General features: G+C 51.4%; 53 protein-coding genes and 1 tRNA gene (1 of these 54 running past the window's edge). 14 read left to right on the top strand and 40 right to left on the bottom strand.

From position 1 onward, the window contains the following. A protein-coding gene (locus JW499_RS01190) for a hybrid sensor histidine kinase/response regulator (RefSeq protein WP_205208869.1) crosses the window boundary here: on the top strand, window positions 1-3,552 show its 3' portion. It extends 390 nt beyond the left edge of the window; the window shows 3,552 of its 3,942 coding nt (coding positions 391-3,942); the start codon falls outside the window, past its left edge; it ends in the stop codon at window positions 3,550-3,552. 125 nt (window positions 3,553-3,677) lie between these two features. On the opposite strand, the gene JW499_RS01185 is transcribed toward JW499_RS01190, so the two are convergent. The 5 genes from JW499_RS01185 to JW499_RS01165 form a co-directional block, all read right to left on the bottom strand. Continuing rightward, window positions 3,678-4,343, bottom strand: a complete 666-nt coding sequence (locus JW499_RS01185; RefSeq protein WP_205208868.1) for a response regulator transcription factor — start codon at window positions 4,341-4,343, stop codon at window positions 3,678-3,680. A 188-nt stretch (window positions 4,344-4,531) separates the two neighbouring features. Then, entirely contained in the window at window positions 4,532-6,484 is a 1,953-nt protein-coding gene (gene acs / locus JW499_RS01180; protein WP_205208867.1) for an acetate--CoA ligase, read from the bottom strand. Between the two features lie 313 nt (window positions 6,485-6,797). Next, entirely contained in the window at window positions 6,798-8,171 is a 1,374-nt protein-coding gene (locus tag JW499_RS01175) for a sigma-54-dependent transcriptional regulator (protein WP_205208866.1), read from the bottom strand. 3 nt (window positions 8,172-8,174) lie between these two features. Beyond that, on the bottom strand, window positions 8,175-9,326 hold the full coding sequence (locus JW499_RS01170; protein ID WP_232846161.1) for a sensor histidine kinase: 1,152 nt from the start codon (window positions 9,324-9,326) through the stop codon (window positions 8,175-8,177). Further along, entirely contained in the window at window positions 9,327-10,772 is a 1,446-nt protein-coding gene (locus JW499_RS01165; RefSeq protein WP_205208865.1) for a sigma-54 interaction domain-containing protein, read from the bottom strand. 441 nt (window positions 10,773-11,213) lie between these two features. Here JW499_RS01165 and JW499_RS22610 point away from each other — a divergent pair, with 441 nt between their 5' ends. From JW499_RS22610 to JW499_RS01140, 5 genes are all read left to right on the top strand, one after another. After that, a complete protein-coding gene (locus JW499_RS22610) occupies window positions 11,214-12,722 on the top strand; it encodes a flagellin (RefSeq protein WP_205208864.1) in 1,509 nt (502 codons plus the stop codon). Window positions 12,723-12,802: 80 nt separating this feature from the next. Further along, window positions 12,803-13,183, top strand: a complete 381-nt coding sequence (locus tag JW499_RS01155) for a flagellar protein FlaG (protein ID WP_091361449.1) — start codon at window positions 12,803-12,805, stop codon at window positions 13,181-13,183. A 47-nt stretch (window positions 13,184-13,230) separates the two neighbouring features. Further along, window positions 13,231-14,637, top strand: a complete 1,407-nt coding sequence (fliD, locus tag JW499_RS01150; RefSeq protein ID WP_205208863.1) for a flagellar filament capping protein FliD — start codon at window positions 13,231-13,233, stop codon at window positions 14,635-14,637. Between the two features lie 57 nt (window positions 14,638-14,694). Further along, on the top strand, window positions 14,695-15,108 hold the full coding sequence (gene fliS, locus JW499_RS01145; protein ID WP_205208862.1) for a flagellar export chaperone FliS: 414 nt from the start codon (window positions 14,695-14,697) through the stop codon (window positions 15,106-15,108). Window positions 15,109-15,110: 2 nt separating this feature from the next. Next, window positions 15,111-15,461, top strand: coding sequence for a hypothetical protein (locus JW499_RS01140; RefSeq protein WP_205208861.1), 351 nt, complete (start codon window positions 15,111-15,113; stop codon window positions 15,459-15,461). Window positions 15,462-15,545: 84 nt separating this feature from the next. Here JW499_RS01140 and flgL read toward each other — a convergent pair whose 3' ends face one another. The 13 genes from flgL to JW499_RS01075 all read right to left on the bottom strand — a co-directional run bounded on the left by flgL (window position 15,546) and on the right by JW499_RS01075 (window position 29,295). Further along, window positions 15,546-16,775, bottom strand: coding sequence for a flagellar hook-associated protein FlgL (gene flgL / locus JW499_RS01135; RefSeq protein ID WP_205208860.1), 1,230 nt, complete (start codon window positions 16,773-16,775; stop codon window positions 15,546-15,548). Between the two features lie 20 nt (window positions 16,776-16,795). Then, complete coding sequence (gene flgK / locus JW499_RS01130) at window positions 16,796-18,853, bottom strand: flagellar hook-associated protein FlgK (RefSeq protein ID WP_205208859.1); 2,058 nt, start codon at window positions 18,851-18,853, stop codon at window positions 16,796-16,798. 84 nt (window positions 18,854-18,937) lie between these two features. Next, window positions 18,938-20,083, bottom strand: coding sequence for a flagellar assembly peptidoglycan hydrolase FlgJ (gene flgJ, locus JW499_RS01125; protein WP_232846160.1), 1,146 nt, complete (start codon window positions 20,081-20,083; stop codon window positions 18,938-18,940). Between the two features lie 5 nt (window positions 20,084-20,088). Then, window positions 20,089-21,183, bottom strand: a complete 1,095-nt coding sequence (locus JW499_RS01120; protein ID WP_408627309.1) for a flagellar basal body P-ring protein FlgI — start codon at window positions 21,181-21,183, stop codon at window positions 20,089-20,091. 19 nt (window positions 21,184-21,202) lie between these two features. Further along, window positions 21,203-21,877, bottom strand: coding sequence for a flagellar basal body L-ring protein FlgH (flgH, locus tag JW499_RS01115; RefSeq protein WP_205208858.1), 675 nt, complete (start codon window positions 21,875-21,877; stop codon window positions 21,203-21,205). Between the two features lie 22 nt (window positions 21,878-21,899). Next, window positions 21,900-22,685, bottom strand: coding sequence for a flagellar basal-body rod protein FlgG (gene flgG, locus JW499_RS01110; RefSeq protein ID WP_205208857.1), 786 nt, complete (start codon window positions 22,683-22,685; stop codon window positions 21,900-21,902). 36 nt (window positions 22,686-22,721) lie between these two features. Then, window positions 22,722-23,465, bottom strand: coding sequence for a flagellar basal-body rod protein FlgF (flgF, locus tag JW499_RS01105; protein WP_205208856.1), 744 nt, complete (start codon window positions 23,463-23,465; stop codon window positions 22,722-22,724). A gap of 161 nt (window positions 23,466-23,626) precedes the next feature. Next, window positions 23,627-25,546, bottom strand: coding sequence for a flagellar hook protein FlgE (locus JW499_RS01100; protein WP_205208855.1), 1,920 nt, complete (start codon window positions 25,544-25,546; stop codon window positions 23,627-23,629). Between the two features lie 14 nt (window positions 25,547-25,560). Continuing rightward, window positions 25,561-26,235, bottom strand: coding sequence for a flagellar hook assembly protein FlgD (locus tag JW499_RS01095; protein WP_205208854.1), 675 nt, complete (start codon window positions 26,233-26,235; stop codon window positions 25,561-25,563). Between the two features lie 41 nt (window positions 26,236-26,276). Continuing rightward, complete coding sequence (flgC, locus tag JW499_RS01090) at window positions 26,277-26,711, bottom strand: flagellar basal body rod protein FlgC (RefSeq protein ID WP_091361473.1); 435 nt, start codon at window positions 26,709-26,711, stop codon at window positions 26,277-26,279. A 2-nt stretch (window positions 26,712-26,713) separates the two neighbouring features. After that, complete coding sequence (gene flgB / locus JW499_RS01085; protein ID WP_205208853.1) at window positions 26,714-27,115, bottom strand: flagellar basal body rod protein FlgB; 402 nt, start codon at window positions 27,113-27,115, stop codon at window positions 26,714-26,716. A gap of 370 nt (window positions 27,116-27,485) precedes the next feature. Continuing rightward, window positions 27,486-28,310 carry a CheR family methyltransferase gene (locus tag JW499_RS01080; RefSeq protein WP_332873976.1) on the bottom strand — a complete coding sequence of 275 codons (825 nt, stop codon included), beginning with the start codon at window positions 28,308-28,310 and terminating at the stop codon, window positions 27,486-27,488. A 49-nt stretch (window positions 28,311-28,359) separates the two neighbouring features. Continuing rightward, window positions 28,360-29,295, bottom strand: a complete 936-nt coding sequence (locus tag JW499_RS01075) for a chemotaxis protein CheV (RefSeq protein ID WP_205208852.1) — start codon at window positions 29,293-29,295, stop codon at window positions 28,360-28,362. A gap of 128 nt (window positions 29,296-29,423) precedes the next feature. Between JW499_RS01075 and flgA the strand changes: the two genes are divergently transcribed. The 4 genes from flgA (at window position 29,424) to JW499_RS01055 (ending at window position 31,134) form a co-directional block, all read left to right on the top strand. Beyond that, window positions 29,424-30,074 (top strand): flagellar basal body P-ring formation chaperone FlgA, encoded by a 651-nt coding sequence (gene flgA, locus JW499_RS01070; protein WP_332873973.1) that lies wholly within the window; start codon window positions 29,424-29,426, stop codon window positions 30,072-30,074. 117 nt (window positions 30,075-30,191) lie between these two features. Beyond that, window positions 30,192-30,506, top strand: coding sequence for a flagellar biosynthesis anti-sigma factor FlgM (flgM, locus tag JW499_RS01065; RefSeq protein ID WP_205208850.1), 315 nt, complete (start codon window positions 30,192-30,194; stop codon window positions 30,504-30,506). 5 nt (window positions 30,507-30,511) lie between these two features. Then, window positions 30,512-31,000, top strand: coding sequence for a flagella synthesis protein FlgN (locus JW499_RS01060; RefSeq protein ID WP_205208849.1), 489 nt, complete (start codon window positions 30,512-30,514; stop codon window positions 30,998-31,000). Window positions 31,001-31,058: 58 nt separating this feature from the next. Then, window positions 31,059-31,134 (top strand) — tRNA-Arg (locus JW499_RS01055). Window positions 31,135-31,215: 81 nt separating this feature from the next. Here JW499_RS01055 and JW499_RS01050 read toward each other — a convergent pair. The 4 genes from JW499_RS01050 to JW499_RS01035 all read right to left on the bottom strand — a co-directional run bounded on the left by JW499_RS01050 (window position 31,216) and on the right by JW499_RS01035 (window position 35,276). Beyond that, complete coding sequence (locus tag JW499_RS01050) at window positions 31,216-32,226, bottom strand: AbrB family transcriptional regulator (protein WP_205208848.1); 1,011 nt, start codon at window positions 32,224-32,226, stop codon at window positions 31,216-31,218. An 89-nt stretch (window positions 32,227-32,315) separates the two neighbouring features. Continuing rightward, complete coding sequence (locus JW499_RS01045) at window positions 32,316-33,839, bottom strand: tripartite tricarboxylate transporter permease (RefSeq protein WP_205208847.1); 1,524 nt, start codon at window positions 33,837-33,839, stop codon at window positions 32,316-32,318. Window positions 33,840-33,849: 10 nt separating this feature from the next. Further along, window positions 33,850-34,302, bottom strand: a complete 453-nt coding sequence (locus tag JW499_RS01040; protein ID WP_332873972.1) for a tripartite tricarboxylate transporter TctB family protein — start codon at window positions 34,300-34,302, stop codon at window positions 33,850-33,852. After that, window positions 34,299-35,276, bottom strand: a complete 978-nt coding sequence (locus tag JW499_RS01035) for a Bug family tripartite tricarboxylate transporter substrate binding protein (protein ID WP_205208846.1) — start codon at window positions 35,274-35,276, stop codon at window positions 34,299-34,301. Before JW499_RS01035 ends, JW499_RS01040 begins: the two co-directional genes overlap by 4 nt. A gap of 155 nt (window positions 35,277-35,431) precedes the next feature. On the opposite strand from JW499_RS01035, the gene JW499_RS01030 reads away from it, so the two are divergent. From JW499_RS01030 to JW499_RS01020, 3 genes are read left to right on the top strand one after another with little or no spacing between them, the layout of a single operon-like run. Beyond that, on the top strand, window positions 35,432-36,100 hold the full coding sequence (locus JW499_RS01030; protein WP_205208845.1) for a response regulator transcription factor: 669 nt from the start codon (window positions 35,432-35,434) through the stop codon (window positions 36,098-36,100). After that, window positions 36,093-37,475 (top strand): sensor histidine kinase, encoded by a 1,383-nt coding sequence (locus JW499_RS01025; protein ID WP_205208844.1) that lies wholly within the window; start codon window positions 36,093-36,095, stop codon window positions 37,473-37,475. The genes JW499_RS01030 and JW499_RS01025 overlap by 8 nt, the downstream gene beginning before the upstream one ends. Then, the gene (locus tag JW499_RS01020; protein ID WP_205208843.1) at window positions 37,472-38,536 is read left to right on the top strand and encodes an ABC transporter substrate-binding protein; all 1,065 of its coding nucleotides are present in this window, start codon (window positions 37,472-37,474) and stop codon (window positions 38,534-38,536) included. The genes JW499_RS01025 and JW499_RS01020 overlap by 4 nt, the downstream gene beginning before the upstream one ends. Before the next feature lie 32 nt (window positions 38,537-38,568). Here the strand turns inward: JW499_RS01020 and JW499_RS01015 are convergent, their stop codons facing one another. From JW499_RS01015 to JW499_RS00990, 6 genes are all read right to left on the bottom strand, one after another. Continuing rightward, complete coding sequence (locus tag JW499_RS01015) at window positions 38,569-39,528, bottom strand: sensor domain-containing diguanylate cyclase (RefSeq protein ID WP_205208842.1); 960 nt, start codon at window positions 39,526-39,528, stop codon at window positions 38,569-38,571. 317 nt (window positions 39,529-39,845) lie between these two features. Beyond that, entirely contained in the window at window positions 39,846-40,025 is a 180-nt protein-coding gene (locus JW499_RS01010; protein WP_091361487.1) for a hypothetical protein, read from the bottom strand. A gap of 257 nt (window positions 40,026-40,282) precedes the next feature. Then, window positions 40,283-41,593: a DUF1329 domain-containing protein gene (locus JW499_RS01005; protein ID WP_205208841.1), complete on the bottom strand. Its 1,311-nt coding sequence runs from the start codon at window positions 41,591-41,593 to the stop codon at window positions 40,283-40,285. 30 nt (window positions 41,594-41,623) lie between these two features. Then, window positions 41,624-43,240 (bottom strand): DUF1302 family protein, encoded by a 1,617-nt coding sequence (locus JW499_RS01000; protein ID WP_232846159.1) that lies wholly within the window; start codon window positions 43,238-43,240, stop codon window positions 41,624-41,626. Window positions 43,241-43,268: 28 nt separating this feature from the next. Continuing rightward, entirely contained in the window at window positions 43,269-45,713 is a 2,445-nt protein-coding gene (locus JW499_RS00995) for an efflux RND transporter permease subunit (RefSeq protein WP_205208840.1), read from the bottom strand. Window positions 45,714-45,762: 49 nt separating this feature from the next. Beyond that, the gene (locus JW499_RS00990; RefSeq protein WP_232846158.1) at window positions 45,763-46,674 is read right to left on the bottom strand and encodes a WD40/YVTN/BNR-like repeat-containing protein; all 912 of its coding nucleotides are present in this window, start codon (window positions 46,672-46,674) and stop codon (window positions 45,763-45,765) included. Window positions 46,675-46,873: 199 nt separating this feature from the next. On the opposite strand from JW499_RS00990, the gene JW499_RS00985 reads away from it, so the two are divergent. Beyond that, window positions 46,874-47,794 carry a LysR family transcriptional regulator gene (locus tag JW499_RS00985; RefSeq protein WP_205208838.1) on the top strand — a complete coding sequence of 307 codons (921 nt, stop codon included), beginning with the start codon at window positions 46,874-46,876 and terminating at the stop codon, window positions 47,792-47,794. A gap of 85 nt (window positions 47,795-47,879) precedes the next feature. Here JW499_RS00985 and JW499_RS00980 read toward each other — a convergent pair whose 3' ends face one another. The 12 genes from JW499_RS00980 to JW499_RS00925 all read right to left on the bottom strand — a co-directional run bounded on the left by JW499_RS00980 (window position 47,880) and on the right by JW499_RS00925 (window position 57,648). Further along, window positions 47,880-48,203: a 2Fe-2S iron-sulfur cluster-binding protein gene (locus JW499_RS00980; protein WP_205208837.1), complete on the bottom strand. Its 324-nt coding sequence runs from the start codon at window positions 48,201-48,203 to the stop codon at window positions 47,880-47,882. After that, on the bottom strand, window positions 48,196-48,621 hold the full coding sequence (locus JW499_RS00975; RefSeq protein ID WP_205208836.1) for a tautomerase family protein: 426 nt from the start codon (window positions 48,619-48,621) through the stop codon (window positions 48,196-48,198). The genes JW499_RS00980 and JW499_RS00975 overlap by 8 nt, the downstream gene beginning before the upstream one ends. A gap of 93 nt (window positions 48,622-48,714) precedes the next feature. After that, on the bottom strand, window positions 48,715-49,476 hold the full coding sequence (locus JW499_RS00970; protein WP_205208835.1) for an SDR family NAD(P)-dependent oxidoreductase: 762 nt from the start codon (window positions 49,474-49,476) through the stop codon (window positions 48,715-48,717). A 24-nt stretch (window positions 49,477-49,500) separates the two neighbouring features. Beyond that, window positions 49,501-50,544 carry a 4-hydroxy-2-oxovalerate aldolase gene (gene dmpG, locus JW499_RS00965; protein WP_205208834.1) on the bottom strand — a complete coding sequence of 348 codons (1,044 nt, stop codon included), beginning with the start codon at window positions 50,542-50,544 and terminating at the stop codon, window positions 49,501-49,503. Next, window positions 50,541-51,458, bottom strand: a complete 918-nt coding sequence (locus tag JW499_RS00960) for an acetaldehyde dehydrogenase (acetylating) (RefSeq protein WP_205208833.1) — start codon at window positions 51,456-51,458, stop codon at window positions 50,541-50,543. The genes dmpG and JW499_RS00960 overlap by 4 nt, the downstream gene beginning before the upstream one ends. After that, window positions 51,455-51,682: a tautomerase family protein gene (locus JW499_RS00955; protein ID WP_205208832.1), complete on the bottom strand. Its 228-nt coding sequence runs from the start codon at window positions 51,680-51,682 to the stop codon at window positions 51,455-51,457. The genes JW499_RS00960 and JW499_RS00955 overlap by 4 nt, the downstream gene beginning before the upstream one ends. A 9-nt stretch (window positions 51,683-51,691) precedes the next feature. Further along, on the bottom strand, window positions 51,692-52,489 hold the full coding sequence (gene dmpH / locus JW499_RS00950) for a 2-oxo-3-hexenedioate decarboxylase (protein ID WP_205208831.1): 798 nt from the start codon (window positions 52,487-52,489) through the stop codon (window positions 51,692-51,694). Beyond that, window positions 52,486-53,283 (bottom strand): 2-oxopent-4-enoate hydratase, encoded by a 798-nt coding sequence (dmpE, locus tag JW499_RS00945; RefSeq protein WP_205208830.1) that lies wholly within the window; start codon window positions 53,281-53,283, stop codon window positions 52,486-52,488. The genes dmpH and dmpE overlap by 4 nt, the downstream gene beginning before the upstream one ends. Window positions 53,284-53,290: 7 nt before the next feature. After that, entirely contained in the window at window positions 53,291-54,751 is a 1,461-nt protein-coding gene (locus JW499_RS00940) for a 2-hydroxymuconic semialdehyde dehydrogenase (protein ID WP_205208829.1), read from the bottom strand. 226 nt (window positions 54,752-54,977) lie between these two features. After that, on the bottom strand, window positions 54,978-55,907 hold the full coding sequence (locus JW499_RS00935; protein WP_232846157.1) for a catechol 2,3-dioxygenase: 930 nt from the start codon (window positions 55,905-55,907) through the stop codon (window positions 54,978-54,980). 232 nt (window positions 55,908-56,139) lie between these two features. Continuing rightward, window positions 56,140-57,201, bottom strand: a complete 1,062-nt coding sequence (locus tag JW499_RS00930) for an NADH:ubiquinone reductase (Na(+)-transporting) subunit F (RefSeq protein ID WP_205208828.1) — start codon at window positions 57,199-57,201, stop codon at window positions 56,140-56,142. Between the two features lie 84 nt (window positions 57,202-57,285). Then, window positions 57,286-57,648: a phenol hydroxylase subunit P4 gene (locus JW499_RS00925; protein WP_205208827.1), complete on the bottom strand. Its 363-nt coding sequence runs from the start codon at window positions 57,646-57,648 to the stop codon at window positions 57,286-57,288. Between the last annotated feature and the right edge of the window lie 23 nt (window positions 57,649-57,671).

The following is a 57,671-nucleotide window of genomic DNA, read 5'->3' as shown; positions in this document are numbered from 1 at the left end:
ATTGCGATGCAGCTTAAAGCAGTGGCCATCAGTTATGATGCAATCGCCCCCGGCGTGACCGAAGCACTGAGTAAAGGTAATGATACCGCGCTGTTTGTGGCACTGGTGATGGCGGTCTTTACCATTCTGTTTGGTACCCGGCATATCGACGCCACCGAGCATCATGAGGGGATGGTGCTGGCCGTGGCATTCGAATCGATCGTCAAACTAACCGCTTTTATCGCCGTTGGCCTGATGGTGACCTTTCAGATCTTTGATGGCGTGCCTGATCTGATTGCCAATATCCGTGACCAGCTGTATCACAACGAAAATTTCAGCAGCCCGCTGGAGGGTAATTTTCTCGGTAATAGCTTCCTCACCGAGATTCTGCTCGCCTGTGCCGCAATCCTCTGCCTGCCACGCCAGTTCCACGTCACCATTGTAGAAAACACCCGCCTCGACAACCTTAAAACCGCCCGCTGGCTGTTCCCACTCTATATGGTGCTACTAGCGCTGTTTGTGCTGCCAATCGCCACCGCCGGAATGACCCTGTTTGAAGGGCTGGATATCAACGCAGATACCTTCGTGCTGATGCTCCCCCTGCATGAAGGCTATAAGGATCTGGCGACATTCGCCTTTATCGGTGGTCTGTCGGCATCTACCAGTATGGTTATCGTCGCGTCAATCACCCTGTCGACCATGGTGTGTAATGATATTGTCATGCCGTTACTGCTGAGGGTTTCCTGGCTAAAGCTGTCAAAAAATAAAGACCTTGGCGCGATGCTCCTCAGAGTCAGGCGGATCACCATTATCTGCCTGATGATCATGGCTTATTTTTATTATCGCATTCTGGGTGATCAGGGCACTCTGGCCTCATTCGGCCTGCTGGCATTTGTCGCCGCCGCTCAGTTTCTGCCGGGGCTGATCGGTGGTGTCTATTGGAAAACCGGTTCCCGGCACGGCATTCTGACCGGCCTTTGCGCCGGCTTTCTGATCTGGCTCTACACCCTGGTATTTCCCACCATGGCTAACGCCGGACTGATGCCAACTTCTTTTCTACAGGAAGGTCTGTTTGGTTCTGAGCTGCTCAGGCCCACCCAGCTATTTGGACTGAGTGGCATGGACCCCCTTACTCATGGGGCTTTCTGGAGCATCTCCATCAATGCGCTGCTCTACGCAGTGATATCCCATTACAGTCCGCAACGACTGGTTGACCGGATCCAGGCAAGCGCCTTTGTCGACGTTTACAGCAAAGACCTGTCTGAACCTTCCCGGGTATTCAGTCACGCCACCGTCGGCGATCTGCAGATCCTGACCGAGCGTTTTCTCGGTATCAGCCGCACCCAGCATGCCTTTACCGGCTTTGCCCTTAAAGCGGGTGTCGAACCACCCTTATCTGGGGATAAAGCCAGTCCGGAACTAATCCAGTTTACCGAACGACTGCTGGCAGGTGTTATCGGCGCCTCCTCAGCCCGCATCGTGCTGGCTTCAACACTGCGCGGCAAAGATATGCAGATTGGCGATGTGGTCACCATTGTCGATGAAGCCTCCCAGGCCCTACGCTTTAACCGTTCACTGCTGCAGTCCACTATCGAAAATATCACCATGGGCATCAGCGTGGTCGATCAGCAGATGCGCCTGGTTGCCTGGAATCGTCGCTATATTGAGATGTTTGACTACCCGGACGGGCTGATCTGCGTAGGCCGCCCGATTGAAGAGATATTCCGCTATAACGCCTCTAAAGGTGAGTATGGAGCAGGAGAGATTGAGGAGCAGGTAAAAAGTCGCCTGAACATATTAAAAGAGGGCAAGGCGCACTCCTATGAGCGCCATAGGATGGATGGTTCAGTACTGGAGGTGCGCGGTAACCGAATGCCCAATGGCGGCTTTGTTAATACTTATATGGATATCACCGAACACAAACGGGTACAGGAGGCCCTGCGCGAAAGTGAGCAGAATGTCCGCACCTATACCGATAATGTGCCGGTACTGATCGCCTTTCTGGATACCGACCGCAACTTTCGCTTTGTCAATAAAGCCTATGCCCGCACCTTTGGCCTCGACCGTCATAATATCGCGGGAGTCAACAGCTCCTCAATACTGTCAAAAGAGGAACTTGAAATACGCCTCCCCTATGTGAATAAAGTCCTGCAGGGGGAGCGACAGCGTTTTGAAACAGAGCTGCCATCGACCGATGGCAAGTTCCGCTTCGCTGAGGTGACCTATATTCCACACACCAACGAAGCCGGCGATCTGCTCGGCTATTTCACCCTCTATCAGGATATCACTGAGCGCCGTAAGGCCGAGCAGTTGCTGCAGGAAACCAACGAGAACCTGGAACAGCGTGTCCGGGAAAGAACCCATACTCTGTCAGTGGTCAATAAAGAGCTGCGTAAAGAGAATACTGTGCGCGCCCTGATCGAGGATGAACTGCGACAGGCAAAGTTTGATGCCGATGCCGCCAACCTGGGCAAAACCCGTTTCCTTGCCGCTGCCAGCCATGACCTGCTTCAACCGCTGAACGCTGCCCGGCTGTTTATCTCAGCCCTGGCACAGCAAAAACATACCGAAGAGACGCATCAGTTGGTTGAGAATCTGGATGGTTCCCTGAAAGCCGCCGAGAGCCTGATAACCACCATCCTGGATATCTCTAAGCTGGATGCCGGCGCACTCGAGCCCAACTTCAGTCACTTCTCAATCAACAGCATGTTTGACAATCTGAGTGCCGAATTCACTGTACTGGCTGAGGAAAAACAGCTTCAGTTTGACTTCGTTAAGTGCTGTCAGGTGGTCCACTCCGACCAGCAACTGCTGCGCCGGATTCTGCAAAACTTCCTATCCAATGCGATCCGCTACACTCAGCAGGGAAAAATCATGCTGGGCTGTCGCCGTCAGGGGAAAACTCTGCGTATTGAGGTCTGGGATACCGGGGTCGGCATCCCTGAGGATAAACTAAACGAGGTGTTTGAGGAGTTCCGCAGAATAGACAATCCAAGACACTCCCAGGTCAACGGTCTGGGACTGGGACTGGCTATCACCGAACGTATCGCCCGTATGCTCAATCATCCTATCCAGGTACGTTCATGGCCGGGGAGAGGCACTGTATTCAGCGTCAGAGTACCACTGGGAGACAAAGCAAAAGCAGTAAAACCCCGGCCAGAAAAACGGGGCTGGATTCGCAGCAAAGGGCTTGAGGGGATTAAAGTGCTGGTGATTGATAATGAGCCGAAAATCCTTGAAGGAATGAGCGCCCTGCTGCAGGGGTGGTCCTGCTCAGTACTGACCGCCATCTCAGCGGCGGAGGCCAAATCGAAAGTCATTGAGCAACAGTTTGTGCCTGATATTATCCTGGCGGATTACCATCTGGATGAAACCCGTACGGGTGTTATGGCGCTTCAGGAACTTGGAGAACTCTGGCACCACCAGGTACCAGCCGTTGTGATTACCGCCGACCGAACCGATGCCGTTAAAGAAGAGATCGATGAGACCCAGGCGGAGATACTTCATAAGCCGATCAAACCTGCAGCGCTCAGAGCGATTATCAGCAAGCTGATCACCTCCACCAGGTCATAGCAACCGGATTAACAGCACCCCTGAGTGCCGCAGGCCATTACAATGATCAGGCATAAAACAAAAAACGCGCCCTAAGTGAGCGCGTTTCTCCTCTGTCATCGGCGACTGAATCGCCACCGGACAACTTAATTCATCTCAGTTTTAGGCGGATCAACGCAGAGCCGTTGTGCTGCAATAACGGCCTGAGTACGGCTGTGCACACCCAGCTTGCGCAGAATCGCGGTCACATGAGCTTTAATTGTCGCTTCGGAGACATTCAGGTCATAAGCGATCTGCTTATTCAGCAAACCTTCGGTCAGCATCGTCAACACCCGAAACTGCTGAGGCGTGAGAGACGCCAGATTATTGGCGAACTTCTGATCCTCTTCAGTAACATCAACAACACCTTCAGCCACCTCTTCAGGCAGCCACTCCTCGCCTTCAAGAACCGCGGTAATCGCTTCTGCGATCACTTCAAGGGGCGATGATTTGGGGATAAAACCGGACGCACCATAGTCCAGCGCCCGCTTCATCACTGAGGACTCTTCACTACCGGAAACAACCACAACAGGTATACCGGGGTTTTTTCCTCGCAGAAAAACCAGCCCGGTGAAACCGTTGGTGCCCGGCATATGCAGGTCAAGCAGTACCAGATCCGCATCTGCATGCTCTTCTACGGCGGCCTGAACGGCCTCCAGGGAATCGGCTTCGACGATTTCAACGCCAGGAACAGCCTGAGTCACGGCTTGTTTCAGTGCCGCCCGGAACAGCGGATGGTCATCCGCAATGATTATCTTCTGCGCCAATTGCATTCAGCTAATCTCCCTCCTTACCCGCTTTCAGCCAGTGAAAACGTGTAAATATATCCGCTTATAGAGTGCATAACCCATTGGCCGCACCTGACTATATTAACATCACTTTTATAGCAAAACTCCCCCCCGACCTAAAAAACCGGGAGGGAGTAAGGGAATTGTAGACCGAAATTAGTTCGGCAGCACAATTACTTACGGTTCATGCGATGTTCGATCAGATCATCAACCACTGACGGATCCGCCAGAGTGGAGGTATCACCCAGGGCACCAAAGTCATCCTCAGCGATCTTGCGCAGAATTCGACGCATGATTTTACCTGAACGGGTCTTAGGCATCCCCGGGGCAAACTGAATCAGGTCTGGAGAAGCAATCGGACCGATCTCAGAGCGCACATGCATGCGCAACTCTTTGAGCAGTTCATCAGACTGTTCAAAGCCAGCCTGAAGGGTAACGTAAACATAGATACCCTGCCCCTTCACTTCGTGGGGATAGCCCACAACCGCTGCTTCAGCAACCGCCGGATGTGCTACCAGTGCAGATTCAACCTCAGCGGTACCCATACGGTGACCGGAGACATTGATAACATCATCCACACGACCGGTAATCCAGTAATAACCATCTTCATCGCGACGGGCACCATCACCGGTGGTGTAGTAGCCCTTATAAGTGGTGAAATAAGTCTGAATAAAGCGCTCATGATCACCCCAGATAGAGCGGCTCTGACCCGGCCAGGAATCCTTGATAACCAGGTTGCCATCGGTGGCACCTTCCAGCTCATTGCCATCCGCATCCAGCAACGCAGGCTGAACGCCGAAGAACGGACGGGAAGCAGCCCCCGGCTTCGCTGCAGTAGCGCCCGGCAGTGGCAGAATCATCATGCCTCCGGTTTCAGTCTGCCACCAGGTATCCACAATAGGGCAACGGTTCTGACCGATAATACGGTAGTACCACTCCCATGCTTCCGGGTTGATCGGCTCGCCAACAGAACCAAGGATACGCAGACTGGACAGATCAGAATCGCCCAGAACATCTTCACCCTGCTGCATCAGCGCACGAATAGCGGTCGGCGCAGTGTAGAACTGGTTAACCTTATGCTTTTCAATAACACGACCAAAACGACTGTTATCGGGATAGCTTGGCACACCCTCAAACATCAGCGAGGTTGCGCCATTCGCCAGCGGACCGTAGACAATGTAGCTGTGACCCGTTACCCAGCCGACATCAGCAGTACACCAGTAGATATCGCCATCTTTATAGTCAAAGGCATACTCGTGAGTCATCGCGGCATACACCATATAGCCACCGGTGGTGTGCTTCAGGCCTTTCGGCGCACCGGTAGAACCTGAGGTGTACAGAATAAACATCGGCGCTTCCGCTTCCATCTCCTCTGCAGGACAGTCAGCAGAAGCATTAGCCACCAGATCCTCATACCAGACATCAACACTGTCATTCCAGGCAACATCCTGCTCGACACGTTTAACAACAATCACGCTATCGACACAGGCTTTCGCGGCTTCATGCTCCAGCGCTTTATCGACGTTCAGCTTCAGTGGCACCGACTTACCAGCACGCAGCGAGTAGTTTGAAGTGACAACAACCTTGGACTCAGCCCCTTCGATACGGGCCGCCAGCGCTTCAGGGGAGAAGCCACCAAATACGATTGAGTGCACCGCACCGATACGGGTACAGGCCAGCATCGCTACCGCCGCTTCCGGAATCATCGGCATGTACAGGGTAACCACATCCCCCTTCTCAACACCGCGCGATTTCAGCGCATTGGCAAACTTACATACACGCTCATGCAGGTCACGGTAGGTGATATTCTCAGACTCACTCGGGTCATCCCCCTCCCAGATAATAGCGACCTGGTCGCCCCGGGTTGCCAGATGACGATCCAGACAGTTATAGGAAGCGTTCAGCGTGCCATCCTCAAACCAGCGGATATCAACATTATGGGGATCAAAAGAGGTATTTTTGACTTTGGTGTATGGTTTAAACCAGTCCAGGCGCTTACCCTCTTCACCCCAGAAAGTATCTGGATCATTGATGGACTGCTCATACATCGCCAGATATTTTTCATTATTGATATGCGCAGTCGCAGCCAGCTCGTCGCTAACCGGATATATCTTTGAATCGCTCATGTGAGATGCCCTTAGCTTGTTATTTATTCTGTGCAGTAACAGTAGTTATCAATCACAAGTCATCAACTTCCGATAACTACGTCTCCCTATCCCTGCTCTACCCATATTTTTGTTATTGACGGTGAGATTTTCAGGTCATTAGTTCCCAGAGTATAAAACAGAGACTCTGAAACTATTATTTTTGTGGTTAATGTTATACCGAAGTGACCGATTCTTCCTGAATTAGACATTGGTCTATCCGGGGCTGGCCATTAGTCGTAGGAAGCCCTTTTTCTACGACCTTAGACGTACAATTTAACCCAAATGGAACGATTCAGCTTTTCAGTTCAGCATCAAGATCAATACCAGCCTCACGCATCCGGGCCAGCTTATAGCGTAATGTGCGGGGGCTTATACCCAGCTTTTCTGCCGCCTCTTTACGACTCCCGCCTGTTTCCCGAAGCGTCTCAATAATCAGCTGAAACTCATGCTGTTTCATATCATTTCCCAGCTGACTGCTGTCGTCAGGACTGACACTGCCAGAGCTAAAGCGACCCGCCATCTCAGAGGTCTGCATACTGCCCGGCTGAATATGCAGATCGGCAGGACCGATCAGAGCTCCCTGCTGCAGAATAAGCGCCCGCTGCACGATATTATCCAGCTCGCGTACATTCCCGGGCCAGTGATAGGCCTGCAGGGTACGCTGCGCCTCCTCACTAAGAGAGACCGCGGTGCGATTCATTTTACGGGAGTATTTTGCCAGTAAACGCTGCGCCAGCGGCACGATATCACCGACCCGCTCTCGTAGCGGCAACCATTGAAGCGGAAAGACATTGAGCCGGTAATACAGATCTTCGCGGAACTTATGCTCCGCAACATACTCTTCCAGCCTGCGGTTCGTGGTTGCCAGAATCCTGACATCCAGATTGATCACTTTGCGGCCACCCACTCTCTCTACCTGCTGTTCCTGCAACACCCGCAGCAGCTTGGCCTGCAAGCCGAGATCCATTTCTGAGATCTCATCCAGCAAAATGGTGCCACCATTAGCCTGCTCGAACTTACCGGGGTTGCTGGTGTAAGCGCCGGTAAACGCGCCTTTCTCGTGTCCAAACAGCGTTGCTTCCAGCATATTCTCAGGAATCGCGGCACAGTTAATCGCGACGAAGGGCTTGTCGGCCCGGGGGGAATGCATATGGATATACTGCGCCAGCACCTCTTTACCGGTACCACTCTCCCCGGTAATCAGTACGGTTGAGTCGGTCTCGGCAACACGCCGGGCCACCTGTAGCAACTGCTTACTGCTGGTCTCCTCTGCGATCGGCTGAATACTATCCTGCTCACTTAATTGCGTGCCGGTATAGCGTTTCACGACCTCGATCAACGCCTCTGGAGCAAAAGGCTTCATCAGATAATCCACCGCTCCGCTGCGGATCGCATCCACCGCTTTATTCACCTGACCATACGCAGTAATCAGCATCACCGGCAGACAGGGCTGGCTCTGCTGAATTTTCTCCAGTAGCTGATGACCATCCATCCCCCCCATGTTGACATCCGTCACCACCATGTCCACCGGATTTTCTGCAATCACCTCCAGTGCCTGCTCTCCCGAATCAGCTTCCAGATAATCAAAGCCTGCCAGCTCCAGCGTGTCGACCAGCGCCTCCCGCAGATCTGCATCGTCTTCAACCACTAATACCTGAATGCTCATAAACTATCCGATCCCGCTTTCATTATTATCACTGCTGTTATCACTCGCCAGGTGATTGGCCTGACCGCCCGTTTGATAGGGAATAAGAAATGCCGCCTGAGTGCCAACCCCCAACTGCGAGCGTAGCAGAAACTCGCCATGGTGCGCCTTGGCCACGACCTGCGCCACCGCTAACCCTAAACCGGTGCCATGGGATTTAGTTGAATAAAACGGCTCGAGCACCTTTTTACAAAGCTCCGCATCCATTCCCGGACCATTATCACGCACCTCGATACCCAGCTTATCTCCGACCAGTTGCGCTTCAATGACCAGTTCGGTGCCTTTACCGCCTGCCTGCAAGGCGTTGTTGACCAGGTTCATAATCGCCCCCAGCAACGAATCTTTATTGCACTGCAGCTGCAACTCCGGTACCCGGTTAAGACAATCGCAGTCAGCGTCCCAGCTATGCAGAGGCATATCCAGCGCATCTTCCAGTTCACGGAACAACTCTGCAACACTGATGCGATCCTCCAGTCGGGTTTCTCCCCGGGCGAAGATCAGCATATCGCGCACTTGCAGCTCAAGATTTTCCAGACGGGATTTTACTTTTCCGGCGAATTTAATCCGTTGCTCCGGCCGCAACTCCGGCTTCATCAGATGCCCGGCATAGAGTAGAGCCGCTGACAGCGGGGTACGCACCTGATGCGCCAGCGAGGCCATCATCCGTCCCATCTCAGACAACCGCTGATAATGGGCCAGACGCCCCTGTAATAACCGGGTGTCGGTCTGATCGGTCAGCATTAGCAGCTGGCCCGACTCATTTGCCAGAGTGCTGGTTGACAGGCTAACCCGGCGGCCACTTTTTAATGAAACCTCGTGACCATCATCGCTGCGGGGAGCGAAACTGCGCTGAATAACGGCAATCCATGGCTCATTCTTCAACGGCTGCCCCAGCAACTGCTCTGCCGCACTGTTGCACTCGGCAACCCGCCCCCGGTTATCGATCACCACTACACCGGCCGGCAACAGATCCAGCAGATCCTCCAGCCGGCCTGACAGGCGTTCATGCTCAACCTGTTTTTCTACACTGGTCTGGCGGATCTGATCCAGCTGCGCCCGCAGCTGGCTATTTTCCGCTTCCAGTTGAGCGATTCTGTTAGTTGCGTCAGTCATCATCTATTTTCGCTGAATTCCATATTTACGCATCTTCTCCACCAGTGTGGTCCGGCGAATCTGCAACAGGTCCGCCGCTCTGGCAACTACACCAGAGGTTTGATCCAGTGCCTGAGCAATCAATGCCTGCTCGATATTTTCGATATGAAGTTTGAGATCCAGTCCCTGCTCCGGCAATTCAGTCAGATGGTTGGGTTGCACTCCTTCATTGAGTGTTTCCTGCATGTCATCCCTGCGATAAAGATCGGGATCCGGTTCCTCAATATGCCGAAACTTTGGCGGCAGTTCGCTCACGCCCACCACGGCATCGGGGTACAGGATCGCCAGCCGTTCAATCAGGTTCGCCAGCTCGCGGATATTGCCCGCCCAATCGTGCTGCTGCAGTGAACGAATCGCCGCCGGATGGAAGCGTATACGGCCAAACCCCTCTTTTGCCAAACGCCGGGAAAACTCATCCACCAGCGGCGGAATATCCTCAATCCGGCCACGCAGAGGCGGCATATCGATAGGAAAAACATTGAGACGATAGTAAAGATCTTCGCGAAAACTCCCCGCAACAATCATCTGTTCCAGGTTTTTATGGGTGGCGGCTATAATTCGCACATCGCAGTCGATAGTGACACTGCCTCCCACCCGCTCGAAGCAACGTTCCTGCAAAACCCGCAGCAACTTCACCTGCATCGGCAGGGGCATATCGCCGATCTCATCAAGAAACAACGTGCCGCCGTTGGCCAGTTCAAACCGCCCGGCCCGGGAGTTAATCGCGCCGGTAAACGCGCCTTTCTCATGACCAAACAGCTCGCTTTCCAGCAGATCCGCCGGGATAGCACCGCAGTTAACCGGCACAAAGGGCCCGCTCGACCGTTTTGATGCCCGGTGCAGATTATTGGCCACAATCTCTTTACCGGTACCACTTTCACCGGTGATCAGTACATTGACATCACGCCCCGCCACCTGGCTGATCATCTTGCGTACCAGCGCCATCGCCTCACTCTGTCCCACCATCCCCTCAAACTGACTGGCGACCGATTTAGGCGAGAACAGGTCGGGCTGACCGGCATACTGTAGCTGCAACTGCCGATAGATCAGCGCCCGGTGCAGCATCACCGTCAGTTCATCCAGCGTGGCATCCGGATTCAAACGGCCAATAATTTTTTCCTGAAGTTGCTCCGGCAGCTGTTCCAGTTCGGGCCAGGGGGAGACTGCAATGACCGGCAGTTTGTCATCCAGCCGGTCAAACTGCTGCATCAGCTTTTCCAGCGAGATCGGCAGTGAACACTGCCCCAGCCAGACCACCGAACGGTCACCCGGTTCAGCAGTCTCTCCCTGCAGCCAGGACACATAGTCGGTGGTGGTGTGACTGATTTCGGCGAAGCCCAGCCGTTCTGACAGATGGGTCCGACTCTCCACATCATCATCAATATATATAATATGTAGCGGGCTACTCATAGGGTTCCCAGCATATCTCTCATCAGAGCTCTCTCCGGTGTGACATCAGGGTTAATATCATTACGTCAAATTTATGACATAGCAATTCAAAAGACAACCTATTGTATGATGTTTTTTTGACGCCACGTAAAAGATAGCGGTGATCGCGTCAATACGAAATCTTATTACACACGTACTTCAGCATGACGGATCCCTCTTTAACAAAAAATTACACAAAATGGGTAATACTCAGTTTAGCCTCCAGCCCCCGTAATACGAGGCCTTTAATAAAAATGTCCATTTATTGCGACTTTTTCACTCACACCCCCCTAAAGTTTCAAAACGGTGCGCCGTTAACCCATTCACGAAATGAAATTATAAGTGAGGCAGCATCGCTGTCTCGAATGCTCAAAGAACCAGCCGGGGGGACTCCATAACCGGTTCGGTTAAGGAGATGAGAAAATGGCAGTTATCAATACAAACATCGCTTCAATCAATGCTCAGAACAACCTGAGCAAATCCCAGAACAATCTGCAGACATCCCTGCAGCGTCTGTCTTCTGGTCTGCGTATCAACAGTGCAAAAGATGATGCGGCAGGTCTGGCGATCTCCGACCGTATGACCTCCCAGATCCGCGGTCTGAATCAGGCGGTTCGTAACGCTAACGACGGTATCTCTCTGGCGCAAACCGCTGAAGGCGCAATGTCAGAGTCTACAAACATTCTACAGCGTATGCGTGAGCTGGCCATCCAGTCTGCCAACGATACTAACAGTGCATCTGACCGGGCCAATCTTCAGAAAGAAGTTGTTCAGCTACAATCCGAGTTGAACCGTATTGCCGACACAACATCTTTTAACGGCAAGAATATTCTCGATGGTACATTTACCTCAGGTAAATTCCATGTTGGTGCCGAGGCTGATCAGGTTATCAACGTCTCCATTGGCAGCACCCGCGCTACCAGCATGGGTAACTACTCATTAACAACAGGCGGTACTGGTTCAACTGCAGTAGCAGCTGCGGCGACAGCCGGAGCAAGCACTACCTTAGGGACTGAAGATCTGACAATCAGCGGTCCATTAGGCTCAACCACCACGGCGGTTGATGTTGCTGCCGGCGACAGCGCCAAAACTGTAGCGGCAAAAGTCAATGCCGTACAAAGCGATACCGGTGTAACCGCGAAAGCAGTCAGCCAGGCGAAAATCACTTCTGTGTCTGCAGGTAACGTAGCCTTTACGCTGACTGGAGATACTACTGGGGGAGCACAGGCCATCACTGCTAACGGTGTTACATCTACCGATGTATCAGCACTGTCAGAAGCAATCAATGCGAAAACCGGTACAACCGGTATTACCGCAGAGCTTTCCAGCGATAAAACCTCTATTACGCTGATTAGCGCTAATGGTGATGACATCATTATTGAAGGTGCGACAAACGGTGCCGACGGTACTAACGTTATGACCGTACAAGGCCTGAATGCTGATTCAACAAACTCAGGTGCAGCAGCGACTCTGGTGGATGCATCAACCACAGCAACCAATGCAGATAGTACTCGTGTTGCGGGTGATGTAACTTTCTCAGCCAGCGGAACATTTACCGTTACTTCAGGTGCAGCAGGTGGATTATTTGGAGCGACTACCGCAAATACTTCAACTCTTTCTTCAGTTGCAGCCATTGATATCAGCTCACAAACCGGCTCAAACAATGCTTTAGATGTCATCGACCAGGCGCTGGCGTTTATGGCTGGACAACGTGCTGACCTGGGTGCGGTCCAGAACCGTCTTGAAAGTACTATTTCAAACCTGAGCAGTATCAGTGAGAACGTCACTGCTGCCCGTTCACGGATTCAGGATGCAGACTTTGCTGCAGAAACTGCCAACCTGACTAAGAACCAGATTCTTCAGCAGGCGGGTACTGCGATGCTGGCTCAGGCAAATACTTTGCCACAGGGCGTACTGTCTCTGCTACAGTAAGCATAGAGCATTAACGGAAAGGGCGGGCTTTGCCCGCCTTTTTTAGCTAACCACTTCAGATCTGAGCCAGGAGGTACGTCATGTCCAGTGAAATGCAGGTCTCTTCCACTCAGGCCACTGCAAAGCCCACTGTTGATCCGTCGGCTAACGCCACGCAAACACAGCAAGCCCAGCAACCACAGCAATCCACTGTTCAGAAGCCGGCAGGGCCTAGCCCGGCAGATTTTTCTCAACAGAGCGTTGAAGCCCTTCACGAAACCGTTGCTGCCATCAATGACTTTATGTCTCAATTCCAGCGGACACTGAACTTTTCAGTTGACCAGGAAGGCGGACAAACGATAATAAAAGTTATTGATAAATCAAATGATGAGTTGATCCGACAGATCCCCTCTGAGGACTTTATCGAGATCAGCAAACATATTGAGCAGATGAACAATCTGCTGTTCAGCGAGAAGGCCTGAAACGCCTTCTCTGCTTCTCTTTCAGAGAATAGCGAAGCGAGGTAGTTATGGCCATTTCATCACCAGGTATTGGCTCTGGCATCGATATAAAATCTCTGGTTCCCGACCTTGTAGATGCCAGTCGGGCCCCTACACTTAATCGACTTGCCAGGAAAGAAGCCACACTTCAGGCTGAACTCTCTGCAGTCGGCTTGCTGAAAAGTGCTCTGTCCGAATTTCAGACCAAACTAGACGGACTGAAAGATGCCACAACTTTCAGCAATAGAACCGCGGCTTCATCTGACAAAGCAATTGCCGCTTTCACTGCCGACAATAATGCGGCAGCAGGAAGTTATTCTCTTGAAATAACCAGTCTGGCATCAGCACAAAAGCTGGTAACCCAGCAGGATTATGTCATCAGTGAAGGAACACTTGAGTTTGCCGATGCCGGAGGCAGTTTCACCGTCACTCTGGATGGCACCAATAACGCGACTATTGAGTCTGTCCGCGATGCGATCAATAACGCTGAAGATAATATCGGCGTCACTGCCACAATTCTCGTAGTTAATGGCAGCAAGCGTCTGGTATTTAACGCAGATGAAACCGGAGCCGAAAACCAACTCACAATTACCGGCACAACCATAACAGGTGATCTTGACATCTACGATTACAATTCGGGTACCGCTACCCCTGATGTCAATGGTGATGTTGTCACCTTCTACGATCAGGTCGTTGCAGCAGCCGATGCCGTGTTCAGTGTTGATGGTCAACCGATGACCAGCGCCACTAATACCATCACCGATGTTATTCCAGACGCAACCATCACCTTAGCTGGCACCAATGTTGGCGAGCCCATCACACTGTCAATCAGCGAAAATAGCAGTGCAATTAAAAATCAGATCTCGACACTGGTTGATGGTTATAACGAGCTAATCGCGCTGATTAATGAACAAACCAGCTACAACCCTGATTCTGACACAGCCGGCCCACTATTTGGTGACTCCCTGATCGGTTCAATTGAGCGACAGATACGCAACACTCTGACCAGCCGGATCGATAACAACGACAGCAGCTACACTTCACTGGCATCAATCGGTATTACAACCACCAGTGATGGTTCACTTGAACTGGATTCGGGTAAACTGGATACCGCGCTGAAAGATGATTATACCGGTGTCACCACACTCTTTTCAGATGACACACAGGGAGTCGCCTTCAAAATTGACGCTATGCTGGAGAACTACCTTCAGATCAGCGGCACCATTGATGGTCGCACGGATTCGATTAACGCCAAGTTAGAAGGTATAAGCGACGAGAGAACCAAGCTCGATTATCGTAGTGCACAACTTGAAGCGCGACTTTATAAACAGTTCAATGCGATGGATCTGTTAGTTGCTCAACTCAATTCTACCGGATCCTGGTTGAGCTCCGCACTGGACAATCTACCCGGTGTTGTTCGTCAGACTAACAAGTAATTTTTTAGCCGTCCCATATGATGAGCTGGCGGCAAACCGTTTTTTTAAGGATCTATTATGAATCGTAACCTTGCTTCACAACAGTATCAAAAAATAGGCCTGAACTCAGCCCTGGCGCATGCAACCCCCCACCAGCAGGTTTTGATGCTGATGAATGGAGCCCTGGGCAGTATCGCTACGGCAAAAGGCGCTATAGAGCGTAAAAATACTGAATTAAAAGGCACAAGCCTGAGCAAAGCGATCTCGATTATCGGCGGCTTGCAGGCCTCTCTGGCGGATACAGAAAGCAATGAGATCGCCCAGAATCTGGATAACCTGTACATCTATATGTCCAGTACGCTGATGAAAGCCAATATCGAATCATCTGTTGAAAAGCTGGATGAAGTGACTCAGCTACTGCTGGAGATCAAGTCAGCCTGGGAAAAGATCCCAGCTGAACACCACAACACCCAGAGCCCGGTAGAAAAATAGCCATGCCTCAATTCAGCCCTGCAGCCCGGAAGTGGCTGCAGGGGTTCACAGAGATAGAACGCCTGCAGCAAGAGATCTTTACTGCGCTCAGTCACATGACAGCAGATGAAGATGAGACAACGCTCACTAATCTGGTGAAACAACAAGACCTCGCGATTCGTCAGTTACCCTTTACCCAACTCAATGCTGAAGACGTTGCTCAGCTAAATGATAAAATAGCCTTGCTACAGCAGAATCATCAGTCGCTGATTCATGCAATCAGCCATCAAAGGCAGGTTCTGCTTGACCAGTCCAGTCAACACAAGAAAGCCGGCCGCAGCATTAAAGCTTATCAGCGTGCGCAGGATCTGTAATCTTACCTTTTAGCCTGCCCCATTAAAAAGCCCGGATCTCCGGGCTTTTTAATGAACGATATATTACCCAACAGGATAACTGAATCAGTTTATATAATTAAACAGACTCAGGTTCTGTATCTTGGCAAAACTGGCATACGCTGCATTCAGTGTTGTTTGCTGCAGTGTAAACCGACTGATCGCATCATTATAATCCAGATCCTGAAGAGATGACTGAGCTTCATTGGTATACAGCATATACTCCTCATTGACCGATTCCTGAGCATCCAGCGTATTCATTCGCGCACCGATACTTCCACGAACCTGAATATTTTTGCTCTCGATACTGTCAATCTGCAATAACGCCCGGTTGACGGCCTCATTCAGGCGCTCAGTTCCCTGCGGATCACCAACCGTATTAATACTGGTCAGTGCGGCATTCAGTTGGTGTACCATATTCAGAACGTTGGTACGTTGTGTTTCGGTCTCGATCACCACAGCCCCATCCGCCGGACTATCGATTACCAGACTCAGGCCTTCAAACTCGATGGTATCGCCCTGCTGATAACTGATATCTGTAAGCTCGGCAGCTGGATTGCCACCAAAAACAGGATCACCCTGGGCATCGGTAACACTGTAGGTTCCGGCTACGGTGTCGAAGGTAACAGTTGCCGGCCCCCTGCTGTCAGTAAACTCTCCGAAAGTGCCAAAGTCGGTAATGATTCGTCCGGAAAACTCGTTACCCGTTGCAGGCACCAGCGCTAACTGGCTCGGTACATTCTCGAATATATTAAAACCGGAATCGGTAGAGACAATATTGGCATTAGGGCCCACCTGAATAGACCGACTCCCTTCATCACCATTAAAGACATAGCTATCGGTAGCGCCATCATAACGGTAGGCCGCATCAAACCCCTTATAGCCCGAAAACAGATATTCGCCCTGAGTATCCTGAGTATTCAGCAGACCAAACAGTTGCGATTCCAACTCTTTCAACTCACTGGCAATCAGGGTACGGTCATTATCATTAACGGCCCCACTGTTCGCCTGAATCGCCAGTTCCTTTATTCTCTGGGTCGCGTTATTGACTGCATCCAGCGTTGTCTCTTCGAGATTGAGACGACGGCGGGAAACCACAATATTATCCTGAAACTTCTCAGTTTTTGAGATCTCTTTATCCAGCTTAATAAGCTGAGCGGTAGCAACCGGATCATCTGAAGGTTGCAAGATACGCTTACCGGTAGATAGCTGCTGCTGAGTTTTAAACAGGCTGCTATTAGCATTATTGATATTATCGGTATTGCGACTAAATATCTGAGCAGTTGAAATACGCATAATTTACCCTCTCCTGCTACTTAAAGGCTTTGAAGCAGACTATCAAAAATGGTTTGTGATACCCGGATCAACTGAGCAGAGGCCTGATACGCCTGTTGAAACTGCACCAGCTTAGCAGCTTCTTCATCAAGGTTGACACCGGAAACACTGTCCTTAGCACTGGTGGTCGTATCCAGTACAGCCTTACCAGCCTGTTCAGAGATAACGGCGGTTGCCGTCCGGGTTCCAACCTTTTCTACCAGACTACCGTAGAGTTCCTGATAGGAGCCATGATCAAACAGGGCCGTTTGCTGCAGATTACTCAAAGCGAAAGCATTACGGTTATCCGATACACCATCAAGATTATAATCAAAACCAAAACGGTCGCCTGGCTGCGGCTGGTTAGCGATTGTCACCGTATATCCATCCAGCTGAATCTCACCACCGGAGGTAAACGGCTGATCGGAAAGCGGGCCGACAGCGGGATCTAACTCCAGCACCACAGGATTGTTCGGGTCACTCATATCATAGATGGTATAGGTCATCTCACCGGAGGGGGATGAAGCCGGATCATTAAACACGATCTCTATCGGTGGTGACAGTTCACCCGCGGAGGCAAAGGCATCAGCCTTGGCATCTGTCATTGTCACCGTTGCCAGTCCGGTGCCCTGATTATCAATATTGCTGCTTACTTTTATCGGCGATGCTAACGCCAGAAGCCGGCCATCATGCAGCGATAAAGACAGATCTTCCGCGCCACTGGTTACCGGCTGAATAAGAAACCGGTCCCCCTTAATCAGTTTAGTACTGGTATCGATGGTTACCTTCATACCATCTACAGCAAAGGATAAAACCTGCCCTGCAGGGTCACGATAAAATTCTCCCTGGCCGACTGCATCAATCCCCTGAGCAGTGGTCAGCGGCGACAGCGGATCATCGACACTGGTCAACTGATCGATACGCACCTGCTTGCCGTCACTGCTGCGATACAGCGTTAGTCTGTTACCATCCCCCACAACCAGCTCATACTCACTTGCCTGCAACAGATCTGTTTGTTGAATTTCGACCCTGGCGATGTTCACTTCAGACTGGTTATTACTGTTGGCGGTGATCCGTTTTTGCTGCAAGAAATCATCGTTCATATTGGTAAACAGATCTGCGCCAAACTCGTTATTCAAATTCAGACCCAGATGGTGTTGTTCATTCATGCTTTCAGCAAAACCAACAGCAATCAGCCCCAACTGACTACGTGCATCATTCAACGCCTCAGACCGGTATTTGATCAGGCCACCCACTTTGCCGCCAACAATCTCGTCATTGATGTTAACCGTTTCATTCTTATTGACCAACGCCAACTCTTTTTGCGCACTATCAGGGCCCAACACTGACACGACTTTCTCCGCAGTCGCACCGATCACAAGAGGCTGGCCATTGCCAATGAAAATACTGTACTGATCGGAACTCTGATCAACCACAGTAACCCCGACAATTTCAGCCAACTGATTGGTCAGCAGGTCCCGCTGATCGCGCATATCATTAGTGGAGCGATTGGTCGCCGCCGCAGTGCTTATTTTGGCATTCAGATCGGCAATACTGGTTGCCAGGCTGGTGATCTGGCTGGCATAGCCATCCATCTGCGCATTGATCGTTTCGGCCTGACTCTTAAGGTTTGCATCCAGATTATTAAAACGCTTTACCAGAGCATCCGCCTGGGCAACAAAGAGTTCCCTGTTAGCCGTAGAGGTAGGGTCATCAACCACGCTCTGCAACGCACCAAAGTAGTCATCCAGTGCCGTTGATACACTATGGGTATCTGCCGCCAGCAGATCATCCAGCCGGCTGGACATCGCCGCATAAGCGGATGCCTGATTGTATGATGAGGTATCGGTCCACACCTGCTGAGTCAGGAACTTGTCGGTGATCCGCTCAATATCCTTAACAAACACCCCCGACAACTCGGGCCGGGTCACCAGGTTAACCCGCTGACGGGTATAGCCTTCAGTGTTTACATTACTGATATTCTGACCAATTGTACTCAGTGCCGTCTGATTGGCCTGAGTTGCCTGAATACCTATATTTAATAAACTGGAACTGGACATAAAAAAACTCCCGGGAACACTCTATCGGCAAAGCAGGGAGCAGACAGGTTTCACCTAGATACTGCTCTCTGTAGCGGCCAGAAACTAACTTTCTTTAGTGCCTGAACCCTCTCTCAGATCAGAACTGAGTCCGGCCAGAACATCCCCATCAAAAATTCTGCCAATCTTGTCAGCATACTCAGGATCGGTAGCATAGCCCGCTTGCTGCAAGCCTCTCAGATACTGATAAGGATCGCCTGCCTGCTCCAGCGCTTGCTGGTAACGGGAACTGTTTTTCAAAAATGAAGCGTAATCGCGAAAACTCTCTTCGTAAGAATCGTAAACCCTGAATGCCGAGCGCTCTTTCTGCGCGACGCCATCACGAAACTCAACCGTACCGACAAGGGCTTTTTCACCTGACCAGCGGCTATCGGCCTTGATATTAAACAGGTTATGACTACTGCCCCCCTCCGGGCGCTGAATCAGATAACGCCCCCAACCGGTTTCCAGTGCGGACTGGGCTAACAATACTTTAGGGTCAACGCCCAGCTCAGCGGCAACACTCTCAGCCAGCGGCAGCAGAGTCTCAACAAACTGCTCCGGGGTATCAAAACGCGATGGCTGGCGGGGCATCGCTGGTGTCTGCCCGGCCTGAATATTCTGAGCAACAACCGGAGCATTAACATTATCAGTGCTGGCGGAAACAGCAGCGGTTTCAGAAACAGCGGTCGTCTGTTGCTGAGATTGAACCTGAGACGGCACCTGTGACGCTTCCTGAGCTTTTTCAAGCGCACGGGAATTGGCCTGTGCCCGTCCCAGAATCGCCGATGCCGCCATACTGGCCGCACTATCCACCGTCCGGTTTAATATCCGTTCCGACTCCGAAAGAGGCTTGAGTCGCTTCTCCTCTTTATCATCCCCCAACCGCGGATCGATATTGCCTCCCAGTTGCCGCACCAAAATCTCAGCCAGACCAAACCCTTTATTTTCGGCTATCTCTTTGGTCAGTTGGGTATCACCCATCTGCTGATAGAACTCAACCTGGGAACTGTTGAAATAGCTATCTTCCGCAAAACTGGCATTGGCTTCACGCATACTTTTAACCAGCATATTCAGAAACAGCTGTTCAAATTGTTCAGCAACCGCCTTAAGCGCAGCCGGATCTTTATCCTTAGCCTGCTGGCGAAGTTTGTCCATCTCCCCCAGTTCGGTATACAGCTGCGCATGTTGAGTCAGATCGGTTTTCATCATCTACCTCAGATCACGATCAGTTCGGCTTTAAGAGCACCGGCTTGACGCAGGGCTTCCAGAATGGCCATCAGATCCCCCGGCGCAGCCCCCACCTGGTTGACCGCTTCAACAATATCCTGCAACGAAGCACCGGGGGAAAACTCAAACATATGGCCACTGCCTGCATCCACTTCGATACCGGTCCGCGGGGTCACCACGGTGTCACCACCCGCCAGTGCATTGGGCTGATCCACATTCAGATCTTCAGTGATCGCCACTGTCATCCCCCCGTGGGTTATCGCCACGGGAGAGACCCTGACATTCTGACCAATAATGATGGTACCGGTACGGGAATTAATAATCACTTTCGCCACTTCCTGAGCAGGCTGAACCTCAAGGTTTTCCAGCACAGAGAGGAAGGACACCCGCTGATCGGGGTCGCGGGGAGCAGATACCCGAATCGATGTTGCATCCATCGCTTTCGCCATACCCGGTCCCAGCAGGCTATTAACCTGTTCGGCGACCCGCCGGGCGGTGGTAAAATCCGCATGGTTCAGATTCAGCACCAGGCTATCCCCCTGGGCAAACGCATTGGGTACGGTACGCTCCACCGATGCGCCACCCGGAATACGGCCAACACTGGGAACATTCAGCGATAACCGTGAACCATCCGACCCTTGCACACCAAAACCGGAGACCACCAGGTTACCCTGTGCGATGGCATACACCTGCCCGTCGGCACCTTTCAGCGGAGCCATAATCAGGCTGCCGCCCCGCAGGCTTTTTGCATCGCCAATCGTGGATACCGTTACGTCAATCGTCTGGCCGGGTTTGGCAAAGGGCGGCAGATCGGCATGGACTGCCACCGCTGCAATATTTTTTGACTTTGGATCGATATTTGGCGGAATCGCCACTCCAAAGTTATTCAGCATATTGCGGAACGTCGCAGAGGTGAATGAGGTTTTATCGCCGGTGCCATCCAGTCCCACCACCAGACCATACCCCACCAGTTGGTTGCTACGCACCCCGGCAACCGAGGTCAGATCTTTGATCCTTTCGGCAAATACTGCGTTACTGAACAGCACTGCTGTTAAAGCTAGTAACCAGAAACGTTTCATCATTTTTCTCCGCTTCATCTGCTCAGAACGGCCACAACGGGCCAATAAAGAACTTCGACAACCAACCCATAGAGTTAGAGTCGTTCAGGGCACCAGAACCACTGTAGGTGATCCGGGCATCGGCGAGCTGAGTTGAGTACACCGTATTGCTGGTAGAGATATCCTGAGGCCGGATCATACCGCTGACACGGATATACTCGTCGCCCTGATTCAGAGTCAGCCACTTCTCACCTTTAACCACCATCAACCCATTAGGCATTACTTCATGCACAGTCACCGTGATATTGCCGTCCAGGCTGTTACTCATATCGGATTTACCCTCACCATCGAACGCTGTGGAGGAATCACCGCTACTCACACTCAGAGGCTTACCGAACACCGTAGGCTGTATTCCCAAAACCGTCGGAGATCCCAGCGTCTGTGAATTTGACTTATCCACCGTGGTTTTATTGCTTTTCGAAGAGGAGGTACTCTCCTGCAGCACAACGGTGATAATATCGCCTACCCGATGCGCCCGGCCATCGCTATAAAGGCTGTTACTGGTTGCTGCATTAAAGATTGAACCGGTCACCTCTCTCGGGGCCTGCATTGCGGGGGGGCGGACCGGGGCAAAATGCGGATTGTCCGGTTTTGGTGGAGCGCTGACGCAACCTCCCAACATCAGAGTAGTGGCAAATATCAATGGCAGCTGTTTCATCGGTTACCTCCTCAACTCAGACTTACAGATTCTGCGTCACGTAGGACAGCATCTGATCTGCGGTTGAGATCACTTTAGAATTCATCTCATAAGCACGCTGGGTGGTTATCATATTCACCAGCTCTTCCACAGCGTTAACATTAGAGCCTTCCAGCATCCCCTGTCGCAGCTGCCCGGTGCCTCCCTCTCCGGGGTTAGACAACACTGCGTTGCCACTGGCGGCGGTCTCCAGATAAAGGTTCTGACCATAGGCTTGCAGCCCCTGAGGGTTAGCAAAATCGGCCAACTGAAGCTGACCAATCTGCTGCGGGTTAACATTACCCTGAACAACCACACTAACGATGCCATCGACGCTCACCGTCATCGACTGCACCCCAGTGGGTAGCGTTAAACCCGGATCAAGCAGATAGCCTTCTGAGTTGACAATCTCATTGTCAGCATTCAACTGAAACTGCCCGTGACGGGTATAACCGGTATCACCATTCGGCAGGGTAACCTGCCAGAAGCCCCGTCCCTCTATGGAGATATCAAACGATTCGCCAGTGGTCTGTAGCTCCCCCTCCTGAAACAGTTTCTGCGTTCCGGCAACCCGTACCCCAGAGCCCAGTTGCAAACCCGAAGGCAGTTGCGATGCTTCCGCAGTCTGCGCTCCGGGCTGACGCTGAATCTGATACATCAGATCTTCAAAGATCGCACGATCCTTTTTAAATCCAACGGTACTGACGTTTGCCAGGTTGTTGGAAATGACCTTCAGCGAGGTGTCCTGCGCACTCAGACCCGTTTTAGCAACAAATAGGGCACCATGCATACTTATTCTCCACCTGTGTTATTCATCATAATTCTATTACTGCAGTGACAAGATACGAGCCGCTGCAGAGGAGTTCTCTTCTGCGGTCTTCATCATCTTCACATGCATCTCAAACTGACGGGCCAGATCGATCACCGATGTCAGCTCGGAAATTGAATTCACATTGCTCGATTCAAGGAAACCGGAACGCACTTTGACATCATTGGCCGGCAACAGCGGCTGATTGTTGCCGCTATGCATCATGCCATCGACTCCCTTAAACAGCTGTCCCGGCTCCGCTTTAACCAGCTTAATACGATCCAGAATAGCCAGCTCGGTCGCCGCTTCGCCAGCGGGCTTGATGGTAATGGTGCCATCACCACCAATATCGAGCTTCTCAAACGGCGGCAGGGTGATGGGAATTCCGCCATTACCCATCACCCGGTCACCTGAGCGGGTCACCAGTTGATTAAACTGGTTGACCTGCAGCTCGCCCTGCCGGGTGTATGCTTCATTACCATTGGCATCGATAACTGCCATCCAGCCTTCACCATCAATGGCAACATCCATCGAGCGGCCCGTCTGCATCATGGTGCCACTGGACATATCGGTTCCGGGGCGTTCAGCCATGGCATACACCCGTGAGGCAAAACCATCCCCCTCAACCTGCATCGCCCGGGCCTGGGCAAAGTCAGCTTTAAAACCGGTTGTGGTCGCATTCGCAAGGTTGTTCGCATGGGCCTGTTGTGAACGCATATTCTCCCGCGCCCCACTCATAGCCAGATACAACACTTTATCCATTGGATTCCCCGTTTGCCGTTCGCACCCTGAACCGGTCAGACATTGCCGCTTTAGGGTTAAAAATTCACTACCCTGTAAAATGCAATGGCTGTGCCAACCTTTATCAAAGACACAAAAAAGGCGACCGAAGTCGCCTTTTAAAATAATGTATCAAACCAAAATCAGATCTGCAGAATTGCCTGAGTCACCGTATTCAGGGTTTCCAGTGTTTTCGAGTTTGCCTGGAAGTTACGCTGCGCCTCGATCAACCTTACCAATTCTGTCGACAGATCAACGTTGGATTGTTCCAGCGCGGCAGAACGCAGGCTACCGTTCAAACCGGTTCCCGGTGGGTTAAGCACCGCATTACCCGAAGTCAGTGTTGCACCCCATTCGGTATCACCCGCTGGCTGCAGGCCTGACTGGTTTTCAAAGGTTGCGAACGCTACTACACCGAGGTTCTGCTTCTGGCCATTGGAGAAAGCAGCAACCATCTCACCCGTTTCAGCAAAGCTCACCCCGATCAGGTCACCTTTGGTGTAGCCATCCTGAGAAGAGGCTTTAACAATTGATGCGGACGCAAACTGTGTACTATTGGACAGATCCAGATTGATCAGAGTCTCCGTATTCGCCGGATCAGCACCCTTAATGGTTAACTGAGGCGCGGTGGCGCCGCGGGAAAAGGTCGTTCCGTTGACACTGTTCAGGAAACCGGTAGTGGGATCGAAGCCCAGCATCACAGAACCCACTTCACTCAGGGTATCCTGCGGTTTAATTGCAAAACCTGACTCACCCGGATCGACACTTTTACCGATATCCAGCAGTTCAGTACCATTAAGGTAGGCGAACATCTGATACTGCCCACGATAACTGTTATCGCCTTCATAGGTACGCTCTGGAATCGCGGTCAAAACAGTTCCACCGGTCTCTGACACACTGAATTCTGAGCCGATGTTGCCGTAGTCCGCTTTAAAACGGATATCCAGCCTGAACGACCCCGCTTCATCCACAACCGTCACTGACTCAACATTGGGGTTTCGGTCTTTAATATCGGTCTCTCTTGCACGGATCTGATCAGCTATATCATTTAGTGTTGGCACCGTCGGACTGGTAGCAATTTCAATCGGAACACCACCAATTGTCAGAGTTGTATCAGCCGCAGGCACCGCTAAGGTATAGGCGTAGTTCTCGTTTGCGTCACGCTCAGTCGGCTCAGGTGTAATATCAGCACCGCCAGCGTCATTGATCAGCATATCACCATAGCTGCTGTATTTAGCATAGGTCTCAAAACTGATAGTTCCATCTGCAGCATTATAAGCAAGGGTAGTTGTATCTATACGCTTATCCGTACTTTTCAGGGTATCCAGAGCAACCGGATCAGGAGTACCGGCAGCATCAAAACTAACGTTAACTCCGCTGATCGTTAAGTTAGTAGGCACAGTTGCAGAAACCGTGTAAACATCACGAACCGGACGCTGCTCAACAATATTGTATTTAACCGTGTTTTCATTACCCAGGCTGTCAAAGGTTCGCACTGTCGTACTGTAGGTGAACGAAGAAGGCACATCCTTATCATAAGGCGTACTTAACAGCGTTGGGTCCGCTGCATCATTGATGTTAAACGACAAACCAATATTGTTAGTTGCCTGGGGAGGACTTTCCTTCTGGTCAACCGCCAGGTTTCCGATAGGCAGACGGTTACCCTGTGAATCCAGACCGTAGCCCTGCAGATATTTACCCGACTTAGAGACAACAAAACCATCTTTATTCAGCTCAAATGCGCCAGCACGTGTGTAGGTCACACCGCCCTGCCCATCATCCAGCTGGAAGAAACCGGAGCCATTAATCGCCAGATCCAGGTTATTGTTGGTAAACTCAGTGGTACCCGCCTGAAAGTTTTGTGCAATATCCGTTACGGTAACACCGGAACCGGCGACATTACTGGAACCGGCGCCAACAACCGCGGTTGCATAAATATCACCAAACTCTGTACGCGAGGCTTTAAAACCAATGGTACTGGAGTTCGCGATGTTATTACCGGTTACATCCAGATTCGTTGTTGCCGCCTTAAGCCCTGTTATCGCAGTATTAAAACCCGCCATGATTCTTCTCCGATTTACCCAATTCGTTTGACATCACTGAAGTCGACCGAGCCAGCATCGGTATTTACCTTCATACCGATACCATTTTGCCCCAGCGTGACGCTATTGACGTTATAAGCAATAAAGCTGCTAGCCGTTTTATAATTACCATCAACCTGCGCTTCAGCGACAACCCGATACTCCCCTGGAGGACGATCACCGGCATTCCACACAAAATAGTGGTCTCCACTCCCCTGACTGCCCATCTCAACTTCATCAATAAGATTATTAGCGCTGTCATAGATAGAAACCCGCAGGTTCTCGGTGCTCACAGGCAGTTCAACCACCCCTCTGATCTCACCTGATTCACCTACCTGTGCCACATCGGTCTTGGCATATACATCCTGACCAATCAGTGAAGACGCCTGCAGAGCAGCCTGACTTGAGAGCAGTGAAGCCGACATGTTTTCCATGGTCGTATTCAGCTTGGCAATATTCTCCACCGTACTCATACTGGCGATCTGCTGCATAAACTCGCTGGTTTCAGCAGGGCTGGTAGGGTCCTGATTTTGCAACTGTGCAATCATCAGCTTCATAAACATCTCACTGTCAGCGTTGCCACTGCCTTGTGCCGATGTGGAATTACTCTGATTCTGCGCATTGATCTTGTCGTAGATCGATTGCGTTCCCGAAACGTCGTTAACACTCATAACATATACCTCACATCAGGCTTTCATCACATCGCCGGGGCTTACTGGCCCAGCGTCAGAGCCTTCTGCATCATCTGTTTTGCCGTATTCATGATCTCAGCATTTATCTGAAAAGAGCGTGACGCCGAGATCATATCCGCCATCTCTTCTACAACATTCACATTCGGGTAGTAGACATAACCATTCTCATCCGCCATCGGGTGATCCGGGTTATACTCCTGACGCAGCGGGGCATCACTTTCAACGATCCCTGAGATTGAAACCCCCTGACCCGCCTGCGTTCCCATGGGTATTCCGCCCGGCTGCAGATTATCGGTTTGTTTCAGCTCAAACACCGGCTTACGGGCGCGATAGGTTTCACCGGCACTGCTGCTGACACTCTCAGCATTAGCCATATTACTGGCGGTGGTATTGAGCCGCACCGTCTGTGCACTCATAGCAGATCCAGCAATATCAAAAACATTACCCAGAGACATGGTTATTCACCCCTAATCGCATTACTAAGACCTTTGAACTTTTTATTCAGAAACTGAAATGAAGCCTGATAATCAACCGCATTTTTGCTATAGCGAGCCATCTCTTCCTGAACATCCACCGTATTACCATCGATACTCGGCTGACTGGGAATCCGGTACATCAACTCCGCAGCAAAGTCAGAGTCGATTAATCCCTGGTTGTGTCCGGCATGGGTACGGGCCATTGGCAATGGCTGCTGCCCCTCCTGAACACCCTGCAGAATACTTTTAAAATCGATATCCCGGGCTTTGTAATTTGGCGTATCGCCGTTAGCGATATTATTTGCCAGAATTTCAGCACGCTGAATTCGCAGGCCCACCGCCTGTTCATGAATTCCCAGCGCTTTGTCAAAGCTGATTGCCATCGATTTTCCTCAAAGTGTCCGGTTTCAGATCTTCATACCCAACAATGCAAGAGCGATACCAACACCAACAAACCCTTTTAAAACATAACCTTAATGTTTTTCATATAGCGATGCGGCAACACTTATCCGGGAAATAGCGGCAAAGCGGCAAAGTAAAACGGAGAGCGGCAATGAAGGGGCATGGCTAAAAATGGAATTTCCATCCAGGTCTGATGGACACAGACACGACAGCGTGCTTACAGAGTGTTGTCTGTTTTAACGATCTTTCCAACAGTTGCAAAGAAGGTTTTTGCGAGGAACGAGTAAGACACGCGCTTTGTGACGCTCTAACGACGAGTGCCAGATAACTAAAAAACGCGCTCAAGGCGCGTTATTTAGCTTTATAGATGATACCCGGGCGACAATGAACCATTTCAAACAGATTATTCAGCTCACCAATAGACTCGGATGCACCCAGAAGCAGATAACCACCAGGTTTGAGTGTTTTATGGATTTTCGTCAGAATTTCGCGCTTACGCTCAGACGAAAAATAGATCAGGACATTACGGCAAAAAACAATATCGCAGGGACCAATACCTGTATAGGCGCCAAGCAGGTTCATCTCTCTGAAAGTCACCCGTTTTTTAATCTTCGGTAACAGAGACCAGCCATCATGTTTTCCCGGTACGAAGAACTTTTTCAGTCGATCCTGCGACAGCCCCCTTCCCAGCGCCAGCATCTCATATTCAGCCAGGCGTGCCTGCTCCAATACCCGGGTGCTGATATCAGTAGCAATAATCTCCTCACCCAGTCTGAACGCTGCAGGGTTCTGATCCTTAAACTCATCAATAATCATACTGATGGAGTAGGGTTCCTGTCCGGTAGAACAGGCGGCTGACCAGACCTTAAGCCGCTGAGTGCCCGCCTGCTTTTCGGCCAGCTCAGGTAGCAGCTTATCTTTTAATATTTCATAGGGATGAATATCGCGAAACCAGAGCGTCTCATTGGTCGTCATCGCATTGATGACCTGCTCTTTCAGAAGACTGTTCCCTGGACGCTCCAGAGTCAACACAAGCTGACCCAGTGAATCAAACTGTCCATCAATAAGAATTTTACTTAAGCGACTCTCCACCAGGTATTGCTTGTGTTTTGCCAGTAGTATGCCGCATGCCTGTTCAAGAAACTGGCAAAACTGATCAAACTCCTGTTGAGTAATCCTTATTTTCTGGCCGTTCAGAACACCATCCTCTTACGTATTGTATTAATCACCCCTCTACTGACTCTATTCGCTGAATCACCGCCTCAGCCAACTCATCCGGATTAAACTTGCCAATAAAGGCATCAGCCCCGACACGCTTCACCATCGCCAGATTGAAGCGACCACTCAGTGAACTGTGTAACATCACGTATAAAGGCTTCAGACGAACATCCTCACGAATTTTCTTCACCAGAGTATAGCCATCCATCTGAGGCATTTCGATATCGGAAATCACCATCAGAAACATATCGGTCATCCGCTGATCTTTGTCCGCCATCTCTGTCAGCATATCAAGGGCCGCTTTACCATCGTTCGCCGTGGTCACCTTTATATTCAGGTTTTCCAGCGCTTTCTTTACCTGAGTCCGGGCAACACTGGAATCATCGACAACCAGAATATGGTATTGCGCAGCATTCTTCTTGAAGTTCTCAGTGACTTTAGTTGTCTTTACATCAGTACTCACCGGAATAAGATCAGCCAGCACCTGTTCGACATCAAGAATCTCTATCAGCCCCCCTTCATGCTGGACAACGGCGGTCAGATAGTTCTTCTCATTGGTTTCAATAGGTGGAGGACTGACCTGATCCCATTTAGCGGGCAGAATACGATCAACATTGCGCACCAAAAACGCCAGAACCCGGCGGTTATACTCTGATACGATCAGAAAACAGTTCAACCGATCCTCTGCGGGGATGGGCCCGCCGCCAATTGCCTGGGAAAGATCAATCACCGGAATCGTTTCCCCACGGATATGGGCCAGGCCTTTAAGAGCAGTGGTCTGCTTTGGAATACCTGTCAATTCAGGACAGGTCAGAACTTCCCGGACTTTGAAGACATTGATACCATATTCCTGGTCATCATTAAGCCCAAACAAAAGCAGTTCCAGGCGGTTCTGTCCCGCCATATTGGTACGTTGGTTTACAGTACTGTTTATACCTGACATGATGCTCTCTGTACTATGCGTTACCTGAACATTGCCAACATTATTGATGAGTAGCAATGCGAACTTCCGGATCAAGCGTGAAAAAAAACATATTCTCCACAATAATCACACTTATAGCTATGTTAGCCGTGCCAGTAAAGAGCACTCTGGCCGCTGAAACAGACTCGATTAGCCAGAAAGCACAGCAATTCCTGGAGCAACAGTACCAGAAAACAGCCCCCATGGCGCGCACCGTCGTCAGAGTATCTCCCCTGGCACCCACCCTGGATAAACGCCGTTGCAATGGCCCGATATCCTTTATTCATGCACCTGGCAGGGCAACCCGAATCACGGCCAAAGCGATCTGTAATCAACCTGTGTGGACTATTTTTATCTCTGCCACCATTGAACAGTGGCAACCTGTTGTGGTCTCCAGCCGGGCACTGAGTAAAGGCACCATTTTGGGTGATTCTGATATCTATCTGAAAGAGTATGATACCAAAAGTCTGTCGTCAGCCTACTTTACTAACCCCGGAGAGCTGATCGGCAGAGAGGTCAAGCGGTCGCTTGCCTCTAACCAGATCATCTCACCGACGCTGGTTGAAAAAAGATTACTGATCCGAAAAGGAGATCTTGTCTATATCGAAGCCCGAAAAGGGGCTATGACCGTCCGCATGACCGGTACCGCCGAACAGGATGGTTCTCTGGGAGAGCAGATCAGTGTAATCAACAGCCGTTCAGGCAAACAGGTCTACGGATATGTAAAGAGTCAGGGGGTCGTTTCAGTCAATGGTCAATAGCAACCCTCGCAGGCCGATATTTGAGCTGCTATACTGGGCTCATTAATTTACAAATAGCATTAAAGTTTTCCACCAGCACGCCGATAGCTGTATTCAGAACAGCATGAGGACCAGAAAATGGTTATTGATATCACGGGTTTAACGTCTTCTTCACAGGCGGCTAACTCTCGTGCCAAGGTAAATGATCAGCCTGCAGCCGAGAGTAAATCTCAGCAGACTACTGCTACAGAGACACCAGTCTCAGCAGGAGTCAGCCTGAGCGATGCGGCACAGGCAGTACAGAAAAGTGCCGGACAGGTCGTTGAAGAGGGCATTTCTGTCAATGAGCAGAAAGTTGCCGAGCTGAAAGCTGCAATAGATGACGGCAGTTATCAGATCAACTATGAAAGTACCGCTCGCGGTTTGTTCCAGATCGAAAGCATGCTGGATTGATACCGTTGAGCGCACAGCCACCACTCGATCAAATTAATGCCCTGACAACTCAGGGCATTACTTTTCTTACAGCACTGTGTGAATTGCTTGATGCAGAGTACCAGGCGCTTCAGCAGCGCAACATCGAGCAGCTACAGGAACTGGTAGAAAAGAAAACCGATATTCTTCAACAACTGGAAGAAAACAACCAGACCCGCAATCAACTCTTTGTCGCTGCCGGTATAACCCCGGACAAAGAGGGTCTGCAAAGCTATCAGGCACAGCTAAACAGTACTGAATCAACGTCATTCCGCTCATGCTGGACAGAACTGGAGCAGGCACTGCATCAGGTCAATGATAAGAATAAGCGCAATGAGATTATCATCAGCCGCAACAGCCGCAACCTGGAACAACTGATGAGCATCATCAGAGGCCAGAACCAGAAAAATACCCTTTACAATCAAAGCGGCGGAAAAGGTAACTACGCTGCCCAGAACAGTCTGGGAAAAGCCTGATTTTTTTTGATTTACCCGTGACCTCAGGCGCCAGAACAAGTAGAATCCCTGCCACTGCCTCCCCGTAGTTCAACCGGATAGAATAGGGCCCTCCTAAGGCTTAGATAGGGGTTCGAGTCCCTTCGGGGAGGCCATTCCTGACATTGCCACAACGGCAATCATCTACCGCCTGCTAAGACCTCTTCCAATCAAAGCGCTTTTCTAATGCTTTATTGTCATGCTTTTCGTCTGATAAGCATCATCAGCAGTGGTATCGTCATACTCATGATCAGCATTCTGAACATCTGATGGGAGGCAACAAACAGCGCATCAACATCCTGATTCATTGCAATAGCGATCATCACTTCCATTCCGCCGGGCGCATAGGCTAGCATCGCCTGGGTCCAGGGAACGGCAGCAACGTAGTGTAAAACTGTTGCGAAAACGCCTGATATAATCAGGGTAATCATCAAACCGCCGGCCGCCGCCCTGATCTCTGCAATTGACTCCTGAATATCGATATTGTTAAAGCGTGAACCGATGGCGCAACCAAGAAACACCAATAGGGCAACCAGAATCATATCGGGAAAGCGCCAGTTCCAATCCAGCCCCTGCTTCAACAGCAGGGTGGCCAGAATCCCACCCACCAGCATCGGTGCAGGGAGTTTAACGCGCTTCAGAATCCAGCCAATAACGGCTGCCAAAGCGATGGTAACGAACATTCGTTCAGGGTGTTCAATATGAAATCCCTGTAACGAGACTCTGCGTTCGGCGACAGGCAAAAAAAGGGGTATGCAGAACACCAGAAATAATAAGCGTACACTGTGTATCAGCGAAATACGACGCACATTAGCATTCACTTCTGCGGCCATACTCAGCATAATCGCCAGATTGCCCGGTACTGAGCAGAATAACGCCTCGTCCCTGTTCCAGCCCCCCCTGGACAGGTAGTACCGATATAATACCCATAACAGCGAAGCCAGCATCAGGCACATCAGTACAATCGAACCAGCCCAGTGCAGCAACTGGTCTACCAGCCCAGTTTCGATATTGAGCGCCACCGAGATACCCAGAAACAGCGTGATCAGCGAGGATGTTGCGGCAGGCATCGCCACCTGAATGCCACTCACGCCTGCCAGCACCACCGCCAGCAATGCGCCAATTAGCCAGGCCGACGGCAAACCGAGCCAATAGGCGAGCAACCCGCCCAGAGTCCCGAAGATCATCGTTCGAACAACTAGCAACATGTTGATTATGTCCAAAAAAAGGGGGGGCAAAAGCCTCCCCCGAAAGTGACAACAATACCTAAGAACCACCTGCTACACCGGGGTCAGAATCAATCCTCAACCTCATTCGCTTTTGCCAGCAGTTTACGCATCTTGATTGAACGCATCAGGCTGGGGGCGATCACTGCAACAACGGTGGCTGCGGCCATCACATAGGTTATCGGACCATCGAGCAGGATTGACCAGTCACCACCCGAGATAGACAGCGCTCGCCTCAGATTAACCTCCAGAACTTCGCCTAATACCAGCCCCAGAATAACCGGAGCAAGCGAGAAATGGAGCTTACGCAGCAGAAAGCCAACCACTCCCAGCAGCACCATAAAGAACAGGTCAAAACTGTCCCCATGAATCGAATAGATACCGACAAAGGTCAGCATCGCGATCACAGGCACCAGATATGCCTGGCGGATTGACAGTAAACGAACAAATATTCCGATCATCGGCAGGTTCATCACCAACAGCGCGATATTCCCGACAAACATTGAGGCGATCAGCCCCCAGGCAATATCAGGGCGCTGTTCAAACAACAGAGGTCCCGGGGTGATGTTAAACATCATCAGGGCACCGAGTAAAATCGCGGTGGTACCACTCCCCGGAATACCCAGTGTCAGCATAGGCACCATCGCTCCCACCGCAGATGCATTGTTGGCGGCTTCCGGCGCGGCCAGGCCGCGAATATCACCTTCCCCAAAGTGCTCGTTTTCATCTTCAGCAAAACGTTTCTCTGTACCATAGGCTACCGCACTGGCAATCGACGCCCCCGTACCCGGCAACACACCGATCAGGAATCCCATGATAGTGGAACGGAACACCACCCACTTTACCGCCAGCAGATCGGCCACGGTGACGAAACTTTTACCCAGCGGACTGACACCCAGATCATTACGCGCCCAGGATTCAAGCAGCACAAAAATCTCACTGATGGCAAACATCCCGATCACAACAACCAGAAAGTCGACACCATCAAAGAAGTTCGGGATGCCCATCGTGAAACGTAACACACCGCTGCCGGAGTCGACCCCAACGGTTGCCAACACCAGGCCGATCAACACACCCACCAGCGTTTTAACCGGACGGGAGCCGACCATGGTGGCCAGACAGGTAAAGGCAAATATCATCAGCCAGACATATTCCGATGGCCCGAATTTAACCGCAAACTGACTCAGTACCGGAGCACAAACCACCATCAGTAACAGCGCCCCCATACTGCCGGTAAAAGAGCTGATAGCTGACAGCGCCAGTGCGCGTCCCCCTTCCCCTTTGCGCGACAGGGGGTAACCGTCAAGGGTTGTCATGATCGCCCCGGCGTCACCGGGAACATTAAGCAGAATACTGGAGATACGGCCACCATATTCCGCGCCATAATAAACGCCTGCCAGCAGAATCAACGCAGACTCAGGCGGCAAACCCAGGGCATACGCCAGCGGTAACAGAATGGCCACCCCATTAATCGGTCCGATTCCCGGCAGGGAACCAATCAGCGTACCAATAAAACATCCCAGCAAAACCAACAAAAGATTCAGCGGGAGAAAAGCAACCCCAAACCCGGTTGCCAGATGATTGAAAACATCCATAGGTCTACCCCTAGAAAACGCCGGCCCACCAGGTACCAGAAGGAACATTAAGCTGTAACAGCGAGGTCAGCAGAAAATAGCTGATCACACTCATCACCAGAGCAAATAGAGCGGCACGTTTGGGTGTCTCACCAAACAGCCAGCTAAAAGCGCCACCCACAATAAAGGTGGCAAGAATGAACCCGGCCCCTTTAAATAGCGCAGCATAAACAACCATCAGCACCAGACCGGCGAACAACTTTTTCATAATGTCGGCGGTCGGGTGCCAGTTGTTGGCATCAGGCTTAATGATTAACCAGACGGAAACAATTGAGAGCAGAATACTCAGAATAATCGGAAAGGCTTTTGGCCCCAGAGGTTCATACTGAAAGGGTACGTCAAACTGAAGTGCTGACCAGACGATCAGTCCGGACAGCACCAGCAATATACCCGCAAGAATACGGTCATACATTGCCAATCTCACTTAATTAAGCCAGCTTCTTTCGCCAGATCACGCATATAGCCCACCCGGCTCTTAACGTATGAATCGAACTTTTCACCTGACATTTTGAAAGGGATCAGCCCTTTCTCATTCACAGTGCTCAGGAAAGCGTCATTGGCATACGCCTTATCAAACTGCCCCGCCCAGTAGTTGTAGGCTTCATCAGAGACATCCGGCCCCAGATAATAGCCGCGCAGAATTGTCCACTCGGCATCAAAGCCCTGCTCTTTAGCCGTCGGAATATCAGCAAACTCACCTTCCAGACGTTCAGGCGCCATCACCGCTAACATTTTCAGCTTACCGGCTTCCAGTTGCCCCACCATCTCGCCGACATCACCCGGATAGATCTGAATATGGTCGCCCATCAGCGCAGCAATCGCTTCACCGCCACCTTCATAAGGAACATAGCGCATCGTTTTTGGATCAACACCGGATGACTTCATCAGAATCGCAGCTTTCATCCAGTCCTGGCTACCGACACCACCACCAGCGCCCAGAACATACTTAGTCGGGTCAGCTTTGACGGCAGCGACCAGCTCAGCCAGAGTATTCCAGGGAGCATCCGCACTGACAATAACGGCACCGTAATCGACACCAGCCGCACCCACCCAGCGAGCATCGTTTTCATCCAGGTCTTTACCAAACTTACCCTGAGCGATGTTCAACAACGAGCCAGAGCTGAATGCCACCAACGCATTACCATCATCACGACGATTCGCATTGATATAGTTATACGCCACGGCACCAACACCGCCTGGCATAAAGGTCACTGCCATCGGAGTGCTCAGCAGATCGGCATTTTTAAAGCCATTGGAAACGATACGACAGGTTAAATCAAAACCACCACCGGGCTTTGCCGGTGCGATACATTCAGGTTTAGAAGGTTCATATGCAGCAGCGTGCATTGCAGTTGCCAAACCAGCAGCCAGTGCTAGTATACGAAGCTTGGACTTCATGGGACTCTCCAGTGTTTTTTTGTTGTTTGTTTTTAACAGCGCACTTTAACGCCTTTAAAATATAGTCTTGTTAACTGACAACAGTCTGACACGGGCTGAAAAAGCGACAAAAGAGGTTCCCTGATGCTTAATTCCCGACGGAGAATCTCAGCGTAATGCGCATACTCCTTATAGAAGATAATGAAGCGCTGGCCGATGCAACTCAGGAATATTTCCGCCAGATAGGTCACCCACTGGACTGGACCGTTTCGGTCGAGATGGCGGAACGCACCCTCTCATGGGATGACTTTGATATGCTGATACTGGATATCAACCTGCCCGGCCGCAGTGGCTATCAGCTATTACAGTCGTTGCGGCAAAAGGGTAAAACAATTCCAGTCCTGATTCTCACGGCCCGCGCTGAGATTGATGACCGGGTCAGTGCCCTTGATCTGGGGGCCGATGACTATCTGGTCAAGCCGGTCGATTTCCGTGAGCTGGCAGCACGCTGCCGGGCATTGCTACGGCGCGAACGGGGAGCTGCCAGCAACACCATGGTTTGCGGCAACCTGGTTTTTGATATGGCCAGGCAGGAGATCACCGTTAATGATCAGCCCATTGAACTGCGCCTCAGGGAGCTACAACTGCTCGAACTGTTTTTGAAAAATCTTGATCGCGTATTAACCAAAGAGGACATTGCCAATAAGTTGTATACCTTTGATGAAGCCAATACGCCCAACGCAATCGAGCAAACACTGACCCGCCTGAGAAAGAAACTCTCTGACTCTTCACTGCACATCAAAACCATCCGCGGCCTTGGATACCTGGGTCACATCGATGACTAAGACAGTTTACTCCCTGCAGCAGCAGCTCATTACCCGCACCGGGCTATTGATGCTGATTGTATTTCTGATTCTGAGCGCAGGGGTATGGGATTACGCCAGACGGGCGGCGGACCTTTCCTACAACCGACTCCTTAACAGCGCCAGTTTATCCATTATTGAACGGATCTCTGTTCAGGACTCTCAGATCGATCTTGATCTGCCGTATGCCGCGCTATCGATGCTGGAATTAGCACCCGATGACAAAGTCTACTACGAAGTGATTGACCACCGGGGGCAGCATCTGACCGGCTACACTAAGACCCCCTCCCCGACAAATTATCATCCCAACAGTGAGCCCATTTTTTATACCGCAACATACAAAGGCGAAGCCGTTAGCTGGGTGATCCAGAGCAAACGGTTGATCGCACCAACCGCCAATGGCTGGGTGGTGATTAAACTGGGACAAACAAAAAATGCCCGGCACGAACTGTCTGATGAGATTTTTTTCAGCTCCCTTGCAACGCTGTCCGGCATTTTGTTGTTAACCTTATTGATGGTATGGCTGGGCGTCAGGCGTGCTTTACAGCCGTTGAGCATCATCTCTGAAAACCTGAAAAGCCGTTCTCCGAACGACCGCCGTCCGTTAAAAACGCCGGCAATCAGAGAGGTAACTCCACTGATTGATGCGATCAATAACTATCAGCAACAGCTGCTGAACAATCTGCAAACGATGAAAGTATTTATTGCCGATGCCTCTCACCAGATACGCAGCAGTTTAGGCGGCATACAGGGACAACTGGATGTTACTCTGCAGGCTTCGGATATTGACGACATCCGCAGCAGACTGGTCAACATTCGCCAACAACATAAAAAACTGACACGCCTGACCAATCAACTACTGGCACATGCACTGGTAACGCACAGGAGTGACAGCATGGAGCCTCAGTCGATTGCGGTAAACCCGCTGGTCGAAGAGTTGTTAACGGAGATTGTCAGAGACCATGCGCATACGCAAATCGATTTTTCTTACACCGCCGAGGCCGATAACATCCGCATTCCGGGTGATAAAGTCAGCCTCAAAGAAGCACTAAAAAACCTGCTCGAAAATGCGGTGCGCTATGGTCCGGAGAACAATCAGATTGATATTATCCTGCGCCCTGGCGACGCCAATATGCTTGAGATAATTATTGATGACAGCGGCCCTGGCATCCCCGCCCATCAGCGCCGCCAGGCAGTGCAACGTTTTTCTCGCCTGAGCGCTGATGCCTCCGGCTCAGGTCTTGGCCTGGCAATTGTCGAAACCGTTATTCAGGCACACCAGGGCAGCCTTAAACTTGATCGCAGTCCATCCGGTGGGCTGCGGGTTGTGATCCGCATACCCGGTGCTCGCCTATGAAATTTTTATTGCAACAGCTTACCCTGATTATCGCCCTGAGCACCTTTACCATGATGGCTAACGCTGCACAAACCACGGATCCGTCATCCTCACTGATTATTTTCAGTGCCACTGATACCAACGCGATGCAGCCGATCATTGATGCCTTCAAAAAAGCCTCGCCGGAGCTCAATATCCACTATCAGGAGTTTCAAACCAACGAGCTGTTCCATGCAATACAACGGTTACCCGAAGATCAGTTACCGGATCTGGTGATCAGCTCAGCCATGGATCTGCAAATCAAACTGGTGAACGATGGCTATGCACAGCCATTTACTGACCCGGTAACAGAAGCTCTCCCGGGCTGGGCGAACTGGCGAAATGAAGCTTTTGGTTTCACCTATGAGCCGGTGGTAATGGTCTATAACAAACCGGCTTTTCAAGGTAAACCTCTGCCGAATACCCATGAAAAACTGGCACTGGCAATTCGTAATAGCAACGATTTTTTCATGAACCGTATCGGCACCTATGACATTAGGGTGTCTGGTGTTGGCTATCTGTTTGCCTCGCAGGATGAAATAAACTCCAGTATCAGCAGCCGCTTGAAAGAAAACTTAGGTCGCGTGGTCGCTAACTTACATTGTTGCAGCAGCAACATAATCGAAGAGGTCGAATCGGGGAAACTGGTGTTTGGCTATAACGTGTTGGGATCGTACGCAATAAAGTATGCCCGGACAGCCCCGACCATCGGTATTATTTTTCCAGAGGACTATACCCTGGTCATGAGCCGTGTCGCTTTTATAACCCGTCAGGCGCGCCATGCGCAAAACGCTCAATCATTTCTCCGCTATCTGTTATCGGTGCAGGGGCAGCAAGTCATTGCGGATAAGAGTGGCCTGATCGCGCTGCACCCGGGTGTTGACGGGCCGTTTACCTACAGCCGTCTGCAACGGGACTACCCCTTGCGCTTTAAGCCCATTCCCTTAGGCCCGGCACTGATGGTTTATCTGGATCAACTGAAACAACGCCGCTTTATCAATGAGTGGAGTAACGCGATTTTATATGATGTCTTTGTGCCCTGATAACGGCCGCAACCAGCAACAGATATTGCGGGTTAAAAACAGGTGCGATTACGGCCCCCGCCCTTGGCCCGATAGAGCGCCTTATCCGCTTTGGCAACCAGAGACTCTTTGCTATCACTCGCTTGCGCCTGCACCAGTCCTGCACTCAGGCTGACATTAATAACCTGTCCTGAACCAGTTCTGAAATCCACCTCTGAAAGTTCTAATCGAAGCCGCTCCACTGCGGTGAATGCTTCATAAATCTCCACTTGCGGCATGATGATAGCGAACTCCTCACCACCATAGCGATACGCGCTATCGATGCAACGCAGATGTGACTGAATTAAAAAACCTAATTTTCGCAGTACCTGATCGCCAAACGGGTGCCCGAAGCGATCATTGACTCCCTTAAAAAAATCCAGATCAAGCATGCACAGCGACAGAGGTTGCTTATAGCGGCAAGACCGCTCAAGTTCATGCTCAAGCTCATGATAGAAATGTCTGGCGTTGTACAGCTGAGTCAAATCATCAACCTGGCTCAGTTCACGATAGCGTTGCTCGCGTTCGGTTAACTCAAATTCAGCTTTCTTACGATCCGTGATAACCACCAGCGTTTCGATAGCGCCGATAATAATGCCATTTTCATCTTTGATAGGCGAGGCTGTAAAGGATAACCACTCCCCCTCTTTACCGATATCAGGAAAGAAATCCTCTGCCATAAAGGCGCCCTGAAGAACGTCTGATGGGTGATATTTAGCTGCGTAGAACTGATCCAGCTCGGGTATATTCACCCCGGCGACAATCAGGTCTGCCATGGTAGGTCTCTTACTCTTGTAAAAGGGTCGCCACTGGTCCCGAGTACCAACCACATCACGACTACTCAGTCCTGAAGCAATTTCCAGCGAGACATTCCAATGGGTAATCACATGTTGAGTATTGATAATGAAGGCAGGAATCGGAATGTTATCCAGCAGATTTCCAATACCGATTCCATCTAGCTTCTTTTTTGACACAGATAGACCGCTCTCATTCAAATTACCACGTTGAATACAGCATCGAGCATTCAAGAACAGGGGTTATTAGCCTGCCTTTGATTTAATCTCCAATTGTAACCAAGGAATGAAAAACGGCCTATAGCACCTTAGATTGAGCTCTTAAATAAGGCAGGATGATCTTTTGAGATATGCTCTCTGATAGACAGCAGAGTATAAAGCGGGAATAAGTTGAGAGAATCCCCCGAACAAGGGACCTGAAGGCCGATACGCCACACTGAATAATAACCAGCAGACGTTGATAACCATATGTCGCCATCGCAAACGATGAGCCCTTGTTACTCATTACTCATCAGTAACTCATGCCCCACCACTTCATCGATCACCGCATAGGGGATGCGGTACTCCTTCTCCTCATATTTAACCAGCGCGTAGTCATAACACATTTTCAGGATAATGCAGTTGGCCACCTGGCCATCCTTCACCACACGAATAATATTGCGATTATGCAGCAGCATCTCTAAAGCCTTTTAAATAATAAGTAGAGTCATTCTACCACCATAGATATTGCAGACATATCCGCTACAGACGAAAGAGTGGCGTAGTGGCTATTGGCAGATGCTGTGAATAAGTACCGGTATCAGCATAACCCGGTTAGAAAAAGACCGTCCGTGGCCAAAGGAGTGCTAAACCACAACAGCATGGAGGGGTCATACTGATGATAAGCGGGGTATCTCCGATACCCCGCTTATGCGACACGACGTTGTCGTGACAGTTACTTACCGGAGGCCCGCAGATTTTGCACCGTCATCTTGCTTTCCGGTGTCAGCTCAGGATCGATAATCCCTTTAAACTGCCCCGTGGTACAGTGCTGCGCCTGCATGTCGATCATGGTAAAGGAGTCATCTATTGATACACCGCTGCCCTTGTTCTGGGCCAGGTGGTGATCAGGATGCGCCTGGCCAATACTGAAGCTCTTCCAGATTGCACCATTCCTGTCGTATGTTACCGTCCGCGGAATGGTGAATGTCTGTGCATCAATGAAATGCTGACGTTTACTGATCGGATGGTTCGGATCCAACGGCTCACCTTCAAGCAGATACACCTTACGCAGCTGATAGGTAACGTTCGGGAAACAGTTACCCTTACCACCATATGAGATCATCTGATAACCGTCGTCATCCTTAGGAATCTCAGTATCCAGTGGCATATCATTGTGGTTATACATCGGCAGCAACATATTGCGGGTGCCTTTATAGCTCCACTTAGCATCGGAGATACGACCGTTATAACCCTCAAAGTCTTCGATCATAATATCAGAGCCCAGGAAAGCATCGGTTACCTGCCCGGTTGAAAGACGACGTACACGACGCTGGAAGCCCAGATAGAGATAGGCGTTATCCCGCTTAAGATCATCTTCAAACCGCTGAATCAGCAGCTGGGTGTTCTTCACATCAAACGGTTCAAGCACCTCAAGATAGGTGGCGCGAAACAGATTAGAAGGGTTAGGTGTAATCGCCGGCACCGGGGCCTGCTGAGTACGGTGGGTGAAGTTCAAGAAGTTAAAGTTGAACTTCAGTGTCCGCTCAGCCTTGCCGCTGTTCATATCCTTGAAGGTCCAGTAAAACGGCCAGATCGCAGCAGAATCACCCCAGTTGTAACCATATTTGAAGTTCCACGCCAGCTTTTCACCCGCCCGCGGATCATCCATGGAGGGCTCCTGAGGGAAGGGACGACCCGCGACCGAACCACTGATCTCACCAACCGTATCGCCCAGTTTGACATCGTTCATATACTTGCGGGTGGCGTCGACATAGCTTTTATTAAGATCGAATGAGGTGGTTTCTCCCACTTTGATCTCGGTATCACCGGCTTTAATAAAGTCATACATCGCCGGATCAATAATCTCTTTAAACTGATCAACATTTGCCTGGTTGATGGTCATCCCGGCACTTAAACCCTGATAGGTTGGGACACCATTTTTATACGGATAAAATGCATTCTGTACATCCTGCTCCGTCGCAGCCATTGCTGACGCAGATACAGTCGTCGTCAGCGCCAGAGAGATAAAGGTTTTCTTAAACATAATGGTTTACCTTCTTATCGTTATATTTGTTTAGAAGCTGTAACGCACGGACAGCTGGAATTCGTCTTCCTGATTGGCTACACCGATCGGGCCATTGAGGAAACGCGCTAAAGGTTCTGTCTGACCGCCTGCAGGTGCACCGCCCGCGACAGACCATGGGAAGGTTTTCTTGCCGCCCTCTTTAATATTGAAGGCCGCATTAACCTTCCAGTGGTCATTGATCAGATAGTCAATACTGGGAGCGACTGCGGTGGCTTCTGCTGCAAAATCATGGGCAATAATGATCTGTGGACTGAGGCGGTTATTCATATAAAAACCTTTGAATAACAGCGTGGCGATCCAGTTATCCTTCTTGTTGGGCATATCTCTTTCGTGATCAAGAATATGTTCACCAAACAGCTGAGTGGATAGCAGGAAGGCACTACTGGTACCAAGCTCAGGAATAATGATGTTTTTGTCAAAGCCGATCACATAACGCAGCATGTCGGTCTTCTTATAACCATCGGTATCACGGGCTAACTCTTCACCCTCGGTATAGGCCGCTTCCAGACGCCAGACAGCATCCTGATCCATCGAGTAGTAATCGATTGAGCCGCCCAGAAGATTGACCTCTGGGAAATGGATATCGAACAATCCAAAATTACTACCCGGTCCGCCCAGGGCATGGATAGAAGGCAGCTGTTGACGATAGTGCAGTGCATTCAGTGAGAAGGTGGTATCACCATAAACGCCTTCCCACTTGGCACCAAACTGGGTATTTCTCAGTGACCACTCATAATCAACCACATCATTAATGACGTAGGGGCCACCACCGTTAATGCGTGAGGCAAAGAAACAGCCGCCATCGAGAATGGCATAGGGCTGACCACAGGTACCGAGATTACTGGGACGGAACTTATCGATATTCCATACCAGAGAGAAGTTGGAATCGTCGAACACCTTGTTTGGGCCCATGCGCCACTCTGCTGTGAGCATCCACTGAGGTATACGGATATCTTCCAGCTCGTCGTAGATATTATGCCGGGAGTAATCCACCGGGTTGATTACATCCAGCACGCGGAACAGGTCGGTTTTACCCCAGACGACCTGCTGCTTACCAAAGCTGAGATTCAGAACAGTACCGCTGTCCAGCTGTTTATCGGCGCTGATATAGAGTTCGCGGATAAAGTCCAGCTGATCATTAAAGTCGGGATAACGGACATCATTTTCAGACTGATCCATATAACCATCAAGGTTGTTACACAGCTGAGGATCATTCTCACATGGCAATGGTGTTCCGGGCGCCAGAATCGCGGTTGAGGTGTCCTGACCATGCCAGTTTTCACCCAGATAGTTCGCCTGAGCATCTTTGCCGAATTCATCACTGTTGAGATCGTAAACACCATCGTAAGTAGCGCGCAAAGTACCGTTGATCGAAACGTTATCCCAGCCATCAGACTCCAGTTGTTTAGAAAATTCGGCCTGTGCCGTATTGCGGAATTTTGATACGCCAACGCCATCACGCACATAGGTCGCATTCTCCACAAAACCGGCCCACTCAGTATCAGCAGCAACCGCGGTGGTGCTGAGACCCAGCGACATGGCAGTGACTCCCATAGCCACACCGGCAGCCACCTTATTCATCGTCATTATTATTGTTTTCGACATTTTTAACCCCTTTCAGGTTTTTGGTTTTTTAACAAACGGGTGTTGTAGCGCTCTTGTGTGAAGGGCCATCACCCAGCGCATCTGCGTGGATCACACCGTCTTCATCTTCATAGGCGGCACAGATAAATTTCGGTTTGAACACCAGCACCCAGGCAGGTACCAGCAACATCGCCGCAGCACCATTGAGAATCACCATCACACTCAGTAGCAGCGCAGCATCGGACTGGAAGCGCAGATCAGAGAGCACCACCCACATGACAATACCGGCGATCAGCGTGATCGCGGTGAAACTCACCGCCAGACCCGTGGTCCGGATCGCGGTGCGAACCGCAGCGCTGAGGTTATGCTGCAACACCATCTCCGAGCGGATGCGGTCCATCATGTAGATGGAATAGTCGATCCCGACCCCGACCCCGACCGCGATGATCGGCACGGTGTTGATATTGATCCCCATCCCGGTGATGCCCATGTAGGCGTAGGTGAGAGTGGTGGCAAACATCATCGCCATAAACATCATCATGCCGGCCTGCAGCGAGGTGTAGAAAAACATCACCATGGCGAAGATCAGCAGGAACACCAGCGGCAGCACCCAGAGATTGGTCTCATAGGCAGCTTCATTCATCGCTGCAGTGACACCAATAGTGCCCCCGGCCAGGCGAATCTTCAGTCCATCCACCTTGCCCTCGTTAGCATCGATCCACTGCTTGGCGGTGTGAATCGCCCGGCGAATGGTCTCGCCCTGGTGATCTTTGTAATAGAACACCAGATTGGCGATCCGCTCATCGGTATCGACAAACTCATTCAGAGCACCGGGGATCGGGCTGGACATCATGTAGGTAAACATCAGTCCCCCCACATACTGAGCATCATCGGGGATCTGCATCCAGCGCGGATCATCATTGTGCAGCAGGCGGTTCACCTGCTTCACCAGATCGGGAATCCCTTTGGCACCACCGACACCGGGATCCATCAGCATATGGCGCTCAAGGTCCGCCAGCGCTTTCAACACTTCCGGACGTTTGATACCTCCTTTCTCACGGGTTTCAGCGACGATATAGAGCTCTTCCGAGCCCGGGAAACTGTCGTTAATCGCACCGGAAGAGACGTTATAGTCGTGATCCTGGTAAAGAATCGGTGAGCCTGGCTCCGATTCACCAATCACCACTTTCGATGAGGCATACCAGCCGCCTACCAGTAGCAGCGCACCGATCAGCAGTGCATTCTTAGCCGCCTTGCGGGTACTGATCAGGTCCGCACAGAGATAACCCACGTTACGAAACACGTTGTGTTTTACGGCATAGTTTTTGGGTTTCGGCAACACCGACAGCAACATCGGCACCGCCAGCAATACAGTAATGATGATCGACAGCGCCCACAGCGAGGCATAGTGCGCCAGCTTTGTGTTCAGCGGGATGGAACCAATGGCGATCAGCAACAGACCGATCGCATCAGACACCACCCCGAGACTGCCGGGACGGAACAGGCTTTCGAAGGTCTGTTGCGCGGCTTTGTGATGGTCCGCATGGTCGTTCAGCTCCAGATAGTAACGTTCAACAATCTGAATACCGTGAGACATCGCCCGGGCGGAAATAAGGAAAGGGATCACCAGCCCCAGCGGATCGAGGTTGTAGCCAAACAGGGAGATAATCCCCAGCCCCCAGATAGTGGATACCACCACTGCGGCCAGCGGGATCAACACGCCATAGGCTTTACGGAAATAGAACACCAGCAGCGCAATCATGATCAGCGCGGTAAACATAAAGATCTGGATGATCTGCCCCAGATACTGATAGGCCCAGCCCACCAGCATTGGTTGTCCGGTCACATGGATCTTATACCCCCCGGCACCTTCATCGGCACGCATCTGCTGAATCGCATCAAAGGTTTTAACGTAATCCAGCTGCCCCTCGTTAAGCTGCGCTTTCACCAGCGCCATCTTCATATCCGGGCTCACCAGAGGGCCATAGACACGGGGGTTAGCGACAATATCCTGACGCAACGCTTCCAGCCCGGCCGCACTCAACTCTCCACCCTGCGGATCATAATAAGACTCAGAGTTCACGTTGCCCTCAGGCGTCATCCACACTTTGCGGGAGTTGCGATGGGTGATACTGGCCACCAGGTTGTGATTGACCCCCGGCAGGTTATCCACCGCCTGAGTGATGCGGTGAATCCGTGCCAACGCTTCATTACTGAAGATATCGCCGTTTTCAACCTCAACCCCCACGATCACCACATTGGCACCGCCAAAGGATTCCTTAATCTCGTTATGCAACACAATATAGGGGTGTTCCTGAGGCAGCAGATCGGCAAAATCAGAATACATTTTGACGCCGGGAATCTGGCTGGCAAAGAACAGTGTGATCACCAGAATCAGCCCCAGCACAATTTTAGGGCTGTTGAAAATCCGCTCATCCAGGTTGTGTAGCAGATGAGTGATCTTATGGGATTGTGCAGATGCTTTATCAGACATATCCGTAGTTCCAGAAATTATTATTATTTAAATCCGCCTGCAGAAAGGCTCAGATATCGACCGTAAAGAGGGCGCCCCAGCCGCCGGATACCAGCAGGCGTTTGTCATCCAGTAACTTGCCGTCCCGCAGGTAGACCGGAATATTGGGGCTATCCAGTTTGCGCCAGCGGTCATCCTGCTGTTCCAATACCGTGCCGTGATCACCAAAAGCGAACAACCGGCCATCCCGGGCGAAGAGGTTATAGATCGGGGAATCAGTCGGGGTATCCTGGGTCTGCCAGTTCTGACCCGCATCATCGGTATACAAAATGGTCCCCCCCAGCCCTGCCACCCAGCCGGTTGAGGGATCGCTGAAGTAGCTGGTCATAGGGAAAAATTCATTAGGGATCGGATCGAGCATGGACCAGTTTTCACCACCATCCTCAGAACGGGCCAGCAAGCCAAATTCACCGGTGGCAATCAGATTCTGACTATCAAAGAACTGCACTGTGGTGATGGCGGCATCTTCGTTGAGGCTCTGCTCATTCCAGCTGATACCTTTATCATGACTACTGACCAGGGTACTGAAACTACCGGCTGCCCAGTAACTGTTGTCCGGCCCACAGGCCACTGAGGTCAGGCTTTCCTGAGTGGGAATATCGCTGCTGTGCCAATGCTGTCCCTGGTCTTCACTGATCCACAGCTGATGTTCCATACTCAGGGCGATCAGTGACTGGTCGGGGCAGAGTTTTATATCGACAAAGTTGGGATTGTTACTCAGTTGCTGCCGCTGCCATTTAAGCTCGCTGACCGGGCTGGTCAGCACCACGCCGTCAGCGCCGACAACAACAACCCGGTCCTGGGTTACCGCCACGCCCAGCAACTGATCGGTGCGGTGCACCGCTTTACTCATCTCTTGTTCAACCCCTTCGAGATTCAGGGGGGCCTCGCATCCGGCAAGAAAAGTTGTCAGAGCAAACATTAATGTTGTTCTGAGATGCCTGTTATTTTTTATTTTTATAAACATGACTTACGCCTGCACTGTTTACTAATATTTGGAGAATTCTCACTCCTGACAGACAAAATAACGCAGGCAACTCATTACCATCCAATACTATTGATATTCCATCTCAATACTTTTAAGGTATTAATAAATTCAAACCTAAACAGGTGGGCGAATAATGGATCTGCGTAAACTCAGGTATTTCAAGGTGGTGGCGGATGAAAAACACATCGGCAGAGCTGCCAAAGTACTGCATATTTCCCAACCACCTCTGACACGACAGATACAGCAGTTGGAGGAGGAGTTAGGCGTCACCCTTTTCAGTCGCAACCCGAAAGGGATGGAGCTCACCGATGCCGGGGTACTGCTCAGAGAGGAGGTGCGCAATATTTTCAGTCTCATAGAGCAGGCGACTGAGCGTACCCAGAAAGCGGGCCAGGGGCGCCTTGGCAGGATGGATATTGCCATTTTTGGTTCCGGTATCATGGGGGATATTCCCAAGATGCTGCTGTTCTTCAAAGAGCGCTACCCGGAAGTTAATATAGTTCTGCATACCATGGGTAAGGGTGAGCAGATTAAGGCACTGAGACAGAAGCGCATCAGCGTCGGTTTTAACCGCTTACTGGCACCACTGGCGGATATCAGCTCAGAGCTGGTCTCAATGGAAAAGCTCAGACTGGCAATCAGTACCAAACACCCGATGGCATCGCAGGACCATATACCCTTTGAAAAAATCAGAGAGTTTCCTCTGGTGATGTATCCGACAGCGGGACGCCCTAACTTTATCGACAAGACGATCAGACTCTGCCAACTGGCCGGATTCACCCCCGACATCTCCCAGGAGGTGGGTGATGCAGTCACCGGTGTGGCACTGGTTGCCAGTGGTTTTGGCGCCTGTCTGGTGCCCGAATCCGCCACCGTACTGAGCATCCCCGGCGTGGTCTACAAACCGTTATCCGATGAGCCGGATGAAGCGGAGGTCGATCTGAGCTGTATTTATAGAAACGATGATGAGTCACCGCTGCTAAAGGCGTTTCTCGAAACCCTGAAGGAGTTTCGTACTATCAAGGATAACCGCAGCCTGGATGAACTGTGCTAAGCGCAGCAGCATAAGAGTGTATCAGAGCCCCTCAAGGCTCTGATAAGCGAAAAGGTGCTCTGATAAGCCGAAACAGAGCTGAATACTATTCGGATGGCTCCCGTCTGGCGAGGATATTTTTTGACATCTTACCGATCACCGCAATCTCAAGATCACTTTCAGGAAAGGTGCGACAGGCCAGCACACAGCCCGCGTCCAGTTCAGCTTCACTCACATGACAGCGGCTCATCACCTGACGGCGATACTCGCCGGACAAAACCCTGACTTTACATACCCCACAACCGCCACCCCGGCAGCCCAGTGGAATCCCTTTTTTACCCAGCCGCGCCATGCCATGGAGAACCGATTCATTCTCCCGGCAATCATAGGCTTCATCCTGTTCCGCAAGGGTTACCCGAAAACTAGCCATTGCCCTGCCCCTGTCTGCGGGCATCCACTTCCGCTTTTCTCACGGCACTGGCGGGGTTTCCGGCAATATACCAGTCCTCCGGCGCGACTAAGCTGCAATAGCCTCTGATCAGTGAGCGGTCAATACCCAGGGTATGACATAGCAGCTGTGTAAACTGTTCGCCGATGGCCGTTCGCTGTTCCAGAGAACGCCCCTCCAGCACAATGAACTCAAAGAACGCCATCATCTTTTCAGAATCGCTACAAACCTCACCGCCAACCGCGACATAGTCCGGGTTATAGCTGCTTATAAACACCCGCGTCCGTTCAATCGGGCTGTCCAGCACCTCCGCATAGATAGCACTGGCCTGTTGTAATATCTGCCTGGCGGACTCCTGAGTTATAAGGTCTTCAGACAGATGGAATTTTGCGACTGGCATCGTTTAGCGTCCTGTTATTGTTATAGCTGCTTATGCGCCGGTTGTGTTAATAATAGAAGAACCTGGTGAAAACAAAGTGCTTCGTACTGTTTCCTATGGCAATCCCCGGCGACGCCCCGAATCCAGCATCAAGGTTGATCCGGTCATAGCGGTGGCTTCCGGATCAATCAGCATATCCACCGCCCAGGCCACCTGCCCCGGCGTGGTAAAGGCACTGATAGAGGACTCCGCTTTCATCTCATCCAGCACATCATCAACCGTGCAGCCATGCATCTCTGCCCGGGCCACGGCCACCTTCCGTAGTCGCTCGGTATCCGCAGGGCCTGGCGCAATCACATGGGCTGTTATACCCCGCTCGCCATAGGCCAGACTCAGTTGCCGGGAAACATTAAACAGCGCGGCATTGGCAACACCGGCCGACGCGGCGTAGGCGGTGGGTTCAAGACCATAGTGGCCACCAATTGAGATCAGCCGGCTGCCCTCGGTCAGAAAACTGTCGGCAGCCCGGCTCAGGCGCAACAAGCCACCCACCTTGATATTCACCGCATCAACCATCGTGGCTGTTGGCGCTTCCAGAATTCCGCCTGCCACCCCGACACCCGGGCCGTGCACCACCGCTCTGACAGTGCTATTAAGAACCGCACGAATCGCTTCAATGGCGCTGTCATTGCTGATATCAGCCACACAGGGAATCACACCCGCATGGGTTTCTGACAAGGCCTGCACACTGGTGGCTGAACGCGCCACAGCAACCACCTTCAGTCCGCGATTCAGTAATCGCTCGACAATCGCCTGGCCAAAGGCACCGGTTGCGCCGACGACAATCGCCGTTTCACCCTTAAAATCTGTTGTCATCTCAATCGCCTTTCAATCGATCCGTTAAAAGCTCTGTTTCAATAAACCACGCTGTTTCGCCATGGTCATCGCAGTATCCTGAATCATATCTTCCTGACCGCCGATCATCTTTTTACGTCCCAGTTCCACCAGAATATCCCGGGCCGGAACACCAAACCGTTCCGCCGCACGCTTGGCATGCAGCAGGAAGGTCGAGTAAACCCCTGCATAGCCAAGGGTCAGCGAATCTTTATCCACCCGGACAATGTGATCCATCATCGGGAAGATAATCTCATCGGCAATATCCATGGTCTTAAACAGATCAACACCGGTTTCGATGCCCATCCGTTCGCAGACCGCGATAAATACCTCCAGTGGCGTATTACCCGCCCCGGCCCCGAGACCGGCCACTGAGCCATCAATACGCGAGGCTCCGGCGGCAATAGCGGCAATCGAGTTCGAGATCCCCAGCCCCATATTATGGTGGCCATGGAAACCGATCTCGGTTTCGGGCTTCAGGATATCCCGAAGCGCAGTGATACGTTGAGTAACATCTTCCGGCAACATGAAACCAGCAGAATCAGTGATATAGACAGTATTGGCACCGTAAGACTCCATTTTTTTGGCTTCCTGTGCCAGCGAAGCGGCATCAGAGAGGTGAGACATCATCAGAAAACCGGTGGTATCCATCCCCAGTTCGCGGGCACAGGCGATATGCTGTGGCGAGGTATCCGCTTCGGTACAGTGGGTTGCCACATGTACGCTGCGGGCTCCGGAATCATAGGCGGACCTCAGCTCTTTCATCGTTCCCAGCCCCGGCAACAGCAGAACAGAGACCACCGCCTGTTTCATCCGCGACGCAACCGCTTCGATATACTCCTCATTGCTGGCCAGGGCAAAACCGTGCTGCAAAGAGTTGCCCCCCAGACCCGCACCATGGGTCACCTGAATATAGGGCATACCGGCATCATCGAGGGCGGTCGCGACTTTAACCATCTGCTCTACCGGGATCTGCTCCCGCTTGGCATGCATACCGTCCCGCAGACACATATCATGCAGAATGACTTTACGTCCGCTCAGATCACTCATGACGCCACCTCCACTGGGTTAAGTTGAATTTTTCCGGCGAGTATCTCCTCGGCAAACATCTCCGCTGTGCGGGTTGCCGCCGCCGTCATAATGTCGAGGTTACCGGCATACTTCGGCAGATAATCCCCCAACCCCTCAACTTCCATAAACACCGCGACCTTATTACCTTCAAAACTCGGGCCGTTGACCAGTTTGTAACCCGGTACATATTTCTGCACCTCTTTGATCATCGCCAGCACCGATGCTGTGATCTTCTCCTCATCGGGCTCGCCTTCGGTGAGACAGTAGATGGTGTTACGCATGATCATTGGTGGCTCAGCGGGGTTGATAATCGCCAGCGCCTTACCCTTTTTCGCACCGCCCACTACTTCGATGGCGTTTGAGGTGGTATAGGTAAACTCATCCAGGTTAGCCCGGGTGCCCGGGCCGATCGATTTAGAGGAGAGGCTGGCGATAATTTCGGCATACTCAACCCCCTGTATCCGGGACACAGCACTGACAATCGGAATCGTCGCCTGCCCCGCACAGGAGATCATATTGACGTTCATCTCCACTTTTTCAGCATGCTGTTTCAGATTCACCGGCGGCACACACAGAGGGCCTATTGCTGCGGGTGTCAGATCGATCATCATCACCCCAAGTTCATTCAGCTTACGGCTGTTCTCAGCATGTACATAGGCACTGGTGGCATCAAAAGCGATCTGAATGCCATCCTCCAGTACATGGGGGAGCAAGCCGTCAATCCCTTCATGGGTGGTTTTCAGCCCCATCGCAGCAGCCCGGGTCAGGCCTTCAGATTCAGGATCGATCCCCACCATCCAAACCGGCTCCAGGAATTCACTGCGTTGAATTTTATAGATCAGATCGGTGCCAATATTGCCTGATCCGATCAATGCACATCTGATCTTTTTCATAACTTATCCTCTTCCATGAGGGGGGCTAACCTGGCCTGATCGGATGCCCGCCCTGCTCGCCCTCCCACATAGAACTCATCTTTCTTATGTTCAGTGACCAAAATACGTACAGTATCGATGCTGACGCCAAAACCTTCCGCCGCAGCCTTAGAGATGGCTGCCGCTGCGCGGGCCTTAATCTCTGAGCTGCGCCCTTCCAAAATATGAACTTCAATAATCGGCATAATTATTCCTCACTCCCCAAACCGGACAGAGATCGAACCCAGCTCCTGGAACCGGGCAATAACGTGGTCTCCAGGGGACACGGCAACGGCAGCAGTGATCCCACCACTCATGACAAAACTACCAGCAGGCAGCTCCTCCCCCATCTCGGCGAGGATATTCACCAACATGGCAACCGCCGCTGCCGGATGGTCCATCACCGCTGCTGCGGCCCCCATCTCGACAATCTCACCATTTTTTTCCAGTACTGCGCCGATGGTCGGCAGATCCAGCTCATCCACGTAACGGGGGCGACCACCGCCGACAAAACGCGCCGATGAACCGTTATCCGCTACCACACTTTCCAGATCAAATTTGAAACCAGAGAAACGTGAATCGATTACCTCAATAGCGGGCAGCACATAATCAGTTGCCTGCAGCACATCCTCTGCGGTGCATCCAGGCCCCACCAGACGCTCGCGGGTGACAAACGCAATTTCACACTCGACCCGTGGATGTACCAGATCAGATGTTGAGATCACCGAGTTTTCCGGACGTGACATCTTGTCGGTCAAAAAGCCGATTGAAGGCTGATCCACCCCCATCTGCTTCATCTTCGCCCGGGAGGTCAGCCCCGCTTTCCAGCCCACCAGTTTGTGCCCCTGCTCAATAAAGCGTTTGCGCAGCTCCGTCTGAATCGCATAACCATCAGCCATGGTCATCGACGGGTACTCATCGGTTAGTTTGGGGATGGCATAGGCGCGGGTCTGAGCACCTTCCACACGTTCACACAAGCGGATTATCGCCTCTCTGTTCAACGTTGTTTTCATACTGCGCTTCTCCCGGAAAATTTAACCTTGCAGCGGCCAAGCCCTCCTACATTGCACTCCAGCTCGTCACCGTGCTGCACCGCCACCAGTTCCGACTGAGATCCCGACAGAATCACCTCACCGGCTTTAAAGGGGATGCCCAGCTCACCCAGAGTATTGGCCAGCCAGGCAACCGCATTCGCCGGCGACCCCTGTACCGCGGCCCCAACACTGGTGGAGTAGAGTTCGCCATTTTTGTACAGCACCATCCCCGCCAGGGTCAGATCCAGTTTGCGCGGATCACCTTTAACATCACCAAGGACATAAACACCACAGGACGCGTTGTCGGCCACGGTATCTTCAATCCTGATCTTCCAGTCGGTAATGCGGGAATCAACAATCTCGAAACAGGGCACCACATAGTCGGTCGCCCGGATGACATCCATCGCGGTAATTCCCGGGCCATTCAGATCTTCTTTCAGAACGAACGCCAGCTCGGCCTCCGCTTTTGGCTGAATCAAACCATCCAGATCGATCACGTTATCGCCAGCGATCTGCATGCCAGAGGTGAGAATGCCGAAGTCGGGCTGATATACCCCCAGAAACTGCTGTACCGGTTTACTGGTGACACCGATCTTTTTACCAACCACGGTTTCCCCTGCCTCCAGCCGACAGGCGATAAAGCGCTGCTGTATCTTGTAGGCCTGCTCCAGCGTGATATCCAGACCCCGCCCGGTCAAAGGGGTAATGGTGCTGCGTGTCAGAAATGCGCTATACAGCTCATCACCCAACGAGTTAATTAGATCCTGATCCATAACCACCTCACAGTTTGACGCAGACATTGCGCATCTCGGTATAAAACTCGAGGGAGTGCACGCCACCCTCACGACCGATACCGGACTGTTTGGCCCCCCCAAATGCCGTTCTCAGATCCCGCAGGAACCAGCTGTTAATCCAGGTAATGCCGACATCAATCGCTGCCGCCATGCGGTGAGCACGGGCCAGATCATTGGTCCAGATGGTAGTGGAGAGTCCATAATCATTGGCATTGGCGTTGCCAATAACCTCCTGTTCACTATCAAAGGGGCAGATATGACAGCAGGGGCCAAAGATCTCTTCGCGGATTACGCTGGCAGTTTCCGGCAGACCGGTCCAGATAGTGGGTTGTACCCAGTTACCTTCAGCCAGCTCAGCGGGCATCTCCGGAATACCGCCACCGGTGACCACCGTGGCCCCCTCTTCCACCGCCTTGCGATAGTAAGAGAGCACTTTATCCTGATGTTCCCGACTGATCAGCGGACCATAGTTGGACCCGTGGTTTTCAGGACGGCCATATTTCACCGCTTCCGCTTTCTGTTTCAGTGCACTGACGAATCGTTCAAAAAGCGGCCGTTCGACATAGACCTTCTCGGTGCCCAGACAGACCTGACCGGTATTCAGAAAAGCGGAGCGGAAGATACCGTCAACCGCCGCATCAAAATCAGCATCGGCAAATACAATACCGGCATTCTTACCGCCCATCTCAAAAGACACATCACGACACCCTTCAGCCGCCGCTTTCATAATGGCGGTGCCGGTTCGGGTTTCTCCGGTAAAGGTGATCGCATCTACGGAGCGGTTCTGCGTCAGAAACTCACCGGCCGAATCGGGGCCAAAACCGTGCACTACGTTAAACACACCTTCAGGGATGCCCACGCTGTTCATCACTTCACCCAGCAGGGTGGTGGTCAGCGGTGTTTCTTCTGAAGGTTTGACCACCACGGTATTGCCGCAGGCCAGCGCCGGACCGACTTTCCAGGTCATCAACAGGAAGGGCGCATTCCAGGGGGAGATAACGCCGATAACCCCTTTAGGCACCCGCAGGCCATAGTTGAGGGCGCCACGGCCATCGGGTGTCGCCATCTGATAGCTTTCCGTGGGTACATTCTTAATAATGTCGGCAAACACTTTGAAGTTGGCCGCCCCCCGGGGGATAAACGCATGGGTCATCACATGGTGCGGCTGACCGGTATCGGCCATCTCTGCGGCGACAAAATCATCAAAGCGACGGGTAATCTCATCGGCAACGCCGTGCAGCAAATCAACCCGCTGATCGACGGTTAACTGCCCCCACTCTCCGGTCAGAGCCGCTTTTGCCGCCGCCACGGCGCGGTCAACATCGGCACGGCCCGCTTCAGCAACAGAGGCAATGACGCTGTTATCTACAGGTGAGCGCTTGTCAAACCGGCGCCCCGATTCAGCCTCAACAAACTCACCATTTATAAAATTATTAACTTGATGCATTGCTGCTCACCTTTATTTGATTACTGCTGGCTTTTTGTTTAAACCAGTTTATGCAGTCAACAAGATACCGTCTAATACTGTTTTCATCCTTTATTAATACCTAATAGGTATTATTATTGATATCAAAAACCTTTGGATAGCGGCATCCAAAACCAGCAAAAATTTAAAAATCAGATTCGCGAGATACAACTGCATGCCGGTACACGGCACGCAGTTCAGCCCGGCATCAGGTGACGATAGTCAAGAAAGACTCATGTAGCTTACGCTGAGGGTAATCCAGCCCCTGAGGGAAGTGATCCCAGTCCCAGGTGATGGTTTCATAATCAGGATAGGGCTGATACCCCCCCATAAAGGTTTCAAAGCGGTTACCGGAGGGATCCCAGGCATAGATAGTACAGCCACGGGTAATGCCATGACGGGTTGGGCCAATATCCACCGAGACCTCATTCATCGACATAATATCGCCAGCACGCAGCACCTTCTCCCAACTTTCCATCAGGAAAGAGCAGTGGTGCAGTTTTCCGGGTTCCGGATGTTCAACAAAGGCGATATCGTGGACTTTATGAGAGCAGGACAGCCACAGGGCGGCTTCAAACTCACCATCTTCAGCCAGAACCCGTTCCACCAGAAAGAACCCGAGTACATCTTCAAAGATTTTCTTATTGGCGGCGACATTCGGCCCGTACAACAACATGTGATCCAGTCTGACCGGCGCAATACCATGCTCACTGGCCTTATTCCACGGCCCCGGATTAGCACTGCTCAGTCCGTTTCCAACTGCACTCTTTTCAGCATACAGCTCCATCAGATGGCCGGTAGGTAGGGTAAAGCGCACCCGTTCACCGGTTTCCAGCATCTCCCCGGCAGGCATACGGGTGGTTTCGATACCATATTCATTCAGATCCGCTTCCAGCTTATCCAGCGTTGCGACATTGAGCACTTTAAAACCGAAGAAATCTATTCCTGCTTCTTCAGCCTGACGGATGATGTAACTGTTATGATCACGTTCATCCCAACACTTGAAATAAACCCGTCCCTGATCATCACGACCCGTTTCAACCAGGCCCATTACATCACGATAGAAGCGCGCACTCTCTTCCAGATCAAACACCCGGATCTGGACATGTCCAGGTCTCAATACACCGGTCATTGCCATAACAAAAGCTCCGTTTTTTATCTTATTTTTATAAACATGACGCACCATTGCATCACCCTGTTAAATACTACCGGGTAGTATTTTTTTGTACTTCAAGTGTAAGTGGGCCATAGAATACCGTCTAATACCGTTTAATACCCTATAGAATACCTTTTAGGTATTACAAGCCATACAGCAGATCCACATCTGCTCCAACATAAAAACCATAACTATTTCAATCAGATACGTTTAATCAGATCCTTTTAAATAAGGCCGAGCGGTTCTGCTCCTCTGCACCATCGGCAGCGGTGACAAAGCGTTCCATATGGATATCCCGCTCAAACAGCCTCCCCTGCATCAGGGTTGTGATCGCCGCATCGATCATCGGCGGCGGGCCACAGAGATACGCTTTATTGCCATCGAAACGGCCGTTAAAGTGTGCCTGGGCCGCTTCATGCACAAAACCGGTGAAGCCCTGCCAGTCATCCCCCTCTTCAGGCGCATTCAATGCCGGAACATAGGTGAAGTTGGCAAACTCCCGGTCGAGGTTTTCAAACAGCGTCCGGTTATACAGTTCGGCAACATTGCGCGCCCCCTGCAACAGGGTGATCGGACGGCTGTCGCCCTCCTCCAGCAGATCCAGAATCATCGATTGCGGGCTGGATAGTCCCGAACCACCGGCGATAAAGATCACTCCCTGGTCATCCGATTTACGCACAAAGAACTGCCCGTATGGCCCGCTCACATCCAGGGTATCACCCACCTCTAACTGCTGATGCAGGTAGGTAGTGCCCGCACCGCCCGGCACTAAACGCACATGCAGTTCCAGTGTGGTGGCATCGGAGGGTTTGTTGGCGATAGAGAACGCCCGGCTACCCTCCACGCCCGGCAGCTTCAGGTTGATATACTGACCGGCCTGAAATGCCATCGGCTTGTCCAGTTCAAACAATATCCCCTTTATCGTCGGTGACAGATCGCTGATTTCGGTAACCGTGCCGATAAAATCTTCCACCGGATAGCCGGCAAAGTCATCATCCACATCGATATCCGCCTCGATCACCATATCCGATTCCGGGGTACAGCAGCAGGCCAGCACTTTGCCCTCCTCCCGCTCCATATCCATCAGCGCGAAGGGGGAGGCGTTACCCAGATCACCTTCACCCTCCAGCACCTGCACTTTACAGGTGGCGCAGGTGCCGTGGCCACAGGCAAACGGCAACCAGACCCCCTGACGCAGGGCAGCATCCAGAATGGTCTGCCCCTCTTCAACCTCGATTACATCACCGGTTGGTTCAACTGTTACTTCATAACTCATACTTTCACCCTGCAACAGACCGGTCTCTCACTCAGATGATCTGCCAGAGACCGGTCCGTCTCTCTCAGCTAAAGCTCTGTGACATTAAACGCCAGCCCCCTGATACCCCGTTAACTCCGGGGTTTTAAAGCGGATCAGCGATTTATGCCCCACCCCCTGATCGGCAAGAGCAACCTCCAACTGAGGCCGGAACGGTTCACCATCCAGCAGCCACTCCGCGGTGTCCCAGTTGATCTGACTGAACTCCGGGTGCTGACCAAAGGCTTCCGGCATAATGTTGTCAATCAGCGCCGCAAAGGGCATGGAAGGTGGCAGCGGGAACGCTTTGGCAGCGCAGAACATGCGGTGCTCATCCCAACCGAGATAGACAATCTGATTACCGTGGAAATTTTCCACCCGGTCCATCCGCTCGCCCTGATAGTCAGGACTTAGTGCAAATACAGGCATTTTTATATCCTCTTGTTATTCTT

The sequence above is a fragment of the Amphritea pacifica genome (assembly GCF_016924145.1).
In the GTDB taxonomy this organism is placed as follows: domain Bacteria; phylum Pseudomonadota; class Gammaproteobacteria; order Pseudomonadales; family Balneatricaceae; genus Amphritea; species Amphritea pacifica.
The sequence above is the reverse complement of the archived record's forward strand: the minus strand, read 5'-3'. Positions and strand labels throughout refer to the sequence as shown.

Excerpts from the sequence above, each read along its gene's own strand:
- JW499_RS01185 (WP_205208868.1), bottom strand. The coding sequence starts at position 4,343 with ATGCAATTGGCGCAGAAGATAATCATTGCGGATGACCATCCGCTGTTC.
- acs (WP_205208867.1), bottom strand. The coding sequence starts at position 6,484 with ATGAGCGATTCAAAGATATATCCGGTTAGCGACGAGCTGGCTGCGACT.
- JW499_RS01175 (WP_205208866.1), bottom strand. The coding sequence starts at position 8,171 with ATGAGCATTCAGGTATTAGTGGTTGAAGACGATGCAGATCTGCGGGAG.
- JW499_RS01170 (WP_232846161.1), bottom strand. The coding sequence starts at position 9,326 with ATGATGACTGACGCAACTAACAGAATCGCTCAACTGGAAGCGGAAAAT.
- JW499_RS01165 (WP_205208865.1), bottom strand. The coding sequence starts at position 10,772 with ATGAGTAGCCCGCTACATATTATATATATTGATGATGATGTGGAGAGT.
- JW499_RS22610 (WP_205208864.1), top strand. The coding sequence starts at position 11,214 with ATGGCAGTTATCAATACAAACATCGCTTCAATCAATGCTCAGAACAAC.
- JW499_RS01155 (WP_091361449.1), top strand. The coding sequence starts at position 12,803 with ATGTCCAGTGAAATGCAGGTCTCTTCCACTCAGGCCACTGCAAAGCCC.
- fliD (WP_205208863.1), top strand. The coding sequence starts at position 13,231 with ATGGCCATTTCATCACCAGGTATTGGCTCTGGCATCGATATAAAATCT.
- fliS (WP_205208862.1), top strand. The coding sequence starts at position 14,695 with ATGAATCGTAACCTTGCTTCACAACAGTATCAAAAAATAGGCCTGAAC.
- JW499_RS01140 (WP_205208861.1), top strand. The coding sequence starts at position 15,111 with ATGCCTCAATTCAGCCCTGCAGCCCGGAAGTGGCTGCAGGGGTTCACA.
- flgL (WP_205208860.1), bottom strand. The coding sequence starts at position 16,775 with ATGCGTATTTCAACTGCTCAGATATTTAGTCGCAATACCGATAATATC.
- flgK (WP_205208859.1), bottom strand. The coding sequence starts at position 18,853 with ATGTCCAGTTCCAGTTTATTAAATATAGGTATTCAGGCAACTCAGGCC.
- flgJ (WP_232846160.1), bottom strand. The coding sequence starts at position 20,083 with ATGATGAAAACCGATCTGACTCAACATGCGCAGCTGTATACCGAACTG.
- JW499_RS01120 (WP_408627309.1), bottom strand. The coding sequence starts at position 21,183 with ATGATGAAACGTTTCTGGTTACTAGCTTTAACAGCAGTGCTGTTCAGT.
- flgH (WP_205208858.1), bottom strand. The coding sequence starts at position 21,877 with ATGAAACAGCTGCCATTGATATTTGCCACTACTCTGATGTTGGGAGGT.
- flgG (WP_205208857.1), bottom strand. The coding sequence starts at position 22,685 with ATGCATGGTGCCCTATTTGTTGCTAAAACGGGTCTGAGTGCGCAGGAC.
- flgF (WP_205208856.1), bottom strand. The coding sequence starts at position 23,465 with ATGGATAAAGTGTTGTATCTGGCTATGAGTGGGGCGCGGGAGAATATG.
- JW499_RS01100 (WP_205208855.1), bottom strand. The coding sequence starts at position 25,546 with ATGGCGGGTTTTAATACTGCGATAACAGGGCTTAAGGCGGCAACAACG.
- JW499_RS01095 (WP_205208854.1), bottom strand. The coding sequence starts at position 26,235 with ATGAGTGTTAACGACGTTTCGGGAACGCAATCGATCTACGACAAGATC.
- flgC (WP_091361473.1), bottom strand. The coding sequence starts at position 26,711 with ATGTCTCTGGGTAATGTTTTTGATATTGCTGGATCTGCTATGAGTGCA.
- flgB (WP_205208853.1), bottom strand. The coding sequence starts at position 27,115 with ATGGCAATCAGCTTTGACAAAGCGCTGGGAATTCATGAACAGGCGGTG.
- JW499_RS01075 (WP_205208852.1), bottom strand. The coding sequence starts at position 29,295 with ATGTCAGGTATAAACAGTACTGTAAACCAACGTACCAATATGGCGGGA.
- flgM (WP_205208850.1), top strand. The coding sequence starts at position 30,192 with ATGGTTATTGATATCACGGGTTTAACGTCTTCTTCACAGGCGGCTAAC.
- JW499_RS01050 (WP_205208848.1), bottom strand. The coding sequence starts at position 32,226 with ATGTTGCTAGTTGTTCGAACGATGATCTTCGGGACTCTGGGCGGGTTG.
- JW499_RS01045 (WP_205208847.1), bottom strand. The coding sequence starts at position 33,839 with ATGGATGTTTTCAATCATCTGGCAACCGGGTTTGGGGTTGCTTTTCTC.
- JW499_RS01035 (WP_205208846.1), bottom strand. The coding sequence starts at position 35,276 with ATGAAGTCCAAGCTTCGTATACTAGCACTGGCTGCTGGTTTGGCAACT.
- JW499_RS01030 (WP_205208845.1), top strand. The coding sequence starts at position 35,432 with ATGCGCATACTCCTTATAGAAGATAATGAAGCGCTGGCCGATGCAACT.
- JW499_RS01025 (WP_205208844.1), top strand. The coding sequence starts at position 36,093 with ATGACTAAGACAGTTTACTCCCTGCAGCAGCAGCTCATTACCCGCACC.
- JW499_RS01020 (WP_205208843.1), top strand. The coding sequence starts at position 37,472 with ATGAAATTTTTATTGCAACAGCTTACCCTGATTATCGCCCTGAGCACC.
- JW499_RS01010 (WP_091361487.1), bottom strand. The coding sequence starts at position 40,025 with ATGCTGCTGCATAATCGCAATATTATTCGTGTGGTGAAGGATGGCCAG.
- JW499_RS01005 (WP_205208841.1), bottom strand. The coding sequence starts at position 41,593 with ATGTTTAAGAAAACCTTTATCTCTCTGGCGCTGACGACGACTGTATCT.
- JW499_RS01000 (WP_232846159.1), bottom strand. The coding sequence starts at position 43,240 with ATGTCGAAAACAATAATAATGACGATGAATAAGGTGGCTGCCGGTGTG.
- JW499_RS00995 (WP_205208840.1), bottom strand. The coding sequence starts at position 45,713 with ATGTCTGATAAAGCATCTGCACAATCCCATAAGATCACTCATCTGCTA.
- JW499_RS00990 (WP_232846158.1), bottom strand. The coding sequence starts at position 46,674 with ATGTTTGCTCTGACAACTTTTCTTGCCGGATGCGAGGCCCCCCTGAAT.
- JW499_RS00985 (WP_205208838.1), top strand. The coding sequence starts at position 46,874 with ATGGATCTGCGTAAACTCAGGTATTTCAAGGTGGTGGCGGATGAAAAA.
- JW499_RS00980 (WP_205208837.1), bottom strand. The coding sequence starts at position 48,203 with ATGGCTAGTTTTCGGGTAACCCTTGCGGAACAGGATGAAGCCTATGAT.
- JW499_RS00975 (WP_205208836.1), bottom strand. The coding sequence starts at position 48,621 with ATGCCAGTCGCAAAATTCCATCTGTCTGAAGACCTTATAACTCAGGAG.
- JW499_RS00970 (WP_205208835.1), bottom strand. The coding sequence starts at position 49,476 with ATGACAACAGATTTTAAGGGTGAAACGGCGATTGTCGTCGGCGCAACC.
- dmpG (WP_205208834.1), bottom strand. The coding sequence starts at position 50,544 with ATGAGTGATCTGAGCGGACGTAAAGTCATTCTGCATGATATGTGTCTG.
- JW499_RS00960 (WP_205208833.1), bottom strand. The coding sequence starts at position 51,458 with ATGAAAAAGATCAGATGTGCATTGATCGGATCAGGCAATATTGGCACC.
- JW499_RS00955 (WP_205208832.1), bottom strand. The coding sequence starts at position 51,682 with ATGCCGATTATTGAAGTTCATATTTTGGAAGGGCGCAGCTCAGAGATT.
- dmpH (WP_205208831.1), bottom strand. The coding sequence starts at position 52,489 with ATGAAAACAACGTTGAACAGAGAGGCGATAATCCGCTTGTGTGAACGT.
- dmpE (WP_205208830.1), bottom strand. The coding sequence starts at position 53,283 with ATGGATCAGGATCTAATTAACTCGTTGGGTGATGAGCTGTATAGCGCA.
- JW499_RS00940 (WP_205208829.1), bottom strand. The coding sequence starts at position 54,751 with ATGCATCAAGTTAATAATTTTATAAATGGTGAGTTTGTTGAGGCTGAA.
- JW499_RS00935 (WP_232846157.1), bottom strand. The coding sequence starts at position 55,907 with ATGGCAATGACCGGTGTATTGAGACCTGGACATGTCCAGATCCGGGTG.
- JW499_RS00930 (WP_205208828.1), bottom strand. The coding sequence starts at position 57,201 with ATGAGTTATGAAGTAACAGTTGAACCAACCGGTGATGTAATCGAGGTT.
- JW499_RS00925 (WP_205208827.1), bottom strand. The coding sequence starts at position 57,648 with ATGCCTGTATTTGCACTAAGTCCTGACTATCAGGGCGAGCGGATGGAC.